This window comes from Pseudomonas lundensis, from assembly GCF_002269125.1.
Lineage (GTDB): Bacteria > Pseudomonadota > Gammaproteobacteria > Pseudomonadales > Pseudomonadaceae > Aquipseudomonas > Aquipseudomonas lundensis_A.
The window spans coordinates 1-55,577 of the sequence record NZ_NQKI01000031.1; the positions used below are offsets into that span (position 1 = coordinate 1).

Below are 55,577 nucleotides of genomic sequence, written 5' to 3' on the forward strand. Positions count from 1 at the left end.
TGGGGCACATCAGCCCGCAAGCCTACGAGGCCCGGATGAGTGCTTGAAACTGTGTCCACGGTTGCTGGGCAAGATCAGTCTTCATAAGCGCGCTGTCTTGCCAACATGGCCTGATAAGGCTTTTGCCTTTCCTCACGTTCGGCAATTTCAGCATCTGTCATGTCACGCAAATAACGACCGCCGATACCACTGCCACCACCTCCGCCATAACGTTCCCAAACCTGAGGTATGCCTTTATTTCAGGCCATATGACTTTATTTGTTTCGATCCAAAAGTATAACGGTTGAGAACACGAACTTAAGTGCTACCGAAGGGTATTGAGATGAGCACCTTATTAGAAAGAGGTGTGAAAGATTGAAGGAATTTTCTGAACTTTCTAATAATATTGAAGTTATATAAAGGTATTCAGGTACAAAAATTTATAGTGCACCGTCACTATCAGGTTGCAGTACCAGCAGCAGGTAGTACTCAGCGGCAATCGAGCGAGGGCGTCCGGTTTTAGGCATGACTTCAGGACTGTTCAGGCAGAAGGAACAGTCAGTCTAATTAATTGTGTCTACCCCCCCCTCTTACAAACTGCCTACAACTGCACAGTTGCCCGAGGGTGAAGGGGGCGTACAATCCCTGCCTTTGCGCGTTAAACACTCTGGATGCACGCTTGTGAACTCTGTTTCTCCTGATCGATCTGCCCCCCTTGTCAGCCGCCCTGCACGTGTGCGCACCGAAGTGCGCGCCCTGCTTTTACTGGCGTTTCCCATCATCATTTCGCAAGTGGCCACCACGGCAATGGGGTTTGTCGATGCGGTCATGGCTGGCCGTGTCGGGCCACGGGATCTGGCGGCGGTGGCGCTGGGCAACTCAGTGTGGGTGCCGGTGTTTTTGCTGATGTCGGGGATTCTGCTGGCCACCACCCCGAAAGTCGCCCTGCGTTTTGGCGCCAACACCCACAGCGAAATCGGCCCCATCGTGCGTCAGGCACTGTGGCTGGCCTTGATTACCGGGCTGTGCGCTGCGTTGATCCTGATCGCCGCAGAACCGCTGCTGCACTGGATGAAGGTCGCACCCGACCTGATCGAGCCGTGCATGGGCTACTTGTACGGAATTGCCAGCGGTATGCCTGCCGTGGCGGTTTACTGCGTATTGCGCGGGTTCAGTGACGGCCTGGGCAAAACCCGACCAAGCATGGTGCTGGGCCTGTTGGGGCTGGCGCTGAACATCCCCATCAACTACGTGTTCATTTATGGTCACTTTGGCGTTCCGGCCATGGGCGGCGTCGGTTGTGGCTGGGCCACGGCCATCGTGATGTGGTTCATGGCACTCGGCATGCTGGTCTGGACCTTTCGCGGTGCGATCTATCAATCGAGCCAGGTTTACAGCCAGTTTGAATGGCCCAAGTGGTCGATCCTCAAGCGTTTGCTCAGCGTCGGCCTGCCCATTGGCATCGCGGTTTTTGCCGAGTCGAGCATCTTCGCCGTCATCGCCCTGTTGATCGGCAGTCTGGGCGCCACCGTGGTGTCGGGCCATCAGATTGCCCTTAACTTCAGTTCGCTGGTGTTCATGATCCCGTATTCGCTGGGCATGGCCATCACCGTGCGCGTCGGTCAGGCACTGGGGCGCCAGCAACCGCGCGAAGCCCGGTTTGTCGCAGGCGTGGGCATGGGTACGGCGCTGATCTGGGCGTGCATGTCAGCCAGCTTGATTCTGTTGCTGCGCGGGCCGATTGCCAGTATCTACACCGCTGACCCTATGGTGTTGGAAGTCGCCACCCTGTTGCTGGTGTTCGCGGCGCTGTTTCAGTTTTCGGACGTGATCCAGGTGACAGCGGCGGGCGCGCTGCGCGGCTATCAGGACACGCGGGTAACGATGATCATGACCTTGTTTGCGTATTGGGGAGTGGGCTTGCCGGTGGGCTATGCGTTAGGCCTGACCGACTGGTTCGGTGAGCCGAGCGGCCCGAGTGGGCTGTGGCAGGGCTTGATTGTGGGCCTGACGTGCGCCGCGATGATGCTCAGCGCACGCTTGGTAAGCAGCGCGAAAAAACGCATTCGCGCCGTCGGCCAATAAAGGGCTGGCGCTGCCAGGCAGCGATTGGCTGAACGGGTTGCGGTACAGCCCTTCGCCTGCACGGGCAGCGACTATTGGCAGCGATCCGTTTCAGCCCTGTTTTTTACGGATCCAGTACAGGTAGGTCCCCGCCTCTTCTACCTGTCCGACCAGTTCATGGTCGAGAAACACACAAAACTTGGGAATGTCCCGGCGCGTAGACGGGTCGGTGGCGATGACCTTCAACAGGCCGCCTGGCACCAGGTCCCGAATGTGTTGGTGCAACATCATCACCGGCTCGGGGCAGTTGAGCCCGGTGGCGTCCAGCGTGCCGTCAACCGGCAGGTCTGCAAAACTCATCAGTGACTCCTGAATCAGCGAGATTTGGGTTTTTTGACGTCTATTCGACGCAAATGGCAAGTGACTTCTTCACGGTCGTGGTACAGCTGTTTGCAGCCGATCTCAACCGTAATGCCGCGTGCCTTGAAGCCATCCGCGATACGGTCCAGCAAACGCCGGACTTCGGCATACCGCTGTTTCATCGGCAATTTGAGGTTAACCACCGCTTCACGGCAGTGGCCTTCGCCGATCCACTCCTCCAGCATTGCCGCATTGCGCGCGGGTTTTTCAACGATATCGCAGACCATCCAGTCCACCGGCTCGCGGGGCTTGAAGGTAAAACCATCGGCCATCAAGTGCTGCACCAGCCCGGTGTCCATCAGGCTCTCGGCCATCGGGCCATTGTCGATGGCGGTCACCAGCATGCCGCGATTGACCAATTGCCAGGTCCAACCGCCGGGCGCCGCACCGAGGTCAACCCCGGTCATGTCGCTGTGCAGGCGCTCGTCCCACTGGTCGCGGGGGATGAAATGGTGCCAGGCCTCCTCCAGCTTCAAGGTCGAGCGGCTCGGCGCTTCACGGGGGAACTTCAGGCGCGGGATGCCCATGGGCCACATCGCGCTGTTGTCGGACTCTGCAAGCCCGAGAAACAACTCGCGGCCACTTTTGACTGTCAGCAACAGGCGCGGCTTGCTGTCATCGTCTTCCACCAATTTGCCGGCTTTAATCAGTGCCTTGCGCAAATGCGCATCAAACTTTTTACAGAAATTCGACAGCTCTTTACCGTCATTGGTGTCGACCATTTCCAGCCACAGGCTGCCGCACACGGGGAAACCGTCCATGCGGCCCAGGATCACGCTGATACGGTCGGTCTCAGGCAGCTCGACGAACGCTCCCCGCGCCCACTGCCGGGGAAAAATCAGCTCGGCGAAACGCAAACCGCGCATCAGGCGTTCGGCGCCACCCTCTTCGGTGCAGACGAATTCAGCGCAGGCACTGGCCGGTTTGGCTTTCGCGTAGCCGGACACATTAAGGCGCGCGGCATGCTCGGCAATTTCCGAACAAACTTCACCCTCAAAACCGGGGCGGCAGTGCATAAAAACGGTGTTCATTGAATCACTCCTGGGCAGCTGACAAGGATTGGTCTGCTGCACAACCCTGCTTTGGAGCAAGGACTGTCACAAAAAGGCCGGCATGATAACTGAGATTGGAACCTTGAACCCGCATGGGCAGTCCAGTTATTAGCCAGTTTGATGAATCAGGGCTAGGGTCTGTTCACGTTTCATAGCAGCCGCGACGAAAACCCACGTGGTGCAGGGCAAGGCGCGACAAGCGTGGTTGGGTTGTTCCCAATACGCTTCGCGCAACGCCACCCTGCGCCACGCGGGCTTTCGTCCCTTCGGGTCGTGGCTTGCATGAAACGGGACCAGCCCCTAGGTTAGAAGCTCAGTTTGTTCCACACGATCCGTCACCGTGCGGATCTAAAGGAGTCATTTCATGTCCTCCCTCGATAGCCTGAAGACCCTCTCCACCCTAAAAGTCGACGATAAGACTTATCACTATTTCAGCCTGCCACTGGCCGCCAACTCGCTCGGCGATTTGAGCACATTGCCCATGTCGCTCAAGGTGCTGCTGGAAAACCTGCTGCGTTGGCAAGACGATAAAACCGTCACCGAGTCGGACCTCAAGGCCCTCGCCGGTTGGTTGAAAGAACGACGTTCGGACCGGGAAATTCAGTACCGTCCTGCGCGGGTGCTGATGCAGGACTTTACCGGCGTACCTGCAGTGGTTGATTTGGCGGCCATGCGGGCCGCCATGGCCAAGGCCGGTGGCGACCCCCAGCGCATCAACCCGCTGTCGCCAGTGGATTTGGTGATCGACCACTCCGTGATGGTGGACAAGTTCGCCAGCCCGGACGCTTTTGAACAAAACGTTGATATCGAGATGGAACGCAACGGCGAACGTTATGCGTTTCTGCGCTGGGGCCAAAGTGCCTTCGACAACTTCAGCGTCGTACCGCCGGGCACCGGCATTTGCCATCAGGTCAACCTTGAGTACTTGGGCCGCACGGTCTGGACCAAGGATGAGGACGGCCGCACCTACGCCTTCCCCGACACCCTGGTGGGAACCGATTCCCACACCACCATGATCAACGGCCTCGGTGTTCTGGGCTGGGGCGTGGGCGGTATCGAAGCCGAAGCCGCGATGCTCGGCCAGCCAGTGTCGATGCTGATTCCGGAAGTCGTAGGGTTCAAACTCAGCGGCAAGCTCAAGGAAGGCATCACCGCCACTGACCTGGTGCTGACCGTCACACAAATGCTGCGCAGCAAAGGTGTGGTCGGCAAATTCGTCGAATTTTATGGCGACGGTCTGGCAGATTTGCCTTTGGCCGACCGCGCCACCTTGGCCAACATGGCCCCCGAATATGGCGCCACCTGCGGCTTTTTCCCGGTGGATCACATCACGCTGGAGTACCTGCGCCTGTCGGGTCGTCCCGAAGCCACCGTGAAGCTGGTCGAAGCCTATTGCAAAGCGCAGGGGCTGTGGCGCGAACCGGGCCAGGAGCCGGTGTTCACGGACACGCTGGCCCTCGACATGGGCAGCGTGGAAGCCAGTCTGGCCGGGCCGAAGCGCCCGCAAGACCGCGTGTCGCTGCCCAACGTCGGTCAGGCGTTCAATGACTTCATGAGCCTGCAATTCAAACCCACCAGTAAAGAAGAAGGCCGTCTTGAAAGTGAGGGCGGTGGAGGCGTGGCCGTGGGCAATGCCGATTTGGTGGGCGAAGCCGAATACAGTTGGGAAGGCAAAACCTATCGCCTGAAAAATGGCGCCGTGGTGATTGCTGCGATTACGTCGTGCACCAACACGTCCAACCCGAGCGTGATGATGGCTGCCGGTCTGGTGGCTAAAAAAGCCGTGGAAAAAGGCCTCATGACCCAGCCTTGGGTCAAAACCTCCCTTGCGCCAGGGTCCAAGGTGGTCACCGATTATTACCAGGCAGCCGGCCTGACGCCGTACCTGGATCAACTGGGCTTCTCGCTGGTGGGGTATGGTTGCACCACGTGTATCGGTAACTCCGGGCCGCTGCCGGACCCCATCGAAAAAGCCATCACCCAGAGCGACCTGACCGTGGCCTCCGTGCTGTCGGGCAACCGTAACTTTGAAGGCCGTGTTCACCCGCTGGTGAAAACCAACTGGCTGGCGTCGCCGCCCTTGGTCGTGGCCTATGCGTTGGCTGGCAGTGTGCGCACCGACATCAGCAGCGAACCGCTGGGAATTGGCAAGGATGGCCAGCCGGTCTACCTGCGTGACATCTGGCCAAGCCAAAAAGAGATCGCTGACGCTGTGGCGCAAGTCACCACCGCCATGTTCCATAAGGAATACGCCGAAGTGTTTGCCGGGGACGAACAATGGCAGGCCATTGAAGTGCCTCAAGCGGCCACCTACGTGTGGCAACAGGATTCGACCTACATCCAACACCCACCGTTCTTCGATGACATCAGCGGGCCATTGCCGGTGATCAACGACGTCAAAGCGGCACGGGTGCTGGCGCTGCTGGGGGATTCGGTCACCACGGACCACATCTCCCCTGCCGGCAATATCAAGGCGGACAGCCCGGCCGGGCGCTACCTGCGCGAAAAAGGCGTCGAACCGCGGGATTTCAACTCATACGGGTCGCGCCGCGGCAACCATGAAGTGATGATGCGCGGGACCTTTGCCAACATCCGCATTCGTAACGAAATGCTCGGCGGCGAAGAAGGCGGCAATACGATTTACATACCTACCGGCGAGAAACTGTCGATCTACGACGCCGCCATGCGCTATCAGGCGTCAGGCACGCCGCTGGTGGTGATTGCCGGTCAAGAATACGGCACCGGCTCTAGCCGTGACTGGGCTGCCAAAGGCACCAACCTGCTGGGGGTCAAGGCGGTGATTGCCGAGAGCTTTGAGCGTATTCACCGCTCCAATCTGGTGGGCATGGGCGTGCTGCCATTGCAGTTCAAGCTGGACCAGAACCGCAAGCGCCTGAACCTGACTGGCAAGGAAACGCTCGACATCCTGGGTCTGACCGGGGCCGAGTTACAGCCGCGCATGAACCTGACGCTGGTCATCACCCGTGAAGACGGCCGCAAGGAACAGGTCGAAGTGCTGTGCCGCATCGACACCCTGAACGAGGTCGAGTACTTCAAGGCCGGAGGCATTCTGCATTACGTGTTGCGTCAGCTGATTGCCTCCTGAAATTCGGAAATAACTGACGATATTTATTGGTAATTCCTTGAAAGCTTGATCGTTATACTTACGCCCCGACGCATTTCGGGGCGTTTTTTTATCGAGCACTTAAGGATTTTCATGCGTTCACTGCCCTGGCCATACTTGGCCCTCTTAACCTTGGGCTATGGCCTGGCCCTGAGCTACGGCCAATTAAGCCTGCAAGCCCTCACCGCGTTGTCATTGCTCATCATCAGCGGGCTCGCGGTGTTACAAACCCGTACCCCGTACCTGCGCTATGCCGGACACGGCCTGTTTGTACTGTTGGCGCTGGCCTTGGCCCTGCACTGGCTGCCGGGTTTCCATAACGGCCGTGCCATCGCCCCCGAACGGCTGTCCGCCGACGCGGTGCCGTTTTCGATGTACCTGAACCTGGACAAACCCCTGATCGGGTTCTGGCTGTTGCTGGTGTGCCCGTGGATCGCCACGCGCTTCAACTGGCGTGCCTCGCTGGGCGCGACCTTGATGGGGCTGGCGCTGGCAGCGATCGGTGCCTTGGGCGGTGCAATGCTGTTGGGCATGATCGCCTGGGCACCGAAATGGCCAGCGCAAGGCGGGCTGTGGTTATTGAATAACCTGCTGCTGGTGACCCTGGTCGAAGAGGCGCTGTTTCGCGGCTACGTACAAGGCGGGTTGAGCCGCTGGTTCAAACACGTGCCGTATGGTCAGACCCTCGCGCTGTTGGTCGCTTCGCTGCTGTTTGGCCTGGCGCATTTTGCCGCAGGCTGGCAATGGGTGTTATTGGCGGGAATCGCAGGGGTCGGCTATGGTCTGGCCTACCGTTTTGGCGGCCTGAGCGCGGCAATCGCTACCCACTTGGGACTCAACGTGCTGCACTTCGTTTTTTTTACCTACCCGATGCTAATGCCCTGAGCGTCGAAACATAGCCTGCGCGGCGCCGCCCCGGCGCCCGTGGACTGAAATATAAATTAAACAAATCCCAGCCAGCGCCGACACCCTTTCAAAGCCTTGCGGATTGAAACGACATGCGTAATAACCAGCCCATCACACAACGCGAACGCACATTCCCCGCTCAGCAACGGTTGATTTCCACGACCGATGCCAAAGGTGTGATCACGTATTGCAACGACGCCTTTGTGGAGATCAGCGGCTTTTCGCGTGATGAGCTGATGCGTGCCCCACACAACCTCGTGCGCCATCCCGATGTGCCGCCAGCGGTCTTTGACCACATGTGGACCACCTTGAAAAAGGGCCTGCCGTGGATGGGCATCGTGAAAAACCGCTGCAAGACCGGTGACCATTACTGGGTCAACGCGTATGTCACGCCAGTGTTTGAAAACGAGCGTGTGGTGGGATACGAATCGGTGCGGGTAAAACCGACTGCCGAACAGATTCGGCGCGCCGAAGCCCTGTATTCGCGGATCAACCGGGGCAAGCCTGCGATTCCACAGCGGGACAAATGGTTGCCGGTATTGCAGGACTGGTTGCCGTTCATTCTGGTCAGCCAACTGAGCTTCATGATTGGCGCCCTACTCACCTCAAGCTGGGGGTTTGTGCTGGCTGCGGTGTTGTCGATTCCGCTGGGGCTGCTGGGCCTGAGCTGGCAGCAACGCGGGATCAAACGCTTGCTGCGTCTGGCGGAACAGACCACATCCGACCCGCTGATTGCGCAGATGTACACCGACAGCCGTGGCCCGCAGGCGCGCCTGGAAATGTCCATCCTCAGCCAGGAAGCACGCCTGAAAACCTGCCTGACACGTTTGCAGGACACCGCCGAGCATTTGAGCGATCAAGCCCGTCAATCCGACGCCCTTGCGCATCAAAGCTCCAGCGGGCTTGAGCGCCAGCGTCTGGAGACTGAGCAAGTGGCCACTGCCGTGAATCAGATGGCAGCCACCACCCAAGAAGTCGCCAGCCACGTGCAACGCACCGCCGACGCCACACAAGAAGCCAACCGCCTGACCAGTCGCGGCCGCGACATCGCTGGGGAAACCCGTGAAGCCATTGAGCGTCTGTCCGTGGTGGTGGGTGAAACCGGCGCCACCGTTACCCAACTGGCCAAGGACAGTGACGAAATCGGCGGCGTGGTGGACGTGATCAAAGGCATTGCCGACCAGACCAACCTGCTGGCCCTCAACGCGGCCATCGAAGCTGCCCGCGCCGGTGAAATGGGCCGTGGCTTTGCCGTGGTGGCGGACGAAGTGCGCCAACTGGCACAACGCACCAGCACCTCGACCGGTCAGATCCACAGCCTGATTGCCAAACTGCAACAGACCGCTGCGACCGCCGTACAAACCATGGACGCCGGGCATCGCCAGGCAGAAGAAGGTGTGGCGCGGGTTCTGGAAGCGGATCAGGCGCTGGTGGGGATCAGTGAAGCGGTGGCCAATATCACCGACATGACCACGCAAATTGCCGCTGCCACCGAAGAGCAAAGCTCGGTTGCGGAAGAAATCAGCCGCAACATCAGCACCATTGCCGACCTGGCTGACCAGACCTCCGATCAGGCCCAGCGCTCAGCGCAGTTGAGCGAAGAGCTGACCCAGACCGTGAACGTGCAGTACTCGCTGGTGGAGCGGTTTAACCGCTGACCCGCCCCTGCCTCGCTACCGGACGCTATCTCGCGTTGCCCGGTAGCGACCAGGCAGGTTTCAACCCGTGTGCAATCCTGTCTGCCGCAGCGTCCAAATGGTGCGCATGGGTGTACCCCGACGCCTTGAGCGGCTTCAAATCGTGATCCCCCGCTGCCAACCACATCACGTCAATACTCGGCGCCAGGGTGTAACCCTGCACCGTTTCACGATTGCCCAAGGCATCGCGCGCTCCTTGAACGATCAGGGTTGGGGTTTTCAGCTCGGCCAAATGCGCAACACGCGGTTTTTCGGGCTTGCCCGAGGCATAAAACGGGTAGCCCAGGCACACCAGCGCATCCGCGCCCAACTCATCGACCACCAGGCTTGCCATGCGTCCGCCCATGGACTTGCCACCGACGGCAATTGGCCCAGCGACATGCCGTCGCACCTCGCTAAAAACCTCACGCCAGCATTCGAGCAGTTTGGCCTGTGGATTGGGAGGCCTTTTGCCACCATCCAGCCTGCGTTGCGCCATGTAGGGGAACTCGAAGCGAAGGACGTTAACCCCGCGAACGGCAAGGCGCTCAGCCATTTCACTCATCCACTGACTGTCCATTGGCGCGCCCGCGCCATGGGCCAGGATCAGGGTCGTACAGCCACCGGTGGACGCGCCATTCCATAGCCAGCCCCGCGCCTGCACGCACTGCGCCCATTGATCCCCGTCAATACCGACATCACCCGCTACCCCCATGCTTGCCTCGCTTTTAGTCTGCCTATAACTCCAGGCGCGCGTTTGCACGCACCTGATCCGTGGATGGGGAACCATGAACACTTCTACAAGTACCGCCTACAACTACAAGGTGGTCCGCCAATTTGCCATTATGACGGTGGTTTGGGGCATCGTCGGTATGGGGCTCGGCGTTTTTCTCGCCGCGCAGTTGGTCTGGCCTGAACTTAACTTCAATTTGCCTTGGACCAGTTTCGGGCGCCTGCGCCCATTGCACACCAATGCCGTGATCTTCGCCTTCGGCGGTTGCGCACTGTTCGCATCGTCGTTCTATTCGGTGCAACGCACCTGCCAGGCGACCTTATTCGCGCCAAAAATCGCGGCGTTCACCTTCTGGGGTTGGCAGCTGGTAATTTTGCTGGCCGCGATCAGCCTGCCGCTGGGCTTCACCAGTTCCAAGGAATACGCCGAACTGGAATGGCCGATCGACATCTTGATCACCATTGTCTGGGTCGCCTACGCCATTGTTTTCTTCGGCACGATCATGAAGCGCAAGACCAAGCACATCTACGTGGGCAACTGGTTCTTCGGCGCGTTCATCGTCACCGTGGCGATTTTGCACATCGTCAACAACCTGGAAATCCCGGTCAGCTTCACCAAGTCCTACTCCCTCTACGGTGGCGCTACTGACGCCATGGTCCAGTGGTGGTACGGCCACAACGCTGTGGGCTTTTTCCTGACGGCAGGCTTCCTGGGGATGATGTACTACTTCGTGCCGAAGCAGGCCGAACGTCCGATCTACTCCTATCGCCTGTCCATCGTGCACTTCTGGGCGCTGATCACCCTGTACATCTGGGCCGGTCCGCACCACTTGCACTACACCGCACTGCCGGACTGGGCACAGTCGCTGGGCATGGTGATGTCGCTGATTCTGCTGGCGCCAAGCTGGGGCGGCATGATCAACGGCATGATGACCTTGTCAGGGGCGTGGCATAAGTTGCGCAGCGACCCGATTCTGCGCTTCTTGGTGGTATCGCTGGCGTTCTACGGCATGTCGACCTTCGAAGGCCCGATGATGGCCATCAAGACCGTCAACGCCCTCTCCCACTACACCGACTGGACCATCGGCCACGTACACGCGGGTGCGCTGGGTTGGGTCGCCATGATCTCGATCGGCGCCCTGTACCACATGATCCCGAAAATCTTCGGTCGCCCGCAGATGTACAGCCTGGGCCTGATCAACGCCCACTTCTGGCTGGCAACCATCGGCACCGTGCTGTACATCGCGTCGATGTGGGTCAACGGCATCGCGCAAGGCCTGATGTGGCGCGCAGTCAACGAAGACGGCACGCTGACGTACTCCTTCGTCGAAACACTGGTGGCCAGCCACCCGGGGTTTGTCGTACGTCTGATCGGTGGTGCGATCTTCCTCAGCGGCATGTTGCTGATGGCTTACAACACTTGGCGCACCGTGCGTAACGCCGAGCCCGCTGAAGTCGTAGCCGCCGCGCAGATGGCCTGAGGAGTTCGCCATGAAACATGAAGTCGTAGAGAAGAACATTGGCCTGATGCTGTTGCTGATGATTCTGTGTGTGAGTGTCGGCGGTCTGACGCAGATCGTGCCGCTGTTTTTTGAAGACGTGACCAACACCCCGGTGGAGGGCATGAAGCCTTACACCGCGTTGCAACTGGAAGGCCGTGACATTTACATCCGCGAAGGCTGCGTGCAGTGCCACTCGCAGATGATTCGTCCGTTCCGTGCCGAGACCGAACGTTACGGTCACTACTCGGTAGCCGGTGAAAGCGTCTGGGATCACCCGTTCCTGTGGGGTTCCAAGCGTACCGGTCCGGACCTGGCCCGCGTCGGCGCCCGCTACTCCGATGACTGGCACCGTGCGCACTTGTACAACCCGCGCAACGTCGTGCCCGAGTCGAAGATGCCTGCCTATCCATGGCTGGTGGCCACACCGGTCGATGACAGCCATACCCGCAAGAAACTGGAAGTGATGCGCATGATGGGCGTGCCGTACACCGACGAAGACATCGCCGGTGCCAAGGATGCGGTCAAGGGCAAGACTGAAATGGACGCATTGGTGGCTTACTTGCAGGGCCTCGGCACTGCGATCAAGAGCAAGAGGTGAGCCATGGTCTTGGAGATGAGTAGTGGAATGATTCGCGGCCTGGGCACTGTCGTGGTGGCAGTGGCCTTTATTGGCCTGGCGCTGTGGGTATTCAGCCCGCGGCGCAAGTCGGAATTCGAAGACGCGACCTTACTGCCTTTCAAGGACGATCCAGAAGCCATCAAACACGTCGAGCAAGAACAAGCGTCTAGGAGTAACAAAGCATGACCACCTTCTGGAGTATCTATATCTGCGTGCTGACCATCGGCACGTTGATTGGCCTGACCTGGCTGCTGGTTGGTACGCGCAAGGGTGAAACCAAAGGCGAAACCGTCGAGACCATGGGCCATGCCTTTGATGGCATCGAGGAATACGACAACCCGCTGCCGCAATGGTGGTTCATGTTGTTCGTCGGCACACTGGTATTTGGCGTCGGCTACCTGATCCTCTACCCCGGCCTGGGCAACTGGAAAGGCCTGTTGCCTGGGTATGAAAACGGCTGGACCGGCGTCAACGAATGGCAAAAGGAAATGGACAAGGCAGATGCCAAGTTCGGCCCGATTTTCGCCAAGTACGCCGCCATGCCCGTTGAGCAAGTGGCTCAGGACCCGCAAGCCCTGAAAATGGGCGGTCGCCTGTTCGCGTCCAACTGCTCGGTGTGCCACGGTTCGGATGCCAAGGGTGCGTTCGGCTTCCCTAACCTGGCCGACAACTCATGGCGCTGGGGCGGCGATGCCGACACCATCAAGGCCACCATCATGGGCGGTCGTATAGCCGCCATGCCCGCCTGGGGCGAAGTGCTGGGCGAAGACGGGGTCAAGAACGTCGCCGCTTATGTGCGTCATGACCTGGCAGGCCTGCCGTTGCCGCAAGGCGCCACGGTGGATCTGGCCGCAGGCAAGCAAGCGTTCGACACCACGTGTGTGGCGTGCCACGGGGCCACCGGTAAAGGCACACCGATCATGGGTGCACCTGACCTGACCCAACCGGCCGCCTTCATCTACGGCACCAGCCTGGCTCAGTTGCAGCAAACCATTCGTCACGGCCGCCAGGGTCATATGCCGGCGCAGAACGAATTGTTGGGCAACGACAAGGTGCAACTGCTGGCCGCCTACGTGTTCAGCTTGTCCCACGGTAAGCAAGAGGAAAAATCAGCGGAATAATTTCCGGACATTTCCTGCCGCATCGTTTTGGTGCGGCAGTTCCCGCCTTCATGCGCGACCAAGTGTCGCACCTCCCAGCAGTCCCTCATTGCTCTCTCGCCATTCAGGACTAAGCTCTTAATTCTGTGCTTCGGCGTGCGCCGGGTTCAGGTCAAGCGAAAAAAATCGGTCAGTTGAAGGGCAGTGTTTCTGGCCACACGGTTGGGTTTATAACGGCTATCGTCGATTGTGGTCTTCGCCATGATGTCGTCTTGCCTTAATCGCACCCGGTTTTGTCCGTCCCACCCCCCTTCGCTTGCGTGCTCCATGCGTTTGATTTTCGTCGTGCAATTTAACCCTACGACACGTGTGGAAAGGGCGCAGAATCAGCGTTGGAAAGCATTGACCGAGGTCATGCTGCGTTGCAATAACCCTACGCTTTATACATACTTGCGCCCGATTTTTACTCCTAATAAAACACCTAAACCGTGGAACCTTAGAATGAGCACAGCAATCAGTCCGACTGCTTATAACTATAAGGTAGTCCGCCAGTTCGCCATCATGACGGTGGTCTGGGGGATCCTTGGCATGGGGCTCGGGGTTTTCATCGCTTCACAACTTGTGTGGCCTGAATTGAACCTTGGCCTTGAGTGGACGACCTTCGGCCGTCTGCGTCCCTTGCACACCAACCTGGTGATTTTCGCCTTCGGTGGTTGTGCATTGTTCGCCACCTCTTATTACGTCGTGCAGCGCACCTGCCAAACGCGTCTGATCTCCGATGCCCTCGCCTCCTTTACCTTCTGGGGCTGGCAAGCGGTGATCGTCGGCGCCTTGATCACGTTGCCGCTGGGTTACACCACGACCAAAGAATACGCAGAGCTGGAATGGCCTTTGGCTATCCTGCTGGCCATCGTTTGGGTGGTCTACGGCATTGTGTTCTTCGGGACCATTACCAAGCGCAAAACCAAGCATATCTACGTGGGTAACTGGTTCTACGGTGCATTCATCATCGTAACGGCCATGCTGCACATCGTGAACCACGCCTCCCTGCCCGTGACGCTCTTCAAGTCCTACTCGGCTTACGCCGGTGCGACCGACGCCATGATCCAGTGGTGGTATGGCCACAATGCCGTGGGTTTCTTCCTGACCACCGGCTTTCTGGGGATGATGTATTACTTCGTTCCCAAGCAGGCCGAGCGTCCGATCTACTCGTACCGCCTGTCGATCGTGCATTTCTGGGCACTGATCACCCTGTACATCTGGGCCGGTCCGCACCACTTGCACTACACCGCACTGCCGGACTGGGCCCAGTCGCTGGGCATGGCCATGTCGATCATCCTGCTGGCACCGAGCTGGGGCGGCATGATCAACGGCATGATGACCCTGTCGGGCGCCTGGCATAAGCTGCGCACCGACCCGATCCTGCGCTTTTTGGTGGTATCGCTGGCGTTCTACGGCATGTCGACGTTCGAAGGCCCGATGATGGCCATCAAGACCGTCAACTCGCTGTCGCACTACACCGACTGGACCATCGGCCACGTTCACGCCGGCGCGTTGGGCTGGGTTGCGATGATCTCCATCGGCGCCCTGTACCACATGATTCCGCGCCTCTATGGGCAAAAGGCCATGTACAGCACCAGCCTGATCAACACCCACTTCTGGCTGGCAACGATCGGTACCGTGCTGTACATCGCGTCGATGTGGGTCAACGGCATCACCCAGGGCCTGATGTGGCGCGCCATCAACGACGACGGCACCCTCACCTACTCGTTCGTCGAAGCGCTGCAAGCCAGCCATCCGGGCTATATCGTTCGCGCCATCGGCGGTGCTTTCTTCGCCAGCGGCATGCTGTTCATGGCCTACAACGTGTTCCGCACGGTACGCGCCTCGAACCCGGTAGAAGCTGAAGCAGCCACCAAGATCGCTGTCGTTGGAGCCCACTGATGAAGCACGAAACAGTCGAGAAGAACATCGGCCTGATGGCCTTCTTCATGGTCATCGCCGTGAGCATTGGTGGTTTGACCCAAATCGTTCCGCTGTTCTTCCAGGACGTGACCAACACGCCCGTCGAAGGCATGAAGCCGCGCTCGGCACTTGAACTCGAAGGCCGCGACATCTACATCGCCAACGGTTGCGTTCAGTGCCACTCGCAAATGATCCGCCCGTTCCGTGCTGAAACCGAACGTTACGGCCATTATTCCGTCGCCGGAGAAAGCGTCTGGGACCACCCGTTCCTGTGGGGTTCCAAGCGCACCGGGCCGGACCTGGCCCGTGTCGGCGGCCGTTACTCCGATGACTGGCAACGTGCGCACTTGTACAACCCGCGCAACGTGGTGCCGGAATCGGTCATGCCCGCGTATCCGTTCCTCGTGGAGCGCAAGCTGGACGGCAAGGACACCGCGAAAAAAATGGAAGTCTTGCGCACGCTCGGCGTCCCTTACACCGACGAAGACATCGCCGGTGCCAAGGATGCAGTGAAGGGCAAAACCGAAATGGACGCACTGGTGGCATACCTCCAGGGCTTGGGCACCATCATCAAAAGCAAACGGTGATCTAGATGGATATCGGGATGATTCGTGGCCTGGGCACTGTCGTCGTGATGGTGGCTTTTATCGGTTTGGCGCTGTGGGTGTTCAGCCCGCGCCGCAAGTCGGAGTTTGAAGACGCAACCCTGTTGCCGTTCAAGGATGATCCCGAAGCCATCAAGCACGTCGAGCAAGAGCAAGCTTCTAGGAGTAACAAAGAATGACTACGTTCTGGAGTCTGTACGTCACAGTCCTCACTCTGGGTACCATCTTCGCCTTGACCTGGTTGTTGCTGGCCACCCGCAAGGGGCAACGCAGCGAACAGACTGACGAGACAGTTGGGCACTCTTACGACGGGATTGAAGAGTACGACAACCCGATGCCGAAATGGTGGTTCATGCTGTTTGTGGGCACCGTGATTTTTGCCTTGGGCTACCTGGTGCTGTACCCGGGTCTGGGTAACTGGAAAGGCCTGTTGCCGGGTTACCAGTACCTCGACCTGCAAAAGGAAACGCCGTTTGCCAATGGTCAGACAGGCTGGACCGGGGTTCACGAGTGGGAAAAGGAAATGGCCAAATCGGATGCCAAATTTGGTCCGATCTTCGCCAAATTCGCTGCCATGCCCATTGAGGAAGTCGCTAAAGATCCGCAAGCACTGAAAATGGGCGGCCGTTTGTTCGCGTCCAACTGCTCGGTGTGCCACGGTTCCGACGCCAAGGGCGCTTACGGCTTCCCTAACCTGACCGACGCCGACTGGCGCTGGGGCGGCAGCCCGCAAGAGATCAAGACCACCATCATGGATGGCCGCCACGCGATGATGCCGGGCTGGGCTGACATAATCGGCGAACAGGGCGTTAGCGACGTAGCCGCTTACGTGCTGACCCAGCTGGACGGCCGCAAGCTGCCAGAAGGTGCCAAGGCTGATCCGGCCAAAGGCAAAGAGCTGTTCGCCACCAACTGTGCCGTGTGTCACGGCCCGGAAGGCAAAGGCAACCCGCTGATGGGCGCACCCAACCTGACTCACCCGGGCGCATTCATTTACGGTTCGAGCTTCGCGCAACTGCAGCAGACCATCCGTTACGGCCGTGAGGGCCAGATGCCTGCTCAAGCGGATCTGCAAGGGAACGACAAGGTTCACTTGCTGGCTGCTTACGTGTACAGCCTGTCCCACGGTGAAGACGCCAAGGCCGCTGAATAACCCAGTGGTTTGACCGCGTTGACAAAAAGCCCCGCCACCCAGTGTTGGCGGGGCTTTTTTACGCCATGAGAAACTGCACGTAACGCAATGAAACCGCTCTGGCCAAGCGTGCTACGGGCTTTGCGGCCTGCAGCCAAACACTGAAGTCAATTGATCTGTGTCATGACTTGTTACAACTGCTATACCAAGTTCTGTTTTTTCGGAACGCGACCAAAGGTCGCACCCTTGAGCTAGAGTCACAGGCGTATCATTGCGCCACTGCAACACCTTCTGACTGCGGCCGGCACGCACTGGTCGCGGCATTTTTCCACTGCCGTGGGACGCACTAATGAGCAATCAGATTCCAGTACACGATGTAACGCCACCTGCCAAGAAGGCACCTGAAAGCGTCAACCTCTATGCTGCCCGGGAAAAGATCTACACCCGCGCATTCACCGGTTTGTTCCGCAATTTGCGAATGGTCGGGGGGGCTGTGCTGTTTTTGCTGTACTTCGGCACTGTCTGGCTCAACTGGGGCGGCCATCAGGCTGTCTGGTGGAACCTTCCGGAACGTAAATTCTTCATTTTTGGCGCCACCTTCTGGCCACAGGATTTCATCCTGCTGTCGGGCCTGCTGATCGTCGCCGCCTTCGGCCTGTTCTTCATTACTGTGTACGCCGGGCGTGTGTGGTGTGGCTATACCTGCCCGCAGAGCGTGTGGACCTGGGTTTTCATGTGGTGCGAAAAAGTCACCGAAGGTGACCGCAACCAGCGCATCAAACTCGACAAAGCGCCGATGAGCGCCAACAAGTTCGTGCGCAAGCTCAGCAAGCACAGCCTGTGGCTGCTGATCGGCTTTGTCACCGGCATGACCTTTGTCGGCTACTTCTCCCCCATTCGCGAGCTGGTGATCGATTTCTTCACCGGCCAGGCCGATGGCTGGGCGTATTTCTGGGTCGGCTTCTTTACCCTCGCCACCTACGGCAATGCCGGGTGGCTGCGCGAACAAGTGTGCATTTACATGTGCCCGTATGCGCGGTTCCAGAGCGTGATGTTCGACAAGGACACACTGATCGTGTCCTACGACCCGCGTCGCGGTGAAGTCCGCGGCCCGCGCAAGAAAGATGCGGACTACAAGGCGCAAGGGCTGGGTGACTGTATCGACTGCACCATGTGCGTACAGGTGTGCCCGACGGGGATCGACATCCGTGACGGCCTGCAGATCGAGTGCATCGGCTGCGCGGCTTGTATCGACGCCTGTGACAGCATCATGGACAAGATGAACTACCCGCGCGGCCTCATCAGCTACACCACCGAACACAACTTGTCCGGGCAAAAAACCCACAAGCTGCGCCCTCGCCTGATCGGGTATGCGCTGGTGCTGCTGACGATGATGGGCTTGCTCGCCGCCGCCTTCTTTACCCGCAGCCTGGTCGGGTTTGATGTCAGCAAAGACCGCGTGCTGTACCGCGAAAACGCTGAGGGCCGGATTGAAAACGTGTACAGCCTGAAGATCATGAACAAGGACCAGCACGACCATACCTACGTGCTCGACGCCACGGGCCTGCCGGACCTGAAACTGCAAGGCAAACGCGAGATCAAGGTAGCCGCCGGCGATATCGTCAGCATGCCGGTCGAGCTGTCGATTGCCCCCGAAGCGCTGCCGTCCAGCACCAATGAGGTGTATTTCATTCTCAAGGACGCGGACAACAGCGACATCAACGTTAAAGCCAAGAGCCGCTTCATCGGCCCCCAAATCAGATAAGAGAGCCTTGCCATGCCAGCACCAAAACCCTACAGCCCGTGGTACAAGCATCTGTGGCCGTGGATCATCATTGCCATCCTGGCTTGCTCGGTGACGCTCACGCTGTCGATGGTCACCATTGCGGTGAACAACCCCGACCACCTGGTCAATGACAACTACTACGAGGCGGGCAAAGGCATCAACCGCTCGCTCGACCGCGAGCTGTTGGGCCAGAACCTCAACCTTAAGGCGACGTTGCACCTGGATGGCATGACCGGTGAAGTGGTGCTGCTGCTTGAGGGCAACAGCCACCCGAAAACCTTAGAACTGAGCCTGATTTCGCCAACCCAGCCTGAAAAAGACCGCAAGGTGTTGCTGACCCAGAGCGAGTCGGAACCGCGCCGTTACATCGGCCAGCTGGATGACAAGGTTGAAGGTCGGCGCTTCGTCGAGCTGCTGGGCGTCGAAGACGGCAAGACCTGGCGCCTGTTTGAGGAAGAAGAAGTCGGTCACGACAAAGACCTGTTGTTGGGTGACGAACCCCTGCAAGGCGCTGAAGACCACTCCAAACAGTAAACACATTGCCCGCAGGGCCGTCGTCACAGGGATACGCGAACCCTGCACCGTCGGCCCTGCGGGCAATGATGTATGTTCAGCGCACAGCCTCGCGACAGACCGCCATGACCACTCCCGTTCCCTGCTATCACTGCGCCCTGCCCGTTCCGCCTGGCAGTCGATTCACTGCAATCGTTCTCGGTGAGACCCGCGAGTTTTGCTGCCCCGGCTGCCAGGCCGTGGCAGAAGCCATCGTCGCTGGCGGCCTGGAAAGTTATTACCAGCACCGCAGCGAAGCCTCTGCCAACCCTGAAGCGCTACCCGTGCAACTGGTGGAAGAGCTGGCCCTGTATGACCGTCCCGACGTGCAACAGCCTTTTGTGCGACACGAAGGGGAACAGGCAGAAACCACTTTGTTGATTGAAGGCATCAGTTGCGCGGCTTGTGGCTGGTTGATTGAAAAACACCTGCGCCGCCTGCCGGCGGTCAGCGAAGCACGCCTGAACCTGTCCAATCACCGCCTGCATGTGCGCTGGGCCGACAGCCAACTGCCCCTCAGTGAAGTGCTGAGCGAACTGCGTCACATCGGCTATGCGGCCCACCCGTATCAGGCCGACCGCGCTACCGAGCAACTGGCCAGTGAAAACCGCCTGGCCTTGCGCCAATTGGGCGTCGCTGGATTGCTGTGGTTTCAGGCCATGATGGCTACCATGGCAACTTGGCCCGAATTCAACATCGACCTCAGCCCCGAGATGCACACTATCCTGCGCTGGGTCGCACTGTTTCTGACCACCCCCATTGTGTTTTACAGCTGCGCGCCGTTTTTCAAAGGCGCCATGCGTGACCTGCGTACTCGGCACCTGACCATGGATGTGTCGGTATCTCTGGCCATCGGCGGTGCCTACATCGCCGGTATCTGGACTGCCATTACCGGCATCGGCGAACTGTATTTCGATGCAGTGGGCATGTTTGCGCTGTTCCTGCTGGCCGGGCGCTACCTCGAACGTCGCGCCCGGGAGCGCACCGCCGCCGCGACCGCGCAACTGGTTAATCTGCTGCCCGCCTCGTGCCTGCGCCTGAGCAGTGACGGGCAAAGCGAGCGCATCCTGCTGACTGAACTCAAGGTCGGGGACAAGGTACTGGTGCACCCCGGTTCGATCTTGCCGGCCGATGGCAAGATCCTCGACGGGCAATCGAGTATCGACGAATCACTGCTGACCGGCGAATACCTGCCCCAGCCTCGCAGTCCCGGCGACGCGGTTACGGCGGGCACGCTGAACGTCGAAGGCGCCCTGACCCTCGAAGTACTGGCCTTGGGCCAGGACACGCGCCTGTCGGCCATCGTCCGCTTGCTCGACCGCGCGCAAAGCGAAAAACCGCGCCTGGCCGAAATTGCCGACAAGGCCGCGCAATGGTTTTTGCTGTTCTCGTTACTCGCAGCGGCTGCCATCGGGGTGTTGTGGTGGCAGCTAGACCCCTCCCGCGCATTCTGGATTGTGCTGGCCATGCTGGTAGCAACTTGCCCGTGTGCCCTCTCGCTGGCCACCCCCACCGCCCTCACAGCGGCCACCGGCACTTTGCACAAGTTGGGCCTGCTGCTGACCCGCGGGCACGTGATCGAAGGGTTGAACCAAATTGACACGGTGATCTTCGACAAAACCGGAACCTTGACCGAAGGCCGTCTGGCGCTGCGGGCCATTCGCCCCCTGCGTGACCTGGACAGCGACCAATGCCTTGCGCTGGCCGCTGCGCTGGAAAACCGCTCTGAACACCCGATTGCCCGCGCATTCGGCCGCGCGCCACACGCCGCAGAAGACGTGCACAGCACGCCCGGCCTGGGCCTTGAAGGGCGCGTAGGTGTGCAGCGTTTGCGCATTGGCCAACCGGGGTTTGTCTGTGAGCTGAGCCAAGCGACCCTGCCGGACATGCCGCAGGAGCCGGGTCAATGGCTGCTGCTGGGGGACGCTCAGGGCCCGCTGGCCTGGTTCGTCCTTGATGACCGCCTGCGCGCTGACGCCCCTGCTCTGCTGGCGGCCTGCAAGGCACGGGGCTGGCGAACGCTGCTGCTGTCTGGCGATACCTCACCGATGGTCGACAGTGTGGCGGCCGAGCTGGGGATTGATGAAGCGCGGGGCGGCCTGCGCCCCGACGACAAATTGCACGTGTTGCAGCAGTTGCATGCCCAGGGCCGCAAAGTGTTGATGCTCGGTGACGGGGTCAACGACGTGCCGGTGCTGGCTGCTGCCGACATCAGCGTGGCCATGGGATCAGCAACCGATTTGGCCAAAACCAGCGCGGATGCCGTGCTGCTGTCCAATCGGCTGGATGCATTGGTGCAAGCGTTCAGCCTTGCCCGTCGCACGCGTCGGGTTATCATCGAAAACCTGTTGTGGGCAGGCCTGTACAACGGCCTGATGCTACCTTTTGCGGCGCTGGGCTGGATCACCCCCGTGTGGGCCGCCGTGGGCATGTCCATCAGCTCACTGACCGTGGTCTTGAACGCCTTGCGCCTGACGCGCATGCCGAAGCAGGCCAGCCCGCAACCGACCCTCGACCCTCAGCCGATGCCTGTCTGAAACGGCCGTCCGGAGTTCATATGCCAGCACTTTACGTCATGATTCCCGCGGCCTTGCTGATTGTCGGGGTCGCCATTTACATCTTCTTTTGGGCGGTGGACAGCGGCCAGTACGACGATTTGGACAGCCCAGCCCACAGCATTCTGTTTGACGATCAGGACCCGCAACACACTGCCGCCGTCGACGAGGCCAAAGGCCTGCACCCGGACGCCTCCAAAGACGACGATCAAAAAGCGCCGCCCCATGCTTGAATTGGCGCCCCTGCTGGTTTCAGCCGTCATCCTCGGCCTGCTGGGCGGTGGCCATTGCCTGGGGATGTGCGGCGGATTAATGGGCGCGTTGACGCTGGCCATCCCAAAAGAACAACGCAGCCGACGCTTCAGGTTGCTGGTGGCCTACAACCTCGGTCGAATTCTCAGCTATGCCGCAGCCGGTTTATTGCTCGGGCTCGCGGGCTGGGCCGTGGCCAACAGCCCGGCGGCGCTGTTCATGCGCCTCCTGGCGGGGGTGCTGCTGATTTGCATGGGCTTGTACCTGGCGGGCTGGTGGAGCGGGCTGACCCGTATTGAAAGCCTGGGACGCGGCCTGTGGCGCCATATCCAGCCGATTGCGACGCGACTGTTGCCGGTATCGAGCATGCCGCGCGCTTTACTGCTGGGCGCACTGTGGGGCTGGCTGCCGTGCGGGTTGGTATACAGCACCCTGATCTGGTCAGCCAGCCAGGGCAGCGCGACCGACAGCGCGCTGTTGATGCTCGCATTTGGCCTTGGTACGTGGCCGGTGTTGCTGGCCACAGGGCTTGCGGCCGAGCGCGTAACGGCGCTGCTGCGCAAACGCAGCGTGCGCATGACGGGCGGCGTGCTGGTAATCCTGTTCGGCATCTGGACCCTGCCCGGCCCCCATCAACACTGGCTGATGGGGCACTGAACCGGGCCGACCGAGGCCGCTCGCGACCCGCAATGGAAGCGTGCGCCTCTTACCCCTTCGCTGCCGCGTGCCTGGACCGCGACGGAAAACCTTGCAACCACAGCGCTTGATGCAAATCAAGATGCAGCAGTGACTCACCCCCTAGACTCGCGATTATTGCCAGCCATCCCGGGGGATACCCGCATGCTCGACGCCATTCGTTGGGACTCAGATTTAATTCGCCGTTACGACATGGCCGGACCGCGCTATACCTCGTATCCAACCGCCATGCAGTTCAACAGCCAGGTCAGCGCGTTTGACCTGCTGCACGCCTTGCGTGAAAGCCGCAAGGCGTTGCGCCCTCTGTCGTTGTATGTGCACGTGCCGTTCTGCGCGAACATTTGCTACTACTGCGCCTGCAACAAAGTCGTGACCAAAGACCGGGGTCGCGCTCAGCCGTATCTGCAACGCCTGGAGCAGGAAATCCAACAGATCGCCTGCCACCTCGACCCCAAGCAAAAGGTTGAACAACTGCACTTTGGCGGCGGTACCCCGACGTTCCTCAGCCATGACGAACTGCGCCAGTTAATGGGTAAGTTGCGCCAGCATTTCAACCTGCTGGACGATGACTCCGGCGACTACGGCATTGAGATCGACCCGCGCGAGGCCGACTGGTCGACCATGGGGCTGTTGCGCGAACTCGGGTTTAACCGGGTCAGTATCGGCCTACAGGACCTCGACCCGCAGGTACAACGCGCGGTGAATCGCCTGCAAAGCCTGGAAGAGACCCGCGCTGTGATTGACGCGGCGCGTACCCTGCAGTTTCGTTCGATCAATATCGACTTGATCTACGGCCTGCCCAAACAGACACCCGAGGCGTTCGCACGCACGGTCGAAGAGGTCATTAACCTGCAGCCGGATCGCTTGTCCGTGTTCAACTACGCGCACTTGCCTGAACGTTTCATGCCACAGCGCCGCATCAATGCAAGCGATTTGCCTTCACCCGCTGACAAGTTGCTGATGCTGCAACACACCATTGAGCAGTTGACCCAAGCCGGTTATCGCTACATCGGTATGGATCATTTCGCCCTGCCGGATGACGAACTGGCCATTGCGCAGGAAGAAGCCACCCTGCAACGCAACTTTCAGGGCTACACCACCCACGGTCATTGCGACCTGATCGGGCTCGGTGTTTCGGCCATCAGCCAGATCGGCGACCTGTACTGCCAGAACAATAGCGATCTGGCGCAGTACCAGAACACGCTGGCCAGTGCGCAGCTCGCCACCAGCCGGGGGTTGATCTGCAATCAGGATGACCGGATTCGCCGCGAAGTGATTCAGCAAATTATCTGCAACCTGCACCTGCCGTTTGCGCGCATCGAACAGGCGTTCAACATCGACTTCAGGGGGTATTTCGCGGCCCAGTGGCCAGCACTGGAAGAGATGGCGCAAGACGGCCTCATCGCACTGGACAGTGACCAGTTGACTGTTCTGCCCGCGGGGCGGTTATTGGTGCGCTCGGTGTGCATGGTGTTTGATGCCTACCTCGAACAGCAAAACCGCCAGCGCTATTCGCGGGTTATTTAGCGGCTAATGAAGCGGTCTTGAGCGCGTCATCGCCGCTCAAATCTTTCATGGCCTTGGCCAGGCTGGCGTTGAGCGTGATCAGACTGGCCGTCAAGCTGGAAATCTCGCCCTGCAACGCAGACGCTTGAGCCTTGGCCTGTTCCGGGCTCAGGCTGCTGTTGGTCAACACTTGTTGCAGTTGCTGCTGCTTCTCGGCGATCTGTTTTTTGACCTCGCGAATCATTTTCAGCAGCTTCTGAATGTTATCGGGCAAGCCGCTGTCTTCGATGTCGTTGTTATTAGCCTTTTGTGCACCGGCTGCTTTGAGGGCAGCGCCGGAAATAGTGACCGACACGCCTTCGGCTGGCGCAGCGGCATCTACTTCAAGTGTCGCGTTTTTATCGGCCGTTTTCGGGTTCTGTGCATTCTGCGCAGGCACCGCGATATGCAACATGCCACTTTGACCCAGGGTTACTCCACCCATCGACGACATCTTCCCTGCTCCCTTTATCAACGATAACTTTTATATCGGCCAAATCCTGCCTTCCTTGAGACCTACGCCCACAAAGGGTGCACTGGTCTGGATTCCCGTGCTGAGTTACCCTTGTAACTTATGTGTGTTTTCCCACAAGGATTAAAGAAATGTCTGAGCCAGTAAAACTGCGCGCTCATAACCAGGCTCACTGCAAGGATTGCAGTTTGGCGCCTCTGTGCTTACCACTTTCATTGAATCTGGAAGACATGGACGCGCTGGATGAGATCGTCAAGCGAGGCCGCCCCCTAAAAAAAGGTGAGTTCCTGTTTCGCCAGGGCGATACGTTTGGCTCGGTGTACGCAGTACGTTCTGGCGCGCTCAAGACATTCAGCTTGAGCGACAGCGGCGAAGAGCAAATCACGGGCTTCCACTTGCCCAGTGAACTGGTCGGTCTGTCCGGCATGGACACCGAAGCCTATCCGGTGTCGGCACAGGCGCTGGAAACCACTTCGGTGTGCGAGATTCCGTTTGAGCGTCTCGATGAACTGGCGCTGCAACTGCCTCAACTGCGTCGTCAATTGATGCGCGTGATGAGCCGCGAAATCCGCGACGATCAACAAATGATGCTCTTGCTGTCGAAAAAGACCGCCGATGAACGTATTGCCACGTTCCTGGTTAACCTGTCTGCCCGCTTCCGGGCTCGCGGGTTCTCGCCCAACCAATTCCGCCTGAGCATGTCACGCAACGAAATCGGCAACTACCTGGGCCTGGCCGTTGAAACGGTCTCGCGGGTGTTCACGCGCTTGCAGACTGACAAATTGCTGAGCGCCGAGGGCAAGGAAGTGCACATCCTTGATCCAATCAAGCTGTGCGCGCTGGCAGGCGGATCCCTGGAAGGCTAAAGCCGCTATACTGGCGCGCTTAATGCACGCCAGGACACTCCCACACCATGGTCTTCAACGACTTCTGCTTAAAATCGCTGATCCGCCCGGTCATTGACTTCCCCAAGCCGGGCGTGATTTTTCGCGACATCACCCCGCTGTATCAATCCCCCCGCGCCATGCGCGTGATTGCCGATTCGTTTATCGAACGCTACGTAGAAGCCGACTTCACCCACATTGGCGCCATGGATGCACGCGGGTTTCTGATCGGATCGGTGCTGGCTCACCAGCTCAACAAGCCCCTGATCCTGTTTCGCAAGCAGGGCAAACTGCCGGCGGATGTGATCGCTGAAGGCTATCAGACCGAATATGGCGAAGCGTTTCTCGAGGCGCACGCAGACAGCTTGTGCGAAGGCGATTCGTTGCTGATCGTGGATGACCTGATTGCCACAGGCGGCACATTGATTGCTGCCGCCAATCTGGCACGGCGCATGGGAGCAACAGTCTTTGAAGCGGCGGCCATTATTGACCTGCCAGAGTTGGGCGGCTCAAAGCGTCTGAATGACATCGGCATTTCGACCTTCAGCCTGACTGAGTTTTCACTGACCGAATAAAGCGTCGCCCTTGTTGCCATGATCGGCAGCAAGGGCAATTGCCTCACAGCGCGATAGGTTTGCGCCCGGCGAACGAATGCGCCAGTGTGCCGCCATCTACCAATTCAAGCTCGCCACCCAACGGTACACCGTGGGCGATGCGCGAGGCGATCAACCCTTTGCTGTGCAACAACTGGGCGATGTAATGCGCAGTGGCCTCGCCTTCGACCGTCGGGTTGGTAGCCAGGATGACTTCCGTGAAGGTGCCTTGCGATTCAATCCGCGCCATCAGCTGCGGAATGCCAATCGCCTCTGGCCCCAAGCCATCAAGCGGCGACAAATGCCCCTTGAGCACGAAGTAACGACCGCGATAACCCGTTTGCTCCACGGCATAGACGTCCATCGGGCCTTCCACCACACACAGCAGGGTGTCATCGCGACGCAGGTCCGCGCATTGCGGGCACAGATCGTCTTCGGTCAGGGTGCGGCACAACCGGCAATGCCCCACGCCTTCCATCGCCTGACTCAACGCCAGCGCCAGACGCGAGCCACCACTGCGGTCACGCTCCAGCAACTGCAGAGCCATGCGCTGCGCGGTCTTTTGACCCACGCCCGGCAAAGTGCGCAAGGCATCAATCAGTTGGCGAATCAGGGGGCTAAAGCTCATAGGGAAAAGTCCGACAAAACAACGAGAGGCGGTTTATACCCGCCCGGTCAGGCAGCGTCAAATTCTCTCGCCACCCCCGCAGCCTGCGACAGCGACGACAAAAAGCGGACAAAAAAAAGCCGGGCGCGGAGCCCGGCTTTCCAAAAGCGCCTTAGAACGGCAGCTTCATGCCCGGTGGCAATTGCATGCCCGCGGTCACGCCGCTCATTTTGTCCTGGCTGTTGGCTTCGATCTTGCGAACTGCGTCGTTGACGGCCGCAGCGAACAAGTCTTCCAGCACTTCGCGGTCATCATCGCTCACGCCTTCCAACAAGCTTGGGTCAATGCTGACACGCTTGATGTCGTGACGCCCGGTCATGACCACGCTCACCATATCGCCACCCGCCTTGCCGGTGACTTCTGCGTTGGCCAGTTCTTCTTGCATCTTGGCCATCTTTTCCTGCATCTGCTGCGCCTGCTTCATCAGGCCGGCCATGCCACCTTTCATCATGGGAATCACCTCAAATAGTCTATGCACACGATGCCCATGGCCTTGGACCACGGGCTGAAATTTTTTATCCGCCGTTACACACCCTGGGGCTCGACCACGTCGACAGGTTCAATCGTATCGTCGCGCACGGATGCGTCGAACTGTTGAATCATTTGCTGGACCAACGGATCGCCATGGATCGACTCCTCCGCCAGACGCTGACGCTCGGCGCGCATGCGGGCGGCCGCTTGCGCCGGGGTTTCCTGCTCGGGCTTGATCAGCTCGATGGTGACTTTAAGCGTGCGTTGCAAGTACTGGTTCAGGGCATCGTTCAAGCGGCGCTGCTGGGTCGCGTTAAACAACGCACTGTGCGCCGGGTCCAGGTGCAGCAGCCACTCATCCCCTTCAGCCGAGATCAATGTGCAGTTGGCACCAATGCTCGCCGTCATCCCCGATACCGGTAAGTTGGGGAACATGTTCAGCCATTCAAGGGCCAGCCCTGTTGCCGGCATCGCGGCTGGCAACGGTTCAGGCTCCGGCGCGGGCTCATGCTCGGCAGCATGCTCACTGGCCAGTTCGTCCAGATAACTATAGGCCGCCGAGTCCATATCCGACTCGATGTAATCTTCATCCAGCGGTGGCTCGTCATCGCGGTCCATGCCTGAAAGGGCCGCATCGACTTGCTCGGCGGTCGGCTCCGGGATCGCTGCGGACGTCCATTGCGGCGCGTCGGGCACAACGCTGTCCGGGGTAGGCAACGGCATCGGTGGCAATGCTGGCGGCTCACTGACGGTGTCCAGCACCGGCTCGGGGGCAGGTTCCTGCTCGACCACCGGCACAGCAGGCTCATTCCACGGCAAATCGATTTCCGCAACCGCAGGCGCGGGGGCAGGCGTCGGTTGCGGAGCAACCTCCGGGACAGGCACCGCTAAGGGCTGCGGCGCCACCTCGGTGGTCGTCGCCACGGATTGAGCGGAATCAACTGTGGCCTGGCTGATCCCCACGGGCTTTAGCGGCTGACTCGGTGCGTCCCCGGTGTCGGCAGGACGGAAAGCCAGCATGCGCAGCAGCACCATCTCAAAGCCGCCACGCGGGTCTGGCGCGAGGGGCAAATCACGGCGGCCAATCAGGCCCATCTGGTAATAAAACTGCACATCTTCGGCGGGCATCGCGTGCGCCAGCGCCAACACCCGATCCCGGTCGCCGTGGCCATTGTCTACGCCCTCAGGCAATGCCTGGGCAATCGCCACGCGGTGGAACACGTTGAGGATTTCCGACAGCACGCCACTCCAGTCCGGCCCCTGCTCGGCCAAATGACGCACGGCCTCAAGCAAGGCTTTGGCATCGCCCTGAATCAAGGCGTGGAGCAGGTCAAATACCTGACCGTGGTCCAGCGTACCGAGCATGGCCCGCACATCCGCGGCCAGCACTTTACCTTCACCGAACGCAATCGCCTGATCGGTCAGGCTCATCGCATCGCGCATCGACCCATCGGCCGCACGGCCGAGCAGCCACAGCGCATCGTCTTCAAACGGAACGTTTTCGACACTCAGTACATGGCTCAAGTGTTCGACCACGCGCTCCGGGGTCATGTTCTTGAGCGAGAACTGCAGGCAGCGGGACAAGATGGTCGCCGGCAGCTTTTGTGGATCAGTCGTCGCCAGGATGAACTTGACGTAGGGCGGCGGCTCTTCAAGGGTTTTAAGCAGCGCATTGAACGAATGGCTGGAGAGCATGTGCACTTCGTCGATCAGGTAGACCTTGAAGCGCCCGCGGCTAGGCGCGTACTGCACGTTATCGAGCAGCTCGCGGGTGTCTTCGACTTTGGTGCGGCTGGCCGCATCGATTTCGATCAGGTCAACAAAACGGCCTTCGTCGATTTCGCGGCACACCGAACACTCGCCACATGGGGTCGAGGTGATACCTGTTTCACAGTTCAGGCATTTGGCGATGATCCGCGCAATGGTGGTCTTGCCGACGCCACGGGTACCGGTGAAAAGGTAGGCGTGGTGCAAGCGCTGACTGTCCAGGGCGTTGATCAGAGCCTTGAGCACATGGGTCTGGCCGACCATTTCGCGGAACGAGCGCGGACGCCATTTACGTGCAAGAACCTGATAACTCATTGATAACCGTCGCGTCTAAAAAGCGGAAGGCGCTAATGCTAGCGGAGCAAGGCCAAAATTGCATCCGATGTGGCCGTCTAATCTGGCTATGCTGCTGCCTGACGGGCTATTTCTATCATTTTGGCCCCTGCCGGAGACCGTATGCGCTGGACCCACTGGATACTGCTACTGGCCGCATTACCCTGCCAGGCCCAACCGCCGCCCTTGCGCTTCGCCATCGTGGACAGTTGGGCAATGCCCATGGTGCGGCACGAGAATGGCCAGCCCACCGAAGGGATTCTCTTTGATGTGATGCAAAGCCTGGCACAGCACGTCGGACACCCGGCGCACTTTCAAGTACTGCCCCGTGCGCGGGTTCAGAGCGCCATGGACCATGGCGAAGTGGATGTGCGTTGCTTTGTCAGCCGTTCATGGGTCGGCCCGAACGCCGACCAATATTTGTGGAGCGAGCCCCTGATCCAGCAACGCGATGTCCTGGTGGGCACGCGTCAGCGCCCTGCCCCCGTCGATCTGCAGTCTCTGGAACGGCAATCGGTCGGCACTGTACTCAGCTACACCTACCCCTCACTGCAACCCTTGTTTGATGCGGGCAAATTGCAGCGCGATGACGCGCGCAGCCAGGATCAAGTGTTGCAAATGCTGATCATCGGACGCTTCAACTATGCGGTAAGCAATCAATGGGCTGTGGACTGGATTAACAAAGACCTCCAGCCGGCTGACCAACTGCACGCTGTGGCGCTGGTCCAGGAGCAACGGCTCGGCTGCATGGTGCGGGACGATCCGCAGCTACCCACAGGAAAAATCCTCAACACCCTGTCTGCCATGCGCCAATCCGGGGAGATTGAGCGCATCATTTCTCGCTACACCGCGCCCACCCCGCTGTGACGGCTCAGGCGCAGGCTGGCTGCAACCACGCCCTTGGCGGCTCGAAACCGGCCACCCAGCTCGCCACCTCGCGAATCGGCATGGGCCGGGCAATGAAATAGCCCTGCGCCACTTCGCAGCCTAGCTCCATCAGCAAGCAACCCTGCGCTTCGCTCTCCAGCCCTTCGGCGATCACGTTGCGCCCGAACGCCCGCGCCAGCCCCACGACCGCCGTGGTCAGGGCCAAGTCATCCTGATCGTGGAGAATGTCACGCACGAATGATTTGTCGATCTTGATGGTCTCGGTCGGCAAGCGCTTGAGATAGCTCAGCGAGGAATAGCCTGTTCCGAAATCGTCCAGCGAAAAACGCACACCTAGTGCCTGACACGCTTTGAGGCATTGACTGACATGTTGCATGTTTTCAATGGCCGCCGACTCGATGATTTCGAGATCAAGCTTTTCGGGTGGCACGTCCGCATACCGTCCCAGCAACACCTTGAGGCGCGCCACGAAGTCCGACCGCTGAAAGTGCCGGGCCGCAATGTTGACACTGATCGACCAGTGCGCCCCAGCCCGCTGCCATTCGTGCATTTGCCGGATCGCCTGATCGATTACCCATTCCCCGATATCAATAATCAAGTCGGTCTGCTCGACCACCGGCAAAAAATCGCAGGGCTCCATCAGCCCTTTCTTCGGGTGATGCCAGCGCAACAAACCTTCAAAACCCAATACCTCGCCAGTACGCATGTTGACCTTGGGCTGGTAGTGCAAACACAGCTCACCCGCCGCCAACGCCTGGCGGACCCGCTCGACCTGTTCGTGGGTGGCCTTGATCTCGCGCCCCTTGAGCACATCGAACACGTAATAGCGGTTGCGCCCGCTTTGCTTGGCCACGTACATGGCTTGATCGGCATGGCGCAATAATGTGTCGGCGTCTTCGTTGTCCAGCGGATACAGCGTGACACCAATACTGGCACACACACTGAGGCTGTTTTCACCCACCGTGTAGGGCCTGGAAATGGCTGTCAACACGCGCTGCATGGCCCCGTGCAGCTCGTCCGCATCCCGCACATGGCGCAGGATCAAAACAAACTCGTCCCCCGCCAGACGCGCGACGACATCATCGCCGCGCATGATACTTTTCAAGCGTTTGGCCACCTCGATCAGCAGCAGGTCGCCACTGGCATGCCCGTAACCATCATTGACTGCCTTGAAGCCGTCCAGGTCGAGCATGCACACCGCCAACGGAATACCCTCGGCGCGCGAAGATGCAAGGGCCTGATTCAACAAGTCGGACAAGTAGGCGCGGTTCGGCAAACCGGTCAATACATCGTGACCCACTCGCCACTGCAGGGTGTGTAGCAACTGACGTTTTTCGCTGACATCAAAACGGATCGACAGGTATTTGCGCACTTGCCCCGTGGACTCATCCACCAGCGGCACCATGGTGCTGTCCACCCAGTAGACCGTGCCATCTTTGCCCCGGTTACAGATCTCGCCTTTCCAGACCTTCCCCCGGGCAATGGTGCGCCACATGCCCACAAAGAACTCGGGCGGGTGAAAGCCCGAGTTCAGTATGCGGTGATTGGCCCCCAACAACTCTTCACGCGGGTAGCCCGACACGTCGCAGAATTGCTCGTTGACGTAGGTGATGCGCCCACTTAAATCGGTTTCAGAAAAGATCGCCGCAGCATCTACAGCTTTGCGGTACATATCGTCCATGATTCACTTCACGCCTTGCAATTACCGATTAAAACGATCCACCAAGGCCCGTAGCCCTGTAGAAATTCGCTTGAGTTCGCCACCACGTACGACTGCCGCATTGGCGTTTTGCGCGGTATTTTGCACGGTTTGAGCAACATTGTTGATTTGGCGTGAAACATCTTCGGCAACCGAGGACTGTTCTTGCGACGCAGCGGCCATCTGCTGGCTCATGTCAGTGATGCGTTCAACGGCCTGACGGATACCCTGCAGCGCTTCCTGCGCTTGCAGCACCTGACGGACACCCTGCTCGGCCTCCTTGATACCCAGACTGGCAATGTTGACGGCATCCTCGGCGCCCACTTGCAGGTTTTCGATGATGCCCTGGATCTGCTGGGTCGACTCCCGGGTCTTGCCCGCAAGAGCTCGAACTTCATCCGCCACCACGGCAAAACCGCGTCCTTGCTCACCTGCGCGCGCGGCCTCGATGGCAGCATTGAGCGCCAGCAGGTTGGTTTGATCGGCAATCGCCCGGATCATGCTGGCCGCCACCATGATTTCCTGGGTTTGCCCGGCAAGATTGCCCACCGCGCCGTTGATCTGGTTCACCGTGTTAGCCAGCAACTGAATGGCGTCACGGGTGGTGCCAGCCACCAAACTGCCCTCTTCGGCCAATTGGTTTGCGGTCTTCGCCTCAGCGGCCGTGTGTTGAACATGCATGGCCACTTCAGAAATCGATGCGGCCATTTCGGTCATGGCGGCAGCGGTCATGTCCGTTTCAGCACGCTGTTGCAACAAAGCGCTTTCGGTGTCGCTGGACAATTGGCTGGAGTCCGCCGCCGCTTCGGCCATTTGATTGGCCAGATCCAGCAGGCGGGTCAGTGCGGTTTTCAAGCGCGCCTCTTCGCTGATCAAAATCATGTGCACCCGAGCAACGGCACCATCGGCGTCGCTGTACACCCTGGCGCTGATCGGGTCCGAAAACGAATCTGCAGAAGCGTTGAGGATGTGCTGGAATTGCTGACCTACGCGGCTATGCCCCCAGATGCCCACACCGATAAACAACGCCGCCGTGAGGCTTTGCGCAGCCAGCGTCGGTAGCACATAAGCACTGGCAATCGACACGATGGCAGCGGTGACCGGCAATAACAGGACGCCCGTTGTTTGCGCGACACGGTGCAACGCCGGCACGGCAGGCTTGCCTTCACGCAGACGTGCATACAGTGCTTCAGCGCGGGAGACCTGTTCCCGGGTGGGCTTGACGCGGACCGACTCGTACCCGACCACACGTCCGCCTTCCAGAATCGGCGTTACATACGCGCTAACCCAGTAGTAGTTGCCGTTCTTGCAGCGGTTTTTGACGACGCCCATCCAGCTTTTCCCGGCCTTGAGATAGCGCCACATCAGTTCGAAAACCGATGCCGGCATATCCGGGTGTCGCACCAGGTTATGCGTACTGCCGATCAACTCATCCTGAGCAAAACCGCTCATGGCCGCGAATTCGGCATTGCAATACGTGATATGACTGTGGACATCCGTGGCCGATATCAGCCGTTGATGGTCTGGAAACGTTTGCTCGACACCGGTCACGAGAAGATTAATGCGCACAGTAAAACTCCACCTGTGGACAGCACGCACACGCGTGCCATTGAAAACAGAAAAAACCCCAAGGCTCACCGCAAATACGCTTAAACCTGAATTAAGCAGACGTGCAACAGCACCCAATCTCCAACAACAGAGATGGGCTTAAAGAAGTTCACAAAGTGCGGCGATTCTACAAACTAATCACAACATTGCAAGTAAGACGACAACACAACAATCTTCTACACCGCAAAAAACACAACGTATCACATTGTTTTCTCAGGTATTTTTAACAGCTTAAAAGAAGCGCGCATGGCGCCGGGTCTTGCTCTGAGCCTTGCACGAATACCTCTCATCAACATTCAACTTTTCACTGCGTAACTGGCACACCCAAGCCTATACAACTTCATCAAACCAAAACGATAAAGGGGTCCCATTTTTAAGAATCATCCTAAATACCTTTACGCATTAACGACTATTAATTGGAAAACATTAGCCGACTAAACAACTCCATCTACATATAACCTACGGTTTAAGTCGGACAATAAGCAGGCGCTTTAACCCTCCTGCGTGAGCGCACATAAACGGCTTGAGTGTGTTCAATACAGGGCTTATTAGGAATCTAGACGAAGCAAAAACCAGTGACAGACAAATTCGAAATATGAAATCAGAGCAAGTGCACTAATTACTTAACCATCAGCACATATCCCGCTTACACCAACGCAGCATTCGCCCTCGCAAAGCGCAGAGGTCTGTACGACAGGCTTACGAGCGACGCTCAGGCAAGGCATATAAAGACGAGGAAAGGTCTTGGCAACACACGTGACGGGTGTCAGTGAGCATTCGCAGTGCTGTACTCAACGCTGCATAACCGAGCTCAGATACATTTTTTACAGAGCATCACGCACGAAAAAACACACAGCAAGGCAAGAGGCTGCGCTATGGGCATGGAAAGAAAGCGGGGGATTTGAAATGGAGGCAACCCCACCAGCCACACCCCGGCACACAGTGTTCCCGCTGTGGCTGCTTCCTTCCGGATCTGACCAGGTTCACGGGTAACCGTTGCGGAGGGACCGATAGGGTCACCATAACAACATTCGCCTAGCAGCGAACGGCGCCATTGTACCTGTCTGAGGAAAAGTTACAACCGCCTATTCAAGAATAAAAAAATGAACAGGCTCAGGCACTTGGATTGCGCAAGCGCTGCCAGACAGCCCGAGCCTGCGAACAGGGAGCGTGCCTGAAGCCGCGCGCTGCGCAAGGCACAACCTTGCGCAGCGTCCGGGCGACCGCCGGGGTTTCAGATCGGCGTCTTCACACGCTGATGCCCTGCCGGGCCAGAAACGCAACAAATGCCTCCTCGTCCAGCACCTTGAGCCCCAATTCGTTGGCCTTGACCAACTTGGATCCCGCACCCGGCCCCGCGACCACGCAGTGGGTCTTGCCGGACACCGAACCCGACACCTTGGCACCAAGGCTTTCCAGCTTGTCCTTGGCCACATCGCGACTCATCAGCTCCAGCGAACCGGTCAAGACCCAGGTCTGCCCTGCCAGGGGCAAGCCTTCCACGGTTTTTTTCTCGCTCTGCCAGTGCATGCCGAAATCGCGCAGTTGCGCCTCAATCGCCAGCGCCTGGCGGGCATTCTCAGGCTGGTCAAAAAACGCGCGCACCGCCTTGGCCTGCTTCTCCGGCAGCGCCTGACGCATGTCCAGCCAGTCAGCGTCGATCACGCCTTGCAGCGAACCAAACTTGTCCGCCAGCTTTTGCGCGCCGCCCGGCCCTACAAACGGGATATGCAGCTTGTCGATCAAGCCACCCAACGTCGCACTCGCGGCAAACTCAGCCCCCAGATCGCCCTGATCCTGCAACTCAAGCCCTCGCTCCAGCAACTGGCGGATCACCTGCCGGTTGTGTTCATCGCTGAAGAAGCTGTGAATCTCGTGGGCGACCTCCAGCCCCACATCCGGCAAGTACGTGAGTACCTGCGGCAACGCCTGCTGGACGCGCTCCAGCGAAGCCAGCGAGCGCGCCAGCACTTTGGCCGTTTCCTCGCCCACGTCCGGAATGCCCAGCGCATAGATAAAGCGGGCCAGTGTCGGACGTTTACTGTCAGCGATGGCGGCCAACAGATTTTTGGTCGACAACTCGGCAAAGCCGTCCAGCTCGACAATCTGATCGAAATTCAAAATGTACAGATCAGCCGGTGAACGCACCAAGCCTTCGTCCACCAACTGCTCAACGCTTTTTTCACCCAACCCTTCAATATCCATCGCCCGGCGCGAAACGAAGTGAATGATCGCCTGCTTAAGCTGCGCCCCGCAGGCCAGACGGCCCACGCAACGGTAGACCGCGCCCTCACTGACTGTTTCGCGGCCTTTGCTGCGTTTGATCAGCTGTGTGCGCTCGACATGCGAACCGCACACCGGGCAGTTTTCAGGAATGTGCACCGGCCGTGCAGAGTCCGGCCGGCGGTCCAGCACCACCTGCACCACCTGCGGGATCACATCGCCTGCACGGCGAATGATGACTGTATCGCCGATCATCAACCCCAGACGCGCCACTTCATCCATGTTGTGCAACGTTGCATTGGACACTGTCACGCCAGCCACCTTCACCGGCTTCAAACGTGCCACCGGGGTGACGGCGCCGGTTCGGCCTACCTGAAACTCCACATCCAGCAGCTCGGTCAGTTCCTCCATCGCCGGAAACTTATGGGCGATGGCCCAACGCGGTTCGCGGGCACGGAAACCAAGCTCACGCTGCGAGGCCAGGTTGTTGACCTTGAACACCACGCCATCGATTTCATAGGGCAACGACGCGCGACGCTCACCGATGTCGCGGTAATACTCCAGACACTCGGCAATGCCCTTGGCCAGCTTCAGCTCATGACTGATAGGCATGCCCCACTTTTGCAGTTGCTTAAGATTGCCGATGTGCGTGTCAGCAAACTCTTCAGACACCTGCCCCAAACCGTAACAGCAGAATTCCAACGGACGGCTGGCAGTGATTTTCGAGTCCAGCTGCCGCAGGCTGCCCGCCGCCGCATTGCGCGGGTTAGCGAACGTTTTGCCGCCCGCCGCCATCTGGGCTTCGTTCAGGCGCTCAAACCCGGCCTTGGACATGAAGACTTCGCCGCGCACCTCTAACACTGCAGGCCAGCCACTGCCCTGCAGCTTGAGCGGAATGTTGCGCACGGTACGCACGTTGATACTGATGTCTTCACCCGTGGTCCCATCCCCCCGCGTGGCACCGCGCACCAGATGCCCGTCCTGATACAACAGACTTACCGCCAGACCGTCCAGCTTGGGCTCGCAGCTGTATTCGACCTCGGCACCGGCGCCGAACAAGTCACCGGCTGGCAAGTCCAGCCCTTCATTGACCCGGCGGTCGAACTCGCGCATGTCCGCTTCATCGAAGGCGTTGCCCAGGCTCAGCATCGGCACTTCATGCCGGACCTGAGTGAAAGCTGACAACGCAGCGCTGCCCACCCGTTGCGTCGGGGAGTCAGGCGTGACCCACTCGGGATGCTGGGCCTCCAGCGCTTTGAGCTCATTGAACAGACGATCGTATTCGGCGTCCGGGATGCTCGGCTCGTCGAGCACGTGGTAGCGATAGTTGTGCTGATCCAGTTCAGCGCGCAGCGCTAGGATTCGGTCATGGGCGGCGGTCATGGGGGTGTTCTCACAATGCAAAAGAGCAGCCGAGGCTGCTCTTGAGTTAATTCATTCGCGTTTGCGTGGGAGCAAACAGGCTGACTCCCACTGCGCTTAGCGTTTTTGTGTCAATGCGCGACGTTCAAATTCAACGATGCGCTGGCGGTAATGCTCAATGGTTTGCGCCGTCAACACACTGCGCTGGTCATCCTTGAGCTCGCCGTTCAGTTCCTGCGACAGCTTGCGTGCCGCTGCCACCATCACATCAAACGCCTGCTTGGGATGGCGCGGCCCCGGCAGCCCCAGGAAAAAACTCACCGCAGGCGTACTGAAGAGATCGATATCGTCCAGATCGAATACACCCGGCTTAACAGCGTTGGCCATCGAGAACAGCACTTCACCATTACCGGCCATGCTTTCGTGGCGGTGGAAGATGTCCATCTCGCCAAAGCGCAGACCGCTTTCCAGAATATTCTGCAACAGGGCCGGCCCCTTGAAGCCAGCCGGGTCACGACTGATGACGCTAATGACCAGTACTTCCTCTGCGGCTTGCGGCGGCTCTTTCTCTTCTGCAACTGCCGACACCGACGGGCTTGCCGTGGTACGACCGCGAGAAGGCTTGGATTCTGCCGGGAAGTCATCACGGGCGGCGCTGAGGCTCGGGCCGTCGTCTTCCAGGTCCAGATTGAGGTTCAAGTCGCCCTGGCTTGGCTCGCTACCGCGTTTGCCGCGCTTGGCACCTTTCTCACGCGGCGGCATGCTCACTGATGGCAGGTCATGCTCATCGAGCTGCGGCTCCTTGTGATGCGGGGTGTCCAGCACTCGCGGAGGCCCCAGCAGCTCGGCGCTGGTCTCCTCCTCGTCGGGCAAGTTGGAAAAGCTGCGATCAAGACGAAACTTGAGCTTGCCTTTGCCACCGCGCATCCGGCGCCAGCCATCGAAAAGAATACCGGCGATGACCACTATGCCGATGACGATCAGCCACTCGCGCAGACCGATTTCCATGTAATCCCGTGCCCCTAAAAAATGATTCTATGAAGAAGAGCCTAAAGCCCTTTAAAACGTGGCGCCAACTCTATGTTCTGAATGGCGTTTTACCCACGTATAAAAAAATTAGACGCTAAATTAGCACGACCAAAGATAACTTTACACCGTCTGTCGCATTGGGCTATGCCGAAGCCCTACAAGCATGCAATCCAAATCGGTCAGCTCTTTGGGAAATATCCTACACAAAGATTTTTTTGACCCTCTTTGCTTATAGCTCAAGCATCCACCATTGCCATGGCCTCCTCGACATCCACAGCCACCAGACGCGAACAACCGGGCTCGTGCATCGTCACCCCCATCAACTGATCGGCCATTTCCATGGCGATTTTGTTATGGGTGATGTAGATGAACTGCACCGTCTGAGACATCTCTTTAACCAGACGGGCATAACGCCCTACGTTCGCATCATCAAGCGGCGCATCCACTTCATCGAGCATGCAAAACGGTGCCGGGTTCAACTTGAAGATGGCAAAAACCAGCGCCAACGCGGTCAATGCCTTCTCACCACCCGATAACAAATGGATGGTGCTGTTCTTCTTGCCTGGCGGCCGCGCCATGATCGTTACCCCTGTATCGAGTAAATCTTCGCCCGTCAGTTCCAAGTAAGCGCTGCCACCACCGAAAACTTTTGGGAAAAGTGCCTGTAATCCACCATTTATCTGATCAAAGGTGTCTTTGAAGCGGCTGCGGGTTTCTTTGTCGATCTTGCGAATGACGTTTTCCAGCGTTTCAAGTGCTTCCACCAAATCCGCATCCTGGGCATCCAGATAGCGTTTGCGTTCGGACTGCTGCTGGTACTCGTCGATGGCCGCAAGGTTAATCGCGCCCAAACGCTGAATACGCGCGGCAATACGTTCCAGCTCTTCTTCGGCCTGCTGCTCGTTTAACGCATTGCTCAAGGTGGCCAGCACTCCGTGCAAGTCATAACCATCAGCCAGCAATTGATCTTGTAACGCGGTGCGTCGCACGGTCAGCGCTTGCCATTCCATGCGCTGCTGTTCGAGCTGGCCGCGAATCAGTTGCGATTGCTGCTCGGCCTGATTACGCCGTTTTTCAGCTTCGCGCAATTCGCGATCGGCGTCTTCAAGGGCGGTTTGCGCGACTTTAAGCTCTTCGTCCACACTCAGGCGCTTGTCGAGCAACTCTTCGAGTTTCAGGCGCAGCTCTTCCAGAGGCGCCTCGCCCTCTTCGAGGTTAAGCGTGAGTTGCTCGCGTTTTTCAGCCAGACGCTCCGATTGCAACTCCAGACGTTCAAGGGCCTGCCGCGTGGAATCGTGCTGCGCCTTGAGCGACCCGAGCCGTACAGCCAATTGGTGGGCGTGGTCCTTGTGCTGGCGAGCGTCCTGACGCACCCGGTCAAGACGCTCACGCAAGCTGTCGCGCCGGGCCAATAACAGCTCACGCTGCTCGGTATCCGTGGCCATGGCGTCCAGCGCTTCCTGCAATTGCAGGCGCGCCTCACCGACCTGCTCATGCTCCAACGCGCGCTGCTCACCCAGCTCAGCCAACTCTTCATCCAGACGACGACGGCGCAGGGTCAATTGCTCGACCTTGGCTTTACTGGCCGAGAGCCTGGCCTTGATTTCACCCTGTTGACGCGCTTCATCCTGCAAGCGCCGACGCACTTGCTCGCGGGCGTCTTCTTGAGTCAGTTGCTGCTCGCGCAACTGCTGCAACTGCTCCTCAAGGGTTGCCAACGTGGCTTCGCGCGTATCGCGCTCATGCTCCAGACGCTGTATTTCCTGGCCACGGGCCAGCACCCCGCTTTCCGCTTCACTGGCACGGCGCACGCGCAAAAACGTACGCCCCACCCAAAAGCCATCGCGACTGATCAGGCTTTGCCCCTCAGCCAGCTGCGAGCGCAAGGCCAGTGCCTGCTCGAGGGTATCGACCGGCTTGACCTGACCCAGCCAGGGTGCGAGGTCGAACGCTGATTCAACCTTGTCGAGCAAACTGCCTGCTTGCGCGTGGCCGGGCGTGCCTGCGCTGAACAGGCGCAGATCGCCCTGGGTAAACCCCGCCAGATCAAGCGGTGCAAACTCGTCAACCAGCACCGCTTGCAGGTCGGCGCCCAAGACCGTTTCGACTGCCAGCTCCCAGCCCGGCTCAACGCGCAAGCCCTCAGCCAGACGCGGTTGCTGGCTGAGTTGATGCTCACGCAGCCACTCACCCGTGCCAGTGCCCGGATCGAGGGCAGCCTGCTGCAGCGCCTCCAGCGATGCCAAACGGCCATTAAGCCGCTGCAAGTCGCCCTGCGCCTGCTGCTGATTGTGGGTAGCTTGCTGCAAGTCGTGACGCACCTGCTCCAGACGCTCTACAAGCTGTTCTTCAGTGCCTTGCAGTTCTTCGTGGGTGAGTTCGCTGGTGGCCAGCAATTCGCTCAGCTCGAGAATGGCCGCGTCTTCAGGGTCGGCCGCCAGCAAGGTGCGCTCTTCAGCCAGACGACGCTGGCGCTCTGCAACGCGCTCCATGCTGGTTTCCAGTTGCTGAATCCGCGCTTGCAACACTTCGGATTGACGCTGCGGCTCGGCACTGCGCAAGTTGAACGCATCCCACTGCTCTTGCCAGGCCTGCATGGTGACTTCAGATTCCTCGAGCGCCGCACCCGCTTCTTCGGCGGCGGCGCTGGTGAGCGCCTGCTCGGGCTCAAGCATCGCCAGTTCTTCACCCAGCGTGGCAAGCAGCGTACGGTCGTGACCCAAGTGCGATTCGGTTTCAAGACGCGAACGTTCAGCTTCACGCAGGTCGTCCTGCAATTGGCGCAACCGTTGCTGGCCGTGTTGAATGCTTTGTTCGACGCGGGCAATGTCGCCCCCCACGGAGTAGAAACGGCCCTGCACCAGATTGAAGCGCTCTGACAGATCATGGTGCCCGTCGCGCAGACGCTCGATGCTCGCATCAGCATTACGCTGCTCGGCCACCAGGGCTTCGAAGCTAACCTCCTGATTACCGATGACCGCTTCGCGCTGGCCGACCTGTTCGTTCAGGGCCTGCCAACGCAGCGCCGACAGTTGCGCTTTGAGCTGACGCTCCTCGGCTTTGTATTCTTGGTACTTCTCCGCCGCCTGGGCCTGACGGTGCAGGCGCTCCAGCTGCCGCCCCAACTCTTCACGCAGGTCTGTCAGACGGGCGAGGTTTTCGTGGGTGCGGCGGATACGGTTTTCGGTCTCGCGGCGGCGCTCCTTGTACTTGGAGATACCCGCCGCTTCTTCGATAAAATTACGCAGGTCTTCGGGTTTGGACTCGATCAGTTTCGAGATCATGCCCTGCTCGATGATTGAGTAACTGCGCGGCCCCAGGCCCGTACCGAGGAAAATGTCGGTGATATCACGGCGCCGGCACTTGGTGCCATTGAGGTAATACGTGGTCTGGCTGTCGCGGGTCACTTTGCGCCGGATCGAAATCTCAGCGTAGGCCGCGTACTCGCCCAGCAGCGTACCGTCGGCGTTGTCGAACACCAGTTCGATACTGGCCTGACTCACGGGTTTGCGGCTGGTCGAGCCATTGAAGATGACATCGGTCATCGATTCGCCGCGCAAATTTTTGGCTGAGCTTTCGCCCATGACCCAGCGCACGGCGTCGATGATGTTCGATTTGCCGCAGCCATTGGGGCCGACCACTGCCGCCATATTGCTCGGAAAGTTAACCGTCGTCGGGTCGACGAACGATTTGAAACCGGCCAGCTTGATGCACTTGAGCCGCACGCTCAGGCAACCGTCAAGGCAGTCAGCACCAAATCGCAACTGCGCTGGGCGTAGCTGCCGAGTACCAGGCGGATCTTCGGCAGATCACGGGCCAGTACGGCGTCAAGCAGCTGCGCAAAGAGGGCCAGGAATTCACTCATCGCCGCCTTGCGTTGTTCCAGTGCCAGGTAATAGGCACGGCTCATGGCCGGATGCAGGTTCTCGACGGTTTCTTGCAGGTACGGGTTGTTGGCAAACGGATAGGCCGCGCGCATGACATTGAAGCTGTCTTCAACAAACGCGCTGATGTCCTGGCGCTCAAGGCTGGCGGTCAGGCGCTGCTGGATTTGCAGGAACGGCCCGAGATCGGCCTGAACCGCCCAGCGCTGCGCCACGGCATTGCCCAGCAGGATATACAGCTCGCTCATCAACGTGCACAGGCTCTGTACTTTATGTGCAGTGAGTTCGGTGACGTGCGCGCCGCGTCGCGGCAGGATGGCGATCAGGTGCCGACGCTCGAGGATCAGCAACGCTTCGCGCACAGAGCCTCGGCTGACATTGAGCGCCAGCGTCACCTTCTGTTCCTGAATGCGTTCCCCTGGCTGTAACTCGCCCCGAATGATCCGTTCGGCGAGGTGATGAGCGATTTGCTCGGCGAGGCTATCCGGCGCCTTGAACGTCATGTTTTACCTTCAAAATCTTTGATCAGTGCAGGCGGCGAAGTGTAACGCACTTGTCGGGCTCAAGCGGAGTGCCCACTGCGCTGAATTTGGCACGAAACCCGCAAATAAATGGGTAATCGCCGTCGCAGAACAACATTTTGCAGGCCTTCGCTCATTTTCTTGACCCGAGAGTCAGTTATGACTAAATTCAGCCCATCCCGCTCGATAACAATAATGATTTTGCGAGGCCTTCCGTGATCCAGTTCCTACTCAACCAGACGCTGCGTACCGAGCACGCGCTGGACCCGAACCTGACCGTGCTCAATTACCTGCGCGAGCATTTGCATAAACCCGGAACCAAGGAAGGCTGCGCCAGTGGCGACTGTGGCGCCTGCACGGTGGTCGTGGGCGAAATCCACACCGACCCGCAGGGCCAGCAACGCGTGCGTTATTGCAGTCTCAACGCATGCCTGACCTTCGTGTCGGCGCTGCACGGCAAGCAATTGATCTGCGTGGAAGACCTCAAGCATCAAGGCCAATTGCACAGCGTGCAAAGCGCCATGGTCGAGTGCCATGGCTCGCAGTGCGGGTTCTGCACCCCCGGAATTGTGATGTCCCTGTTTGCGCTGCAAAAGAACAGCACCCAACCCGACGCCTATCAGGCCCATGAAGCGCTGGCCGGTAATCTGTGCCGCTGCACCGGCTATCGGCCGATTCTGGCCGCCGCCGAACGCGCCTGCTCGGTGCAGAGCGGTGACCAATTTGATGCACGCGAGCAGGCGACCCTGGCCGCCCTCAACGCCATCGCCCCCCAGCAGACCGCCGAGCTTAATAGCGGCGATAAACGCTGCTTGCTGCCACTCACCCTCAGCGACCTGGCCGACTTGTATGAAGCCTGCCCGCAAGCACGGCTGCTGGCCGGCGGCACGGACCTGGCGCTGGAGGTCACGCAATTCCATCGCCCGCTGCCGGTGATGATCTACGTGGGCCATGTGGCCGACATGAAGCGCATTGAAATCATTGAGGACCGCATCGAGATCGGTGCAGCCGTCACCCTCACCGACGCCTCCTCCCTGCTCACCACGCAATACCCGGATTTCGGCGAGCTGCTACAGCGCTTTGCCTCATTGCAAATCCGCAATCAAGGCACGCTGGGCGGCAACATTGGCAACGCCTCCCCGATTGGCGACACACCGCCCCTGTTAATTGCTTTGGGGGCCAGCCTCGTGCTGCGCAAGGGCGGCACCTGCCGAAGCCTGCCACTTGAGGACTACTTTATTGATTACCGCGTGACCGCCCGGCAAGAGGGCGAATTCATCGAGAAAATCATTGTTCCTCGCGCCACCGCCGACCACACCTTTCGCGCATACAAAGTGTCGAAACGGCTGGACGACGACATCAGTGCCGTGTGCGCAGCCTTTAACCTGACCCTCGACAACGGAACAGTCACCGGCGCGCGGATCGCTTTCGGCGGCATGGCGGCTACACCAAAGCGCGCCCGCGCCTGCGAAACCGCGCTGATTGGCAACCGCTTTGACAACGCCAGCGTCGAGCGCGCCTGCCGGGCACTGGCCGAGGACTTCACGCCGCTGTCGGACTTTCGCGCCAGCAAGGAATACCGCTTGCTGACCGCGCAAAACCTGCTGCGCAAGTACTTCCTCGAACTGCAAACCCCAACCCTCGAAACGCGGGTGACAGCGTATGTCTAACCATCGCACCGTCGAGCTGTCCCAGGCCGAACTGACCGCCCTTTTCGCGCAGGACCTGAAAACCGGGGTAGGCCGCAGCGTCAAACATGACAGCGCCGAAAAGCATGTGTCCGGGGAAGCGCAATACATTGACGACCGACTGGAGTTTCCCAACCAGCTGCATCTCTACGCGCGCCTGTCTGATCGGGCGCACGCCAGGATCATCAGCATCGACACCGCGCCCTGCTACGCATTTGAAGGCGTGCGACTGGTCATCACCCATGAAGACATCCCCGGCCTGAAAGATATCGGCCCGCTGCTGCCCGGCGACCCATTGCTGGCCATCGACACTGTGGAGTTTGTTGGCCAGCCCGTGCTGGCTGTCGCTGCCCGCGACCTGGAGACCGCGCGCAACGCCGCGATGGCCGCCATCATCGAATACGAGGACCTGGAACCGGTACTCGATGTGGTGCAAGCCTTGCGCAGCCAACACTTTGTCCTCGCCAGCCACACCCATCAGCGCGGCGACTCGGCCATGGCCCTGGCCCACGCCAAACACCGGCTTAAAGGCACGCTGCATATCGGGGGACAGGAACACTTCTATCTGGAAACCCAGATCTCCTCGGTCATGCCCACTGAAGACGGCGGCATGATCGTGTACTGCTCAACCCAAAACCCCACCGAAATCCAGAAACTGGTGGCACTCGTACTCGATGTTCCAATGAATAACATCATGGTCGACATGCGCCGCATGGGCGGCGGCTTTGGTGGAAAGGAAACGCAGGCCGCCAGCCCTGCCTGCCTGTGCGCCGTGGTCGCGCGCCTCACCGGGCAGCCGGCCAAAATGCGCCTGCCACGGGCTGAAGACATGCACATGACCGGCAAGCGCCACCCCTTTTACGTGGAATACGATGTAGGTTTCGACGCCAGCGGCCGGTTGCAAGGCATTCAACTGGACCTGGCGGGCAACTGCGGTTATTCACCCGATTTATCTGCCTCGATTGTCGACCGCGCCATGTTTCACGCCGACAACGCCTACTACCTGGGCGATGCCACCATCCATGGCCATCGTTGCAAAACCAACACCGCCTCCAATACCGCGTACCGGGGGTTCGGCGGCCCGCAAGGGATGGTGGCCATCGAGCAGGTCATGGACCACATCGCCCGCCATCTGGGGCTCGACCCGCTGGCCGTGCGCAAAGCCAACTACTACGGCAAGACCGAGCGCAACGTGACCCACTATTACCAGACCGTGGAGCACAACCTGCTGGAAGAAATGACCGCCGACCTTGAAGCCAGCAGCCAATACGCCGAGCGGCGCGAGGCAATCAGGGTGTTCAATGCCAACAGCCCGATCCTGAAAAAAGGCCTGGCACTGACACCGGTCAAGTTCGGGATTTCCTTTACTGCCAGCTTTCTCAATCAGGCAGGCGCGCTGATCCACATTTACACGGACGGCAGCATTCACCTGAACCATGGCGGCACAGAGATGGGTCAGGGGCTGAACACCAAGGTCGCGCAAGTGGTGGCCGAAGTCTTCCAGGTGGACATCAGCCGCGTACAGATCACTGCCACTAACACCGACAAAGTGCCTAACACCTCGCCCACGGCGGCATCCAGCGGAGCAGACCTCAATGGCAAGGCTGCGCAAAACGCGGCCGAAACCATCAAGCAACGGCTGATTGCCTTTGCGGCTGAAAAATATGCGGTCAGTGAACAGGCGGTGCAGTTCCACAACGGCCAGGTGCGCGCAGGCGACCTGCTGCTGAGTTTCGACACCTTGATCCAGCAGGCGTATTTCGGGCAGGTGTCTCTGTCGAGCACGGGCTACTACAAAACCCCGAAAATCTACTACGACCGTAGCCAGGCCCGGGGCCGACCGTTTTACTACTACGCCTTTGGCGCAGCCTGCGCCGAAGTGATCGTCGACACCCTGACCGGCGAATACAAAATGTTGCGCACCGACATCCTGCATGACGTCGGTGCCTCCCTTAACCCCGCCATCGACATCGGTCAGGTTGAAGGCGGCTACCTGCAAGGCGCGGGCTGGCTGACCATGGAAGAGCTGGTGTGGAACGCCAAAGGCAAGTTGATGACCAGCGGACCCGCCAGCTACAAAATTCCCGCGGTCGCCGACATGCCGCTGGACCTGCGGGTAAAGCTGGTCGAAAACCGCAAAAACCCGGAAGACACCGTGTTCCATTCCAAGGCCGTGGGCGAGCCGCCGTTTATGCTCGGCATCGCCGCGTGGTGCGCGATCAAAGATGCCGTGGCGAGCCTGGCAGACTACCGCGTGCAACCCGCTATCGACGCACCCGCGACCCCCGAACGCGTACTGTGGGGCTGCGAGCAAATGCGCCAGCACGGTGAACGCCATGCATAACTGGATCAGCGCCCTTGCCGACCTGCAACGCCAGGGTGAACCCTGCGTGTTGGTTACGATCATTGAAGAACAGGGCTCAACGCCGCGTAATGCCGGGTCGAAAATGGTCATCAGCGCCGCGCAAGCCTTTGACACCATCGGCGGGGGCCATCTGGAATACAAAGCCATGCAGATCGCCCGCGACATGCTGGCCAACGGCAAGCAGGCGCCCGACCTACAACGCTTCAGCCTCGGCGCCAGCCTCGGGCAATGTTGCGGCGGCGTCGCCGTTCTGTTGTTTGAGCCGATGGGCCAGGTGCACGCGCAGATCGCGGTATTTGGCGCCGGTCATGTCGCCCGGGCGCTGGTGCCGCTGCTCGCCAGCCTGCCCTGCCGCATTCGCTGGATCGATGAACGCGAACAGGAATTTCCGGCGCTGATTCCGGCAGGTGTGCAAACAATCGTGACCGATGAGCCCGTGGATGAAATCAAAGCGCTACCCGCGGGTTGCTACTGCATCGTCATGACGCATAATCACGCACTGGATCTGGAACTCAGTGCAGCCTTACTCATGCGCAACGACTTTGCCTACTTCGGCTTGATTGGTTCTCGCACCAAACGCCTGAAGTTCGAGCATCGACTGCGCGACCGAGGCATCAGCGCCCCCCATTTGCAGCGCATGCGCTGCCCCATGGGGTTGAGCGAAGTCAAAGGCAAACTGCCAATTGAAATCGCCATCTCCATCGCCGGCGAAATTATCGCCACCTACAACGCCCACTTCGGTCAACCGGGTGCAAGCGTTGAACCCATTAAACGACTGCTGCCGTCCTCGCGACGCAGCCAGGCCACGAACTGAGAAACATGATGACTTGTAAAGCCTACCGCGCCGCCCTCCTGCACAGCATCGCCGACCCGGCGCAGGTCGGGATCGATGCCTCTTATGAATACTTCGAAGATGGCTTGCTGGTCGTTGAAAACGGTCAGATCAAAGCCGTAGGCAACGCCTGCGACCTGTTGCCGTCCTTAGCGTCTGACGTCGATGTGACCACTTACAGCGACGCGCTGATCACGCCGGGCTTCATTGATACACACATCCATTTCCCGCAGACCGGCATGATTGGCTCCTACGGCGAACAGCTCCTTGACTGGCTGAACACCTACACCTTCCCGTGTGAGAGCCAGTTTGCCGACAAAGACCATGCGCAAGAAGTCGCGCAGGTGTTCCTCAAGGAGTTGCTGCGCAACGGCACGACGACAGCGCTGGTATTTGGCAGCATGCACCCGCAATCCGTCGACGCCCTGTTCGAAGCTGCACAGCGTCTGGACCTGCGTCTAATCGCGGGCAAAGTGATGATGGACCGCAATGCGCCGGACTATCTGACAGACACCGCAGAAACCGGCTACAGCGAGAGCAAGGCACTGATTGAGCGCTGGCATGGCAAGGGGCGTTTGCATTACGCCGTCACCCCGCGCTTCGCGCCCACCAGCACACCGGAACAACTCACGCTGGCTGGCAAGCTGTTGGGCGAATACCCGGACCTGTACTTGCACACGCATATCAGCGAGAACCTTCAGGAAATTGAGTGGGTGAAATCCCTGTTCCCTGAACGCAAAGGCTATCTGGATGTGTATGACCATTACCAACTGCTGGGCGAACGCTCGGTATTTGCCCATGGCGTGCACCTGTGTGATGACGAGTGTGCACGGTTGGCGGAAACCGGTTCGGCGGTGGCCTTTTGCCCGACGTCAAACCTGTTCCTCGGCAGCGGCCTGTTTAACCTGCCCATGGCTGAGAAGCACAACCTCAACGTAGGGCTGGGCACGGATGTAGGCGCCGGCACCAGTTTTTCGCTGCTCAATACCCTGAACGAAGCCTACAAAGTCATGCAACTGCAAGGGCTGCGCCTGAACCCGTTCAAGTCGTTGTATCTGGCTACATTGGGTGGCGCACGGGCACTGCGCCTGGAAGATCGCATTGGCACCCTGCAGCCGGGCACTGACGCGGATTTTGTCGTGCTGGACTACAACGCAACACCCTTGCTCAGCTATCGCCTGAAGCAATCGAAGAGCATCGCTGAAACCCTGTTCGTGCTGATGACACTGGGCGACGACCGCACCGTGCTGCAGACCTTCGCAGCGGGCAACAAGGTGCACCAACGCTGACAGACTCGCCCTGCGTCGTCACTGACGCGCAGGGCGACGTTGCAACTCATGGGTGTTTCAGGCATATCGAGGGCCCAGGGTTTACGGACGCTCTGGCCGTACTGCAACCTTGCGCCTGGACAGCGACTGTACGCCTCCCGTTACAACTTGGCCGAGGGGCGTGTCGGTTTGCCTTTGGTTTGCAGCAAATGTGAGAACACAGCGTGCAAATCGTCGGAGGCGCTTTCTTCGTCGAGGTTGAGCTTGCTGTCGATGTGATCCATGTGGTGCATCATCAGGCTCACGGCCAGCTCGCCATTACGCGCCTCAATCGCGTCGATCAGTTGCATGTGCTCGTCATAGGAGCAATGGGAACGGTTGCCGCTCTCATACTGCGCAATGATGAGCGAGGTCTGGGACACCAGGCTGCGTTGAAAGCTGATCAACGGTGCATTCTTTGCCGCTTCGGCCAGCTTGAGGTGAAACTCGCCTGACAGCCGAATCCCCGCCCCGCGGTCCCCGCGCGAGAAACTGTCGCGTTCGTCCTGGACCATCTTGCGCAAGTCAGCGAGGTCGTCGGCTGAGGCGTGCTCCACGGCCAGTTCAGTGATGGCTTTCTCGACCAGACGCCGGGCAAAAAACACCTGCCGCGCTTCGTCAATGCTGGGGCTGGCCACGACGGCACCTCGGTTAGGGCGCAACAACACCACGCCTTCATGGGCCAAACGCGACAGTGCACGGCGAATGATGGTGCGGCTCACCCCAAAAATTTCACCCAGCGCTTCTTCACTCAGCTTGGTCCCCGGCGCCAATCGCTGTTCGAGGATGGCCTCAAAAATATGCGCGTAGACAATATCGTCCTGAGTGCCGCTGCGACCGGCCTTGCCAGTGCGGGTGGATTTCTTGAGGGGCTGCAACTGTTCGTTCATGAGGTCTCGTGTGGGATAGCGGCGGCGTATGAGGGTTTACGTTAGTCCGTAAACGAGCGTCGCTGGTAATGAATTAATACTAAAAAACAGCGCGCATTGTACACAACCCAGATTGCCAGTACGACTGTACGGCTGTTTGCAGCCGCGGCTGTATTGCAATGAAGTGTAACCTTTGCGTTTAGGCTGGCGCCCTGCTCCACCCTTTTTAAAGAACAAGGAATACCGTTTGATGACTGACGCCACCCACACGCGCTTGCACCCCTTGGCAGACAGTTCCCCTTCAGCCGTGGTGGCTGGTTTCATCGCGATGATGACCGGCTACACCAGCACACTGGTCCTGATGTTTCAGGCGGGTCAGGCTGCGGGGCTGACCAATGGGCAAATTTCCTCATGGATCTGGGCCCTGTCGATCGGCATGGCGATTTGCAGTATTGGCCTTTCGTTGCGCTACCGGTCCCCGATCACGATTGCTTGGTCAACCCCCGGCGCTGCCTTGCTGATTACCAGCCTGGGGGGGGTCAGCTACCCCGAGGCGATTGGCGGGTACATCACGTGCGCAGTGCTGGTGATCATTTGCGGCGTGACCGGCAGCTTCGAGCGACTGGTCAAACGCATCCCGGCATCACTGGCCTCAGCCCTGCTGGCCGGGATCCTGTTCAAGATTTGCAGTGAACTCTTCGTCGCTGCCCAGCACCAAACCGGGCTGGTACTGGGCATGTTTCTTACCTACCTGATCGTCAAGCGGGTGTCCCCACGGTATGCGGTACTGGGCGCGTTATTGATCGGGACACTGATTTCAGGGCTGATGGGGTTGCTGGACTTCAACGGTTTTGCCCTTGAGGTGGCGGTGCCCGAATGGACCAGCCCCTCCTTTTCCCTCGCGGCCACCATCAGCATCGGCATCCCCCTGTTTGTAGTGGCCATGACCTCGCAAAACATGCCGGGGGTCGCGGTGTTGCGTGCAGACGGCTACACCGTGCCCGCTTCACCGTTGATCACCACCACCGGGGTGGCATCACTGCTACTGGCACCGTTTGGCTCCCACGGCATTAACCTGGCTGCCATCAGCGCCGCCATTTGCACCGGCCCGCACGCCCACGAAGATCCGAACAAGCGTTACACCGCTGCCGTCTGGTGCGGGATCTTCTACGGGATCGCGGGGATTTTCGGCGCAACGCTGGCCGGACTGTTCGCGGCCTTTCCGAAGGAGCTGGTGCTGTCGATTGCCGCGTTGGCGCTGTTCGGCTCAATCATGAACGGCCTGACCATTGCCATGAATGAGCCCAAGGAACGCGAAGCCGCGCTGGTCACCTTCATGGTCACCGCGTCGGGGATGACGCTGTTCTCGGTGGGCTCGGCTTTTTGGGGCATTGTGGCGGGCGTGCTGACCTTGATAATTCTGAGCTGGAAGGCGAAGTAACCAACGTCTGCAACCCTGTAGCCGCACTGTTGCGGCTACAGGCCCTGTGAGCATTCAGATCGCCATTGCCCCGCCATCAACTGCAAGGGCATGCCCCGTGGTGAACGCTGCGCCGTCAGAGCACAGATACAACACGGCACTGGCCACCTCTTCGACAGTGCCGATCCGCCCGACCGGGTGCACCGCTGCCGCATAGTCGGCCTTGCGCGGGTCGGTTTCATAGGCACGCCGAAACATATCGGTATCAATCACCGCCGGACACACCGCATTCACGCGGACTTTTTTCTTCGCATACTCAATCGCCGCCGATTTCGTCAGCCCGATGACCGCGTGCTTTGAGGCCGCATAAATACTCATCTTCGGCGCCGCCCCCAAACCGGCCACTGAAGCGGCATTGACGATGGCACCACCACCCTGCGCCACCATCAGTGGCAACTGATATTTCATGCACAGCCAGACGCCTTTAACATTGACCGCCATGATGGCGTCGAACTCGTCCAGCGTGCCATCGGCCAGGCGCCCATGCTCAATCTCGATCCCGGCATTATTGAAGGCATAATCCAGACGCCCGAAAGCACTGATCGTGTGCTCCATCAGTTGCTGGACATCTGCTTCCTGCGTAACGTCGCAACGCACAAAAACAGCTGCGCCCCCAGCCGTCAGAATCTGCTGGACTGTGGCTTGCCCGCCCGCCACATGCACGTCAGACACCACGACAGTCAGCCCTTGCGCGGCAAAGGCCAAGGCCGTGGCGCGCCCGATGCCTGCCCCGGCTCCGGTTACGATCGCCACGCGCCCCGCAAACGTCATGCTCATTGTTTTTATCCTCGTCAGTAGTTCGCTGCATCGTCAGTCTAGACAGTCATCTGTTTATTTATCCCAGTGATAAAACCCTGCCCAGCACCATCATCACGACTGATAAAACTCCATTCGTGAACACGCATTCACTTGATGTCCGCGCGCATAACGTCTATCAACACCCTTTGTCTTTTAAAGAGATCGCACCATGACCGATTTGACCAACCGCCAGTTTTTGCTCGCAAAACGCCCAGTCGGTGCAGCCACCCGTGACACCTTTACCTATCAGCAAGTGCCCGTGGGCCAGCCCGCCGAGGGGCAGGTTCTGGTTAAAAATGAATACCTGTCCCTCGACCCGGCCATGCGTGGCTGGATGAATGAAGGCAAGTCCTATATTCCACCGGTGGCCTTGGGCGAGGTCATGCGCGCGTTGGGCGTGGGTAAAGTGATCGCCTCCAGGCATCCCGACTTCAACGTGGGCGACTACGTGAATGGCGCACTTGGCGTGCAGGATTATTTCCTCGGGGCACCTCGCGGCTTCTACAAAGTCGATCCAACACGTGTCCCCCTGCCGGTGTATTTGTCCGCACTGGGCATGACCGGCATGACCGCCTATTTCGCCCTGCTGGAAGTGGGTGCGCCCAAAGCGGGCGACACCGTGGTCATCTCGGGCGCGGCAGGTGCAGTGGGTAGCATTGCCGGGCAAATCGCCAAGCTCAAAGGCTGCCGCGTGGTCGGGATTGCAGGGGGGAAAGAGAAATGCGCCTACCTGATCGATGAGCTGGGCTTTGACGGTGCCATTGATTACAAAAACGAAGACGTGATCGCTGGCCTTAAACGCGAATGCCCTAACGGTGTGGACGTGTATTTCGACAACGTGGGCGGCGACATACTCGATGCCGTGCTCAGCCGCCTGAACGTCAAGGCACGGGTGGTGATTTGCGGAGCCATCAGCCAGTACAACAACAAAGAGGCTGTAAAAGGCCCGGCCAATTACCTGTCATTGCTGGTTAATCGCGCACGCATGGAAGGTTTTGTGGTGATGGACTACGCCGATCGCTATGCAGCGGCCGCGCAAGAAATGGCGGGATGGCTGGCCAAGGGCCAAGTGAAAAGCAAAGAGGACATTGTCGAAGGGCTGGAGACGTTCCCGGAGACCCTGATGAAACTGTTCAACAGCGCAAACTTCGGCAAGTTGCTGCTGAAGGTCTAAACGCGCGCGTCGACAGACTTGAGCCGCCCAGGTGTCGATACGTCCTTTGCGAATGTATCGACACCTGCCACGCGGGTCAGCGATTACGCCAATTCTGCAACCACAGCGGCCAACGCCTTGGCAGGATCAGCTGCCTGGCTGATAGGGCGCCCGATTACCAGATAATCCGACCCGGCTTCCAGGGCTTGACGCGGTGTCAGGATGCGACGCTGGTCATCCAGCGCACTGCCTGCAGGACGAATCCCCGGCGTCACCAACTGCAACGAAGGGTGCGCGGCTTTCAACGCCTGAGCTTCCAGCGCTGAACACACCAGACCGTCCATCCCGGCTTTTTGCGCCAGGGCCGCCAGACGCAGCACTTGCTCTTGTGGTTCGATATCCAGGCCGATACCTGCAAGGTCCTCACGCTCCATGCTGGTCAGCACGGTGACACCTATCAGCAAGGGTTGCGGCCCGGAGCGCTTGTCCAGCACCTCACGGCAGGCAGCCATCATCCGCATGCCGCCCGAGCAATGAACGTTGACCATCCACACCCCCATTTCGGCCGCAGCTTTAACGGCCATTGCCGTGGTGTTCGGGATGTCATGAAATTTCAGGTCCAGGAACACGTCAAAACCTTTGTCACGCAGGGTTCCGACGATCTCCGAGGCACAACTGGTGAACAACTCTTTACCCACCTTCACGCGGCACAGCGTGGGGTCCAACTGATCAGCCAGTTTCAATGCGGCGTCACGCGTAGGGAAATCCAGGGCGACGATAATAGGAGTCTGGCAATCGGACATTAGCGGGTTCTCAGGCTGGTCGAAATCGGCGCGCATTGTAGCGGAACCAACCGCATACCGGCACCCGATGATCACAATTTCAGCATTTTAGTCAGCACGAAACATTAAAAGCCCGCCCCCGGATAAGCGGCCTACAATTGAACCACTGACGCCTGCGTGCACTCACAGCTACATAACACCACTCGCCGGGCACTGTGAGCCCGGTCGAACGACCATTCAAGGAGAATCTTATGCCGTGGTATGCCTGGTTAATTCTGATCGTTGCGATTGGTGCCATTGTTGGTGGCCTCATGACTCTGCGCGACACCGCCAATAAGGTTGAGCTGACGGACGAGCAACGCAAACGCGTGGCGGAACGCAACGCCGAGATGGACGCCAAGGAATCGAAAGACAATTAACTTTTCGATGGTCTGAAGCGAAGAGCCTTGCTTGCACATAGCCAAATGCCTACACGCCTTTGCATAAAAGCCTCACTGCGTTGCGCAGGGTCGCAGGCATATGATGGCTGTTTGAAATCAAGAGACAGCCGTCATGAGGTATTCCCAACACCACAAGGCCCAAACCCATCAGCGCATCATTGAGGAAGCGTCCATACGTTTCCGACGCGACGGTATAGGTGCGACGGGGTTGCAGCCTCTTATGAAAGCGTTGGGACTTACCCATGGCGGCTTCTATGCCCACTTCGCCTCCAAGGATGAACTGGTCGAAAAAGCGCTGCAGCACGCGGCGAACCAAGTAGAAGAACATTGTGCCGAACTGTTCGACAGTCCCGATGCGCTGCCAACCTTTATCGACACTTATCTGTCCGAATGGCACCTCGCCTCGCCCCATGAAGGCTGCCCTTTACCGACCATGTCCGTGGAGATGGCGCAAAACGGCAACCCCAGCCCCGTTACCGATAGCGTCATCAACGCTCGCCTGACTCAAATCCAGGCTGAACTTGAAGGTCCGGATACACAAGATCGCAGCATTGTGTTATTTGCCGCGTTAGTGGGAGCCCTTGTGTTGTCCCGCGGTGCGGAAAACCAAGCCTTGAAAAAGAGAATTCTGGACGTTACACGCGCAGCGCTGAAGGGTTCAGCCATCACGGCTTGAATTGCTGAATACAAAAAGGCCAGTCAGTGACTGGCCTTTTGTCATACAACGTTATCGCTTAGTTAACCGCGACTTTGTCTCGATTCTTCTCAAATATCGCCTTACCAATCCCTTTGACTTCCATCAGCTCATCCGCTGACGTGAAATCCCCATTCGCCTCACGGTAAGCCACGATCGCCCTGGCTTTAGCAGCGCCTACGCCCGACAACTCGCGCTGCAGGGTCGCTTCGTCAGCCGTGTTCAAGTTGATTGTTACGACTTGGGCTTCAGGGGAGATGGTGGTTTCAGACACCACCGGAGCAGGCGATGTCGGTGCAGTGCTGGCAACACTCAACCCCGAAAAGCCCAACAACACAGCCATGACAAACGAGGGAACAAGGGTGATACGCATAATTGACACTCCAATACACCGTTAAATGGAAACAGCTTTCCTGAGCTGTATCCAAAACCTAGGGATGCTCCGATCAACTTGCTGCGCGGCGGCGGCAAGTCGTAATTTGCACGGCACGCAGCGCTATTTGCTC

Annotated in this window: 45 protein-coding genes, 1 other RNA gene and 2 pseudogenes; 29 read left to right on the forward strand and 19 right to left on the reverse strand. The window is 59.0% G+C overall.

The genetic code is table 11. The features are described from left to right. The first annotated feature begins 660 nt into the window (after positions 1-660). Positions 661-2,064: an MATE family efflux transporter gene (locus CJF39_RS17275; RefSeq protein ID WP_094994530.1), complete on the forward strand. Its 1,404-nt coding sequence runs from the start codon at positions 661-663 to the stop codon at positions 2,062-2,064. 90 nt (positions 2,065-2,154) lie between these two features. Here the strand turns inward: CJF39_RS17275 and tusA are convergent, their stop codons facing one another. Together tusA and rlmM are read right to left on the reverse strand one after the other, a co-directional pair. Continuing rightward, entirely contained in the window at positions 2,155-2,403 is a 249-nt protein-coding gene (gene tusA, locus CJF39_RS17280) for a sulfurtransferase TusA (RefSeq protein WP_094994531.1), read from the reverse strand. A gap of 14 nt (positions 2,404-2,417) precedes the next feature. Further along, on the reverse strand, positions 2,418-3,494 hold the full coding sequence (gene rlmM / locus CJF39_RS17285) for a 23S rRNA (cytidine(2498)-2'-O)-methyltransferase RlmM (RefSeq protein WP_094994532.1): 1,077 nt from the start codon (positions 3,492-3,494) through the stop codon (positions 2,418-2,420). A 385-nt stretch (positions 3,495-3,879) separates the two neighbouring features. On the opposite strand from rlmM, the gene acnA reads away from it, so the two are divergent. The 3 genes from acnA to CJF39_RS17300 all read left to right on the forward strand — a co-directional run bounded on the left by acnA (position 3,880) and on the right by CJF39_RS17300 (position 9,203). Further along, complete coding sequence (gene acnA / locus CJF39_RS17290; RefSeq protein ID WP_094994533.1) at positions 3,880-6,621, forward strand: aconitate hydratase AcnA; 2,742 nt, start codon at positions 3,880-3,882, stop codon at positions 6,619-6,621. A gap of 111 nt (positions 6,622-6,732) precedes the next feature. Next, positions 6,733-7,524, forward strand: coding sequence for a CPBP family intramembrane glutamic endopeptidase (locus CJF39_RS17295; RefSeq protein WP_094994534.1), 792 nt, complete (start codon positions 6,733-6,735; stop codon positions 7,522-7,524). A gap of 113 nt (positions 7,525-7,637) precedes the next feature. Further along, a complete protein-coding gene (locus CJF39_RS17300) occupies positions 7,638-9,203 on the forward strand; it encodes a methyl-accepting chemotaxis protein (protein WP_094994535.1) in 1,566 nt (521 codons plus the stop codon). A 25-nt stretch (positions 9,204-9,228) separates the two neighbouring features. On the opposite strand, the gene CJF39_RS17305 is transcribed toward CJF39_RS17300, so the two are convergent. Continuing rightward, entirely contained in the window at positions 9,229-9,936 is a 708-nt protein-coding gene (locus CJF39_RS17305) for an alpha/beta family hydrolase (protein WP_094994536.1), read from the reverse strand. Between the two features lie 73 nt (positions 9,937-10,009). Here CJF39_RS17305 and ccoN (CJF39_RS17310) point away from each other — a divergent pair, with 73 nt between their 5' ends. The 14 genes from ccoN (CJF39_RS17310) to hemN all read left to right on the forward strand — a co-directional run bounded on the left by ccoN (CJF39_RS17310) (position 10,010) and on the right by hemN (position 24,244). Continuing rightward, positions 10,010-11,434, forward strand: coding sequence for a cytochrome-c oxidase, cbb3-type subunit I (ccoN, locus tag CJF39_RS17310; RefSeq protein ID WP_047275220.1), 1,425 nt, complete (start codon positions 10,010-10,012; stop codon positions 11,432-11,434). A 10-nt stretch (positions 11,435-11,444) separates the two neighbouring features. Next, a complete protein-coding gene (ccoO, locus tag CJF39_RS17315; RefSeq protein WP_094994537.1) occupies positions 11,445-12,053 on the forward strand; it encodes a cytochrome-c oxidase, cbb3-type subunit II in 609 nt (202 codons plus the stop codon). Positions 12,054-12,068: 15 nt separating this feature from the next. Further along, positions 12,069-12,260 (forward strand): cbb3-type cytochrome oxidase subunit 3, encoded by a 192-nt coding sequence (locus CJF39_RS17320; protein WP_094994567.1) that lies wholly within the window; start codon positions 12,069-12,071, stop codon positions 12,258-12,260. Beyond that, positions 12,257-13,195 (forward strand): cytochrome-c oxidase, cbb3-type subunit III, encoded by a 939-nt coding sequence (gene ccoP, locus CJF39_RS17325; protein WP_094994538.1) that lies wholly within the window; start codon positions 12,257-12,259, stop codon positions 13,193-13,195. The genes CJF39_RS17320 and ccoP (CJF39_RS17325) overlap by 4 nt, the downstream gene beginning before the upstream one ends. A 480-nt stretch (positions 13,196-13,675) precedes the next feature. Next, the gene (ccoN, locus tag CJF39_RS17330) at positions 13,676-15,118 is read left to right on the forward strand and encodes a cytochrome-c oxidase, cbb3-type subunit I (RefSeq protein ID WP_094994539.1); all 1,443 of its coding nucleotides are present in this window, start codon (positions 13,676-13,678) and stop codon (positions 15,116-15,118) included. Continuing rightward, entirely contained in the window at positions 15,118-15,726 is a 609-nt protein-coding gene (gene ccoO, locus CJF39_RS17335; protein ID WP_047275230.1) for a cytochrome-c oxidase, cbb3-type subunit II, read from the forward strand. Before ccoN (CJF39_RS17330) ends, ccoO (CJF39_RS17335) begins: the two co-directional genes overlap by 1 nt. A gap of 5 nt (positions 15,727-15,731) precedes the next feature. After that, a complete protein-coding gene (locus tag CJF39_RS17340) occupies positions 15,732-15,923 on the forward strand; it encodes a cbb3-type cytochrome oxidase subunit 3 (RefSeq protein ID WP_080960189.1) in 192 nt (63 codons plus the stop codon). Beyond that, the gene (gene ccoP / locus CJF39_RS17345; RefSeq protein WP_094994540.1) at positions 15,920-16,897 is read left to right on the forward strand and encodes a cytochrome-c oxidase, cbb3-type subunit III; all 978 of its coding nucleotides are present in this window, start codon (positions 15,920-15,922) and stop codon (positions 16,895-16,897) included. Before CJF39_RS17340 ends, ccoP (CJF39_RS17345) begins: the two co-directional genes overlap by 4 nt. 328 nt (positions 16,898-17,225) lie before the next feature. Beyond that, complete coding sequence (ccoG, locus tag CJF39_RS17350; protein ID WP_094994541.1) at positions 17,226-18,641, forward strand: cytochrome c oxidase accessory protein CcoG; 1,416 nt, start codon at positions 17,226-17,228, stop codon at positions 18,639-18,641. Between the two features lie 12 nt (positions 18,642-18,653). Further along, positions 18,654-19,196 (forward strand): FixH family protein, encoded by a 543-nt coding sequence (locus tag CJF39_RS17355; RefSeq protein ID WP_094994542.1) that lies wholly within the window; start codon positions 18,654-18,656, stop codon positions 19,194-19,196. A gap of 104 nt (positions 19,197-19,300) precedes the next feature. After that, positions 19,301-21,751, forward strand: coding sequence for a heavy metal translocating P-type ATPase (locus tag CJF39_RS17360; protein ID WP_094994568.1), 2,451 nt, complete (start codon positions 19,301-19,303; stop codon positions 21,749-21,751). 20 nt (positions 21,752-21,771) lie between these two features. Continuing rightward, positions 21,772-22,002, forward strand: coding sequence for a cbb3-type cytochrome oxidase assembly protein CcoS (ccoS, locus tag CJF39_RS17365; RefSeq protein WP_094994543.1), 231 nt, complete (start codon positions 21,772-21,774; stop codon positions 22,000-22,002). Beyond that, entirely contained in the window at positions 21,995-22,678 is a 684-nt protein-coding gene (locus CJF39_RS17370; RefSeq protein WP_094994544.1) for a sulfite exporter TauE/SafE family protein, read from the forward strand. The genes ccoS and CJF39_RS17370 overlap by 8 nt, the downstream gene beginning before the upstream one ends. Positions 22,679-22,861: 183 nt before the next feature. Continuing rightward, positions 22,862-24,244, forward strand: coding sequence for an oxygen-independent coproporphyrinogen III oxidase (gene hemN, locus CJF39_RS17375; RefSeq protein ID WP_094994545.1), 1,383 nt, complete (start codon positions 22,862-22,864; stop codon positions 24,242-24,244). On the opposite strand, the gene CJF39_RS17380 is transcribed toward hemN, so the two are convergent. Beyond that, positions 24,237-24,707 carry a hypothetical protein gene (locus tag CJF39_RS17380; RefSeq protein WP_262373512.1) on the reverse strand — a complete coding sequence of 157 codons (471 nt, stop codon included), beginning with the start codon at positions 24,705-24,707 and terminating at the stop codon, positions 24,237-24,239. The two genes, hemN and CJF39_RS17380, sit on opposite strands and share 8 nt — an antisense overlap. 158 nt (positions 24,708-24,865) lie before the next feature. On the opposite strand from CJF39_RS17380, the gene fnr reads away from it, so the two are divergent. After that, the gene (fnr, locus tag CJF39_RS17385) at positions 24,866-25,600 is read left to right on the forward strand and encodes a fumarate/nitrate reduction transcriptional regulator Fnr (RefSeq protein WP_094994546.1); all 735 of its coding nucleotides are present in this window, start codon (positions 24,866-24,868) and stop codon (positions 25,598-25,600) included. A gap of 47 nt (positions 25,601-25,647) precedes the next feature. Then, a complete protein-coding gene (locus tag CJF39_RS17390; protein ID WP_094994547.1) occupies positions 25,648-26,193 on the forward strand; it encodes an adenine phosphoribosyltransferase in 546 nt (181 codons plus the stop codon). 43 nt (positions 26,194-26,236) lie between these two features. On the opposite strand, the gene recR is transcribed toward CJF39_RS17390, so the two are convergent. The 3 genes from recR to dnaX form a co-directional block, all read right to left on the reverse strand. Then, complete coding sequence (recR, locus tag CJF39_RS17395; RefSeq protein ID WP_047275252.1) at positions 26,237-26,839, reverse strand: recombination mediator RecR; 603 nt, start codon at positions 26,837-26,839, stop codon at positions 26,237-26,239. A gap of 151 nt (positions 26,840-26,990) precedes the next feature. After that, positions 26,991-27,329 carry a YbaB/EbfC family nucleoid-associated protein gene (locus CJF39_RS17400; RefSeq protein WP_017527493.1) on the reverse strand — a complete coding sequence of 113 codons (339 nt, stop codon included), beginning with the start codon at positions 27,327-27,329 and terminating at the stop codon, positions 26,991-26,993. Between the two features lie 74 nt (positions 27,330-27,403). Next, positions 27,404-29,431: a DNA polymerase III subunit gamma/tau gene (gene dnaX / locus CJF39_RS17405; RefSeq protein WP_094994548.1), complete on the reverse strand. Its 2,028-nt coding sequence runs from the start codon at positions 29,429-29,431 to the stop codon at positions 27,404-27,406. A 141-nt stretch (positions 29,432-29,572) separates the two neighbouring features. On the opposite strand from dnaX, the gene CJF39_RS17410 reads away from it, so the two are divergent. Then, positions 29,573-30,316: a substrate-binding periplasmic protein gene (locus CJF39_RS17410; protein ID WP_094994549.1), complete on the forward strand. Its 744-nt coding sequence runs from the start codon at positions 29,573-29,575 to the stop codon at positions 30,314-30,316. Positions 30,317-30,320: 4 nt separating this feature from the next. On the opposite strand, the gene CJF39_RS17415 is transcribed toward CJF39_RS17410, so the two are convergent. From CJF39_RS17415 to CJF39_RS17445, 8 genes and pseudogenes are all read right to left on the reverse strand, one after another. Further along, positions 30,321-32,018, reverse strand: a complete 1,698-nt coding sequence (locus CJF39_RS17415) for a putative bifunctional diguanylate cyclase/phosphodiesterase (protein ID WP_094994550.1) — start codon at positions 32,016-32,018, stop codon at positions 30,321-30,323. A 21-nt stretch (positions 32,019-32,039) separates the two neighbouring features. Next, positions 32,040-32,981, reverse strand: a pseudogene (locus CJF39_RS23735) (methyl-accepting chemotaxis protein); the annotation flags it as partial. Positions 32,982-33,323: 342 nt separating this feature from the next. Next, a pseudogene (locus CJF39_RS23740) lies at positions 33,324-33,674 on the reverse strand (PAS domain-containing protein); the annotation flags it as partial. Between the two features lie 886 nt (positions 33,675-34,560). Further along, positions 34,561-34,657, reverse strand: an RNA gene (gene ffs / locus CJF39_RS17425) — signal recognition particle sRNA small type. Positions 34,658-34,892: 235 nt separating this feature from the next. Further along, positions 34,893-37,250, reverse strand: coding sequence for an NAD-dependent DNA ligase LigA (gene ligA, locus CJF39_RS17430; RefSeq protein ID WP_094994552.1), 2,358 nt, complete (start codon positions 37,248-37,250; stop codon positions 34,893-34,895). 96 nt (positions 37,251-37,346) lie between these two features. Continuing rightward, complete coding sequence (gene zipA, locus CJF39_RS17435) at positions 37,347-38,237, reverse strand: cell division protein ZipA (protein ID WP_094994553.1); 891 nt, start codon at positions 38,235-38,237, stop codon at positions 37,347-37,349. Between the two features lie 257 nt (positions 38,238-38,494). Beyond that, positions 38,495-41,983, reverse strand: coding sequence for a chromosome segregation protein SMC (gene smc, locus CJF39_RS17440; RefSeq protein WP_094994554.1), 3,489 nt, complete (start codon positions 41,981-41,983; stop codon positions 38,495-38,497). A 2-nt stretch (positions 41,984-41,985) separates the two neighbouring features. Beyond that, entirely contained in the window at positions 41,986-42,645 is a 660-nt protein-coding gene (locus CJF39_RS17445; RefSeq protein ID WP_094994555.1) for a GntR family transcriptional regulator, read from the reverse strand. Positions 42,646-42,878: 233 nt separating this feature from the next. Here CJF39_RS17445 and xdhA point away from each other — a divergent pair, with 233 nt between their 5' ends. Genes xdhA through guaD form a run of 4 tightly spaced genes read left to right on the forward strand, consistent with a single transcriptional unit; the run spans position 42,879 to position 48,837 of the window. Next, positions 42,879-44,333, forward strand: a complete 1,455-nt coding sequence (xdhA, locus tag CJF39_RS17450) for a xanthine dehydrogenase small subunit (RefSeq protein ID WP_094994556.1) — start codon at positions 42,879-42,881, stop codon at positions 44,331-44,333. Further along, a complete protein-coding gene (gene xdhB / locus CJF39_RS17455; RefSeq protein ID WP_094994557.1) occupies positions 44,326-46,695 on the forward strand; it encodes a xanthine dehydrogenase molybdopterin binding subunit in 2,370 nt (789 codons plus the stop codon). Before xdhA ends, xdhB begins: the two co-directional genes overlap by 8 nt. After that, a complete protein-coding gene (gene xdhC / locus CJF39_RS17460) occupies positions 46,688-47,530 on the forward strand; it encodes a xanthine dehydrogenase accessory protein XdhC (protein WP_094994558.1) in 843 nt (280 codons plus the stop codon). The genes xdhB and xdhC overlap by 8 nt, the downstream gene beginning before the upstream one ends. Before the next feature lie 8 nt (positions 47,531-47,538). Next, complete coding sequence (gene guaD, locus CJF39_RS17465) at positions 47,539-48,837, forward strand: guanine deaminase (protein ID WP_094994559.1); 1,299 nt, start codon at positions 47,539-47,541, stop codon at positions 48,835-48,837. Positions 48,838-48,977: 140 nt separating this feature from the next. Here the strand turns inward: guaD and CJF39_RS17470 are convergent, their stop codons facing one another. Further along, positions 48,978-49,745, reverse strand: a complete 768-nt coding sequence (locus tag CJF39_RS17470; RefSeq protein WP_094994560.1) for a GntR family transcriptional regulator — start codon at positions 49,743-49,745, stop codon at positions 48,978-48,980. 229 nt (positions 49,746-49,974) lie between these two features. Between CJF39_RS17470 and CJF39_RS17475 the strand changes: the two genes are divergently transcribed. Then, entirely contained in the window at positions 49,975-51,165 is a 1,191-nt protein-coding gene (locus CJF39_RS17475; protein ID WP_094994561.1) for a benzoate/H(+) symporter BenE family transporter, read from the forward strand. Positions 51,166-51,219: 54 nt separating this feature from the next. Here CJF39_RS17475 and CJF39_RS17480 read toward each other — a convergent pair whose 3' ends face one another. Further along, positions 51,220-51,981, reverse strand: a complete 762-nt coding sequence (locus tag CJF39_RS17480; RefSeq protein ID WP_094994562.1) for an SDR family oxidoreductase — start codon at positions 51,979-51,981, stop codon at positions 51,220-51,222. A gap of 190 nt (positions 51,982-52,171) precedes the next feature. On the opposite strand from CJF39_RS17480, the gene CJF39_RS17485 reads away from it, so the two are divergent. Then, positions 52,172-53,176 carry an NADP-dependent oxidoreductase gene (locus CJF39_RS17485; protein ID WP_094994563.1) on the forward strand — a complete coding sequence of 335 codons (1,005 nt, stop codon included), beginning with the start codon at positions 52,172-52,174 and terminating at the stop codon, positions 53,174-53,176. An 83-nt stretch (positions 53,177-53,259) separates the two neighbouring features. On the opposite strand, the gene pyrF is transcribed toward CJF39_RS17485, so the two are convergent. Continuing rightward, positions 53,260-53,958, reverse strand: a complete 699-nt coding sequence (gene pyrF, locus CJF39_RS17490; protein ID WP_170046462.1) for an orotidine-5'-phosphate decarboxylase — start codon at positions 53,956-53,958, stop codon at positions 53,260-53,262. A gap of 230 nt (positions 53,959-54,188) precedes the next feature. Here pyrF and CJF39_RS17495 point away from each other — a divergent pair, with 230 nt between their 5' ends. Next, positions 54,189-54,356: a DUF2897 family protein gene (locus CJF39_RS17495; protein ID WP_082149311.1), complete on the forward strand. Its 168-nt coding sequence runs from the start codon at positions 54,189-54,191 to the stop codon at positions 54,354-54,356. Between the two features lie 133 nt (positions 54,357-54,489). Then, positions 54,490-55,053: a TetR/AcrR family transcriptional regulator gene (locus tag CJF39_RS17500; RefSeq protein ID WP_094994565.1), complete on the forward strand. Its 564-nt coding sequence runs from the start codon at positions 54,490-54,492 to the stop codon at positions 55,051-55,053. Between the two features lie 58 nt (positions 55,054-55,111). Here the strand turns inward: CJF39_RS17500 and CJF39_RS17505 are convergent, their stop codons facing one another. Beyond that, the gene (locus CJF39_RS17505) at positions 55,112-55,444 is read right to left on the reverse strand and encodes a ComEA family DNA-binding protein (RefSeq protein WP_094994566.1); all 333 of its coding nucleotides are present in this window, start codon (positions 55,442-55,444) and stop codon (positions 55,112-55,114) included. Positions 55,445-55,577 lie beyond the last annotated feature (133 nt).

Excerpts from the sequence above, each read along its gene's own strand:
- tusA (WP_094994531.1), bottom strand. The coding sequence starts at position 2,403 with ATGAGTTTTGCAGACCTGCCGGTTGACGGCACGCTGGACGCCACCGGG.
- rlmM (WP_094994532.1), bottom strand. The coding sequence starts at position 3,494 with ATGAACACCGTTTTTATGCACTGCCGCCCCGGTTTTGAGGGTGAAGTT.
- acnA (WP_094994533.1), top strand. The coding sequence starts at position 3,880 with ATGTCCTCCCTCGATAGCCTGAAGACCCTCTCCACCCTAAAAGTCGAC.
- CJF39_RS17295 (WP_094994534.1), top strand. The coding sequence starts at position 6,733 with ATGCGTTCACTGCCCTGGCCATACTTGGCCCTCTTAACCTTGGGCTAT.
- CJF39_RS17300 (WP_094994535.1), top strand. The coding sequence starts at position 7,638 with ATGCGTAATAACCAGCCCATCACACAACGCGAACGCACATTCCCCGCT.
- CJF39_RS17305 (WP_094994536.1), bottom strand. The coding sequence starts at position 9,936 with ATGGGGGTAGCGGGTGATGTCGGTATTGACGGGGATCAATGGGCGCAG.
- ccoN (WP_047275220.1), top strand. The coding sequence starts at position 10,010 with ATGAACACTTCTACAAGTACCGCCTACAACTACAAGGTGGTCCGCCAA.
- ccoO (WP_094994537.1), top strand. The coding sequence starts at position 11,445 with ATGAAACATGAAGTCGTAGAGAAGAACATTGGCCTGATGCTGTTGCTG.
- CJF39_RS17320 (WP_094994567.1), top strand. The coding sequence starts at position 12,069 with ATGAGTAGTGGAATGATTCGCGGCCTGGGCACTGTCGTGGTGGCAGTG.
- ccoP (WP_094994538.1), top strand. The coding sequence starts at position 12,257 with ATGACCACCTTCTGGAGTATCTATATCTGCGTGCTGACCATCGGCACG.
- ccoN (WP_094994539.1), top strand. The coding sequence starts at position 13,676 with ATGAGCACAGCAATCAGTCCGACTGCTTATAACTATAAGGTAGTCCGC.
- ccoO (WP_047275230.1), top strand. The coding sequence starts at position 15,118 with ATGAAGCACGAAACAGTCGAGAAGAACATCGGCCTGATGGCCTTCTTC.
- CJF39_RS17340 (WP_080960189.1), top strand. The coding sequence starts at position 15,732 with ATGGATATCGGGATGATTCGTGGCCTGGGCACTGTCGTCGTGATGGTG.
- ccoP (WP_094994540.1), top strand. The coding sequence starts at position 15,920 with ATGACTACGTTCTGGAGTCTGTACGTCACAGTCCTCACTCTGGGTACC.
- ccoG (WP_094994541.1), top strand. The coding sequence starts at position 17,226 with ATGAGCAATCAGATTCCAGTACACGATGTAACGCCACCTGCCAAGAAG.
- CJF39_RS17355 (WP_094994542.1), top strand. The coding sequence starts at position 18,654 with ATGCCAGCACCAAAACCCTACAGCCCGTGGTACAAGCATCTGTGGCCG.
- CJF39_RS17360 (WP_094994568.1), top strand. The coding sequence starts at position 19,301 with ATGACCACTCCCGTTCCCTGCTATCACTGCGCCCTGCCCGTTCCGCCT.
- ccoS (WP_094994543.1), top strand. The coding sequence starts at position 21,772 with ATGCCAGCACTTTACGTCATGATTCCCGCGGCCTTGCTGATTGTCGGG.
- CJF39_RS17370 (WP_094994544.1), top strand. The coding sequence starts at position 21,995 with ATGCTTGAATTGGCGCCCCTGCTGGTTTCAGCCGTCATCCTCGGCCTG.
- hemN (WP_094994545.1), top strand. The coding sequence starts at position 22,862 with ATGCTCGACGCCATTCGTTGGGACTCAGATTTAATTCGCCGTTACGAC.
- CJF39_RS17380 (WP_262373512.1), bottom strand. The coding sequence starts at position 24,707 with ATGGGTGGAGTAACCCTGGGTCAAAGTGGCATGTTGCATATCGCGGTG.
- fnr (WP_094994546.1), top strand. The coding sequence starts at position 24,866 with ATGTCTGAGCCAGTAAAACTGCGCGCTCATAACCAGGCTCACTGCAAG.
- CJF39_RS17390 (WP_094994547.1), top strand. The coding sequence starts at position 25,648 with ATGGTCTTCAACGACTTCTGCTTAAAATCGCTGATCCGCCCGGTCATT.
- recR (WP_047275252.1), bottom strand. The coding sequence starts at position 26,839 with ATGAGCTTTAGCCCCCTGATTCGCCAACTGATTGATGCCTTGCGCACT.
- CJF39_RS17400 (WP_017527493.1), bottom strand. The coding sequence starts at position 27,329 with ATGATGAAAGGTGGCATGGCCGGCCTGATGAAGCAGGCGCAGCAGATG.
- dnaX (WP_094994548.1), bottom strand. The coding sequence starts at position 29,431 with ATGAGTTATCAGGTTCTTGCACGTAAATGGCGTCCGCGCTCGTTCCGC.
- CJF39_RS17410 (WP_094994549.1), top strand. The coding sequence starts at position 29,573 with ATGCGCTGGACCCACTGGATACTGCTACTGGCCGCATTACCCTGCCAG.
- CJF39_RS17415 (WP_094994550.1), bottom strand. The coding sequence starts at position 32,018 with ATGGACGATATGTACCGCAAAGCTGTAGATGCTGCGGCGATCTTTTCT.
- ligA (WP_094994552.1), bottom strand. The coding sequence starts at position 37,250 with ATGACCGCCGCCCATGACCGAATCCTAGCGCTGCGCGCTGAACTGGAT.
- zipA (WP_094994553.1), bottom strand. The coding sequence starts at position 38,237 with ATGGAAATCGGTCTGCGCGAGTGGCTGATCGTCATCGGCATAGTGGTC.
- CJF39_RS17445 (WP_094994555.1), bottom strand. The coding sequence starts at position 42,645 with ATGACGTTCAAGGCGCCGGATAGCCTCGCCGAGCAAATCGCTCATCAC.
- xdhB (WP_094994557.1), top strand. The coding sequence starts at position 44,326 with ATGTCTAACCATCGCACCGTCGAGCTGTCCCAGGCCGAACTGACCGCC.
- xdhC (WP_094994558.1), top strand. The coding sequence starts at position 46,688 with ATGCATAACTGGATCAGCGCCCTTGCCGACCTGCAACGCCAGGGTGAA.
- guaD (WP_094994559.1), top strand. The coding sequence starts at position 47,539 with ATGACTTGTAAAGCCTACCGCGCCGCCCTCCTGCACAGCATCGCCGAC.
- CJF39_RS17470 (WP_094994560.1), bottom strand. The coding sequence starts at position 49,745 with ATGAACGAACAGTTGCAGCCCCTCAAGAAATCCACCCGCACTGGCAAG.
- CJF39_RS17475 (WP_094994561.1), top strand. The coding sequence starts at position 49,975 with ATGACTGACGCCACCCACACGCGCTTGCACCCCTTGGCAGACAGTTCC.
- CJF39_RS17480 (WP_094994562.1), bottom strand. The coding sequence starts at position 51,981 with ATGAGCATGACGTTTGCGGGGCGCGTGGCGATCGTAACCGGAGCCGGG.
- CJF39_RS17485 (WP_094994563.1), top strand. The coding sequence starts at position 52,172 with ATGACCGATTTGACCAACCGCCAGTTTTTGCTCGCAAAACGCCCAGTC.
- pyrF (WP_170046462.1), bottom strand. The coding sequence starts at position 53,958 with ATGTCCGATTGCCAGACTCCTATTATCGTCGCCCTGGATTTCCCTACG.
- CJF39_RS17495 (WP_082149311.1), top strand. The coding sequence starts at position 54,189 with ATGCCGTGGTATGCCTGGTTAATTCTGATCGTTGCGATTGGTGCCATT.
- CJF39_RS17500 (WP_094994565.1), top strand. The coding sequence starts at position 54,490 with ATGAGGTATTCCCAACACCACAAGGCCCAAACCCATCAGCGCATCATT.
- CJF39_RS17505 (WP_094994566.1), bottom strand. The coding sequence starts at position 55,444 with ATGCGTATCACCCTTGTTCCCTCGTTTGTCATGGCTGTGTTGTTGGGC.